Origin of the sequence: Paraburkholderia sediminicola (assembly GCF_046026895.1) — a bacterium.
In the GTDB taxonomy this organism is placed as follows: Bacteria; Pseudomonadota; Gammaproteobacteria; order Burkholderiales; family Burkholderiaceae; genus Paraburkholderia; species Paraburkholderia sediminicola_C.
The window spans coordinates 1-57,375 of the sequence record NZ_JAQQEU010000018.1 but is presented as its reverse complement, the minus strand read 5'-3'; the positions used below and the strand labels follow the sequence as shown (position 1 = coordinate 57,375).

The window sequence follows — 57,375 nt, the reverse complement described above, 5'->3', positions numbered from 1 at the left end:
CGCGGGAAGAAACTGCTTGCGATGCGCGCAGATCAGATTCAGCGGCGCCGCCTCGCCGGGCTGCTCGGGCAGCAGCACTTCGAGCCGGCCCGCCCGCACGTCCGCGCACACGTCGAGCCACGATTTGTAGGCGATACCCTGGCCCTCGACCGCCCAGCGCCGTACCACGTCCGCGTCGTCGCAAAAGAGCGACCCGGCGACGGCGACCTGGCGGAGTTCGCCCTCCACGGGGAACACCCATTTGTCGTAGACGCGACCGCCCAGGACATAGAGCAGGCACTGATGTTCCGCCAGTTCGTCCAGCGTGCGCGGCCGGCCGTGCCGTTGCAGATAAGCGGGCGACGCGACGAGCACACGCCGGTTGTCGCTGGCAAGCGGCAGCGCGACGTAGCTCGCGTTATCGGCGCGGCCGTAGCGGATGGCGATCTCGACCGGATCGCGAAACATGTCGGTCAGCTGATCGGACAGAAAGAGCCGCACCAACAGCTTCGGATGCGCCTCGCGAAACGCAGTGATCCAGGGCAGCAGAACATTGCGGCCGAGATCCGATGGCGCCGCGATCTGCAAAAGCCCCTGCAACGTATCCGCTGCGCCATGCAGACACTCCCGCCCCTCCTGCAATGTCGCGAGCACCTGCATAGCGTACGGCAGATATTCGTCGCCTTGAGCAGTAAGCCGCAGGCTGCGCGTCGAGCGCGCGAACAATCGAACGTCGAGCTCGCGCTCGAGCCGCAAAATTGCGGCGCTCACCTGGCCCGGCAGCAGGTCCGCTTCGCGGGCGGCGTTCGAGAAGCTGCCTAGCGCGGCGGTGCGCACGAACAGCGCCAGGTCGTCGAACCGGATCATTTTCATTCCTATAGTGAAAGTATTATTCGATTTTCCCCGTTTTTCGAACTGCTTGCGCAACGCATCATTAAAGCAGCGCCCGAGCCGCCGCTGCGGCCCGCTCTTGAATACCACGCGAGCAACACAGATGAAAGCCATTGTTTACGACCAGCACGGCCTGCCGATCGAAGATCCGCGCGCACTCTACGAAACGGAATTGCCCAAGCCCGAGCCGGGCCCGCGCGATCTGCTCGTGAAGATTCGCGCCATCGCCGTGAACCCCGTCGACACCAAAGTCCGTGCGGGGATGCTCGGCGACACGCCGCGCCTGCTCGGATGGGATGCCGCCGGAACGGTCGAGGCCGTCGGTGCGGCCGTCACGCTGTTCAAGGCCGGCGACGATGTGTTCTACGCGGGCTCCATCGCCCGCCCCGGCGCCTATGCCGAGTACGGCGTGGTCGACGAGCGCATCGCCGGTCATCAACCCGCCACGCTCGATGACGCGCACGCCGCCGCTTTGCCGCTTACGTCAGTCACCGCCTGGGAGCTGCTCTTCGATCGCCTCTGCGTCGCCGAGGGTGGGGGCGACGGTGACGCGCTCCTGATCATCGGCGCGGCCGGCGGCGTCGGCTCGATTCTCACTCAGCTCGCGCGGCAATTGACGAAGCTGCGCGTGATCGCCACGGCATCCCGGCCGCAGACAGAAGAATGGGTTCGTGATCTGGGCGCGCACGACGTCATCGATCACACGCGCCCGCTGAAGGACGAGCTGAGCCGGATCGGCGTTGCGCAGGTGCGCTATGTCGCGAGCCTTACGCATACCGAGGCGCACTATCCGCAGATCGTCGATGTGCTCGCACCACAAGGCAAGCTTGGCATCATCGACGATCCGAAAACGCTCGACGCGACGCCGCTCAAGTTGAAGGCGATCTCGCTGCACTGGGAACTCATGTTTACGCGGTCTTTGTTCGAGACGCCGGATATGGTCCGCCAGCACGAGATCCTCGAGCGCATCGCCGCGCTGATCGATGCGGGCACGCTGCGTACGACACTCGGCACGCATTTCGGGGCGATCAGCGCCGAGAACCTGCGGCGCGCGCACGCGCTCATCGAGAGCAATCGTGCGCGCGGCAAGATTGTTCTCGAAGGGTTTTGAGTCGCCAGTGACTTTCTGTTTCGATTACCTGTCATCTCCATAAGAAGATATCGCCATGAATTTGATTGACGCAGTGCAAACCCGTCACACTGTCAAAGCATTCGAGCCGGGTCATTCATTGCCGCAAGCATCGGTCGATGCCCTGCTCGCCGCGCTTCACTACAGTCCTTCGTCGGTCAACTCCCAGCCTTGGCACTTTGTTGTCGCGTCGACGCCGGAGGGCCGTTCGCGCATGGCCAAGGCAACGCAAGGCGCCTACGCGTACAACGAACCGAAAGTGACGAATGCCTCGCACGTGATCGCACTGTGCATGCGCACGGATATGGATGCGGGCCACCTCGACGCTCTCCTCGAACAGGAAGGCGACGATGGCCGGTTCCAGATCGACGGAGCAAAGAGCATGCAGGATAAGACGCGCCGCACGTATGTGGACATGCACCGCTACGAATTGCGCGACGTGCCCCAGTGGATGGAGAAGCAAGTGTATCTCGCCCTGGGAGGACTGCTCGTCAGCGCGGCCGTGCTCGGCATCGACGCGACGCCGATGGAAGGCTTCGATTCGCGCGCGCTGGACGTCGAGCTTGGGCTGCGCGAACGTGGGCTGACGAGCGTCGTGCTGGCGGCTTTCGGCCGTCGCAGCGACCAGGATTTCAACGCGAAGCTACCGAAGTCGCGCCTGCCGCGCGAGCAGATCTTCACTTTCGTGTGATCGTAGCAACACGCCGGCCTTCCGGCGTGTTGCTCTGCAGGAGACGTGCGCCGGTTCCTGCAAGACGGAATATGGCAAGCTCAAAGAAGCGCGCGGGTACGCCAGCCCAAAAAAAATGGCTGTCAAAAGGCAACCGACCGGATCAACATCGCCGCCGCTGACGCGACTATCGGATGTGCACGAAAGGTACGTACGTTCTCCGGCGCTTTCAGTTCGGCAACCACATTGCCGAACTGAGCCTGGTTCTCCTACCGGCTCGTGTCTTCCACATAACTTGATCAAACCGATTAACGTAGGCCAGAAAGAAGACAGGCATTAGCAGCCTGATGGTCACCGCGTGCAATGACGATCAGTATCAGTGATGGGAATAGATCGAGTGGTCGTCCGCGATCGTCATGGGCGCGCCCACCTGCGAAGAGCCACTCAACACGCCACCCATATCGGTGTTGCTCGGTGGCATCACGTCATGCGCGTTGAGACGGGCCTCCGCCGTCTGGATATCAGCGGGATAGTTCAGTTTGCTCGGCCGGTAGCCGGCCTGTTCCAACTTGATCAGGTCCGACTGCACGTCGGCACGCGTCACTGACACACTCGCGTCCTGAGCGAAGGAGGCGGTCGGGAGTGCGAGCAGCCCCGTAACCAGGGCAGCATATAAATACGACTTCATCGTGAATTACCTCATGAATGTGGGTTTGGTCGGCTTCCAGCAGTGATCGAAACCATTGATCTCCTGCCTCGCCGCAACGGGAGTGAGCAACGGTTATTTTGCATAGCGAAAGTGGACGTCTGCTGACACTCACATTACATCGATGTCATGTCTGGATTTGGACGCCGGGAGTCAGCCGCCAATCGTTCCTTGCATCCATGAGACGCGGACGTTCGCCGAACACGAGAGCCGGCAGATCCCGCTGCGCTCGCAGCCATGACCGGATAAGTGTTCCGATTCATGACTTTTTTGTCATTTCCGGTCCATCTTGACGCAAGGAAGTTTTTTTACAATTACCTGTCCGCCGTTTCGAAGAGCACTGCCGAGGCGTTCCAATAACCCAATTGACTCTGTCTCAACGCGATACGCTGCGCAGATGCAATTAGCGTAATGTACTATCCGCATTGAATGCACGACTTGCTGTGCGAAAGGGTTTTCATCATGCGTATCCTGATCGTCGAAGACGAACCGAAGATGGCCTCGTACCTTCGCAAAGGCCTAATGGAGGCAAGCTTCACCGTCGATGTCTCTAACGATGGCAACGACGGTTTGTTCCTCGCGCTCCATGAAGACTACGATCTCATCGTACTCGACGTCATGCTCCCGGGCATCGACGGGTTCGAGGTGCTCAAGCGCTTACGAGCGAAAAAACGTACACCCGTGCTCCTCCTGACGGCGCGCGATGCGATCGAAGACAAAGTCGCCGGACTTGAATGGGGGGCGGACGATTACTTGGCCAAGCCGTTCGTCTACTCCGAATTTCTTGCGCGGATTCGCGCGGTGCTGCGCAGACCCACGCAATCGGTCGACCCTGTGCTGCGTATCGGCGATATGGAAATCGACCTCCTCAGGCGCCGTGTGCGGCGCGGTGACGTCCGCATCGACCTGACCGCGCAGGAATTCACGCTCGTGAAACTCCTCGCCGAGAGGCAGGGCGAAGTGGTCACGCGCGCAGTCGTCACGTCACACGTCTGGGACATGAACTTCGACAGCGATACGAACGTCGTTGAAGTGGCTGTCAGGCGTCTGCGCGCAAAGATCGACAACCCATTCGAGAAGAAACTGCTCCATACGGTCCGTGGCATGGGCTATGTGATGGAAGAGCGGCCATGACTGCCGCGGACGGAGCGTACTCGCTGCTCAGGCGTCTGAGTGTCGCTTTTACCGTCGTCGCCGTACTGGTGCTCTCGCTGGCCGGCGCCCTTCTCTATCATTCGCTGTCGAGCCAACTCATGGACCGCGACGACAGTGAGATTTCGGTCCAGCTCGGCGGGTTTCTGGCGGCCGCTCGCGGATACGGCTCGGCAGAGGCGATCGGCAAAAATAGCGGCGTGTTTCGCGAGGCATTGCTCGCGCATCCCGCGATCTCATTCGCCATACTGGATGGTCAAGGAAGAGTATTGGCCGACTTGAGCCGTGGGGAGCAGCCCTTGCGGTCGATTGGGTCGGGCAATCCGGCAGAACAACAGACTTATTCATGCTCTCCCCCGTCCATCGGGCCTTCTCGCTGCGTATTCGGCGACGAAACGTTGCGTTCAGGTGAATCGATACGCGTGCTGCTCGCCCATGAAGCGAAGGAACGCTACTCCGTCCTTCGCGATTATCAAGGCGATGTATGGCTCGTGCTCCTCGGTGGTTCCGCGCTGATGGGTCTGCTTGGCTACGCCATCGCAAAGCGGGGATTGTCGCCGGTCAAAACCATCGGCCAACGAATTTCGCGCATTGAAGCCCACAATCTTGGTGAGCGCCTCGATATTGGCTGTGGCCCCGTCGAACTCCATGACATCGCGGGTCCGGTGAACCGGATGCTCGACAGGCTTCAACGTGCATTTGCGCAACTCTCGCAGTTCTCGTCCGATCTGGCGCACGATATGCGCACTCCGCTCGCCAACATGATCAGCGCATCGGAAATCACTCTTTCGCGTGAGCGATCCACCGAGGAGTACGAAGCGCTGATCGACTCGAACATCGAAGAATGCCAGCGCCTTCAACGGATGATCGAGACCATGCTGTTCCTCGCGCGAGCGGACCATTCAAAGGAACTGCTGCGGCTGGCCGTACTCGATTGCCATGAGGAGTTCGCAAGGCTCACTTCGTACTTTGAAGGCGTGGCCGAGAACAAGGGCGTTCATTTCGCCATCGACGGCGCGGTCCAGGTTCGCGCCGATCCGTCGATGCTTCGACGCGCCCTCAGCAACCTGGTATCGAACGCGCTTGCGCATGCTGACGCCGCATCGAAGATCGCGCTGCGTGCCTACCAGTCTGACGAGTACGTCGCCGTGGAAGTCACGAACACCGGCCAGACCATCCCGCCCGAGCATATCGACAAGATCTTCGACCGCTTTTATCGAGTCAATTCCGCGCGGCAAGGGTCGGCGAAGAACATGGGACTCGGCCTCGCCATCGTGCGATCGATCATGGAGTTGCATCGTGGCCGGGTCGACGTCGTGAGCCGCGCCGGCTTGACGACCTTCACGCTTTACTTTCCTTCCGTTACCGAGTGACACCCTGAGTCGCGTGCCGCGCAATCGCGCGGCATTCTTTCCTCGCAGAGTTCCGTTAGCTGATCCGCTCAAGATGGCGCGCCTTGGCTCACGCTGCGCCCCCCTTGCGTCCGCAAGCCAACGGTGCAATCTGCGCCTGCCTTCCCAAGATGTCAGAAATGACATTTCCCCGCCACCTCGCAATCAGACGCGCAACACGAAAATACGCTCTCCAGCTCTCAGGGAAGCCGTCGCGATCCCTCGGAGTCCCAACGTTTGTTCAAACATCGAGAGCTTTCGTGAACATCCGCTATCGCAAGCGTCTGCAGTTGTCTGTCGGTGCAGCGGGCATCCTCGTTCTTTGCGGTGCCTTGTTTTCCCTTCACTCGCGGACTTCCCCCGCGGCTACCGGGTCAGCGCCGCCAGCCACGGCAGTCGATCAGGCTCCGCCTCTGCCCAATACCGTGGACCTGTCGCCCGAGGCGCTCGCGAACGTCAAATTGCAGTTCGCGAAAGCGGAGCTTCGGCCCGGCGTGCATACCATTGCCGCTACCGGTGTTGTCGCATTCAACGCGAAGCGGCTCGCGCAGCTAGGCTCTCCTTCAAAGGCAAGGATCGTTGCTGTCGAGGTTGCCGCGGGCGATCATGTACGCGCGGCGCAACGGCTCGCTACGCTGGACGAGTTCGACTTGAGCGACGTGCGGAGTCAGGTCGCAAGTGCGTCCGCCGCAGTGGCGGACGCGAAGGCTGCAGCCGATGCGGCCAATGCAGCACTGCAGCGCGGCACCGAGCTCGTCACCGGCGGCGGTATCGCGCAGAGCGAGCTCGACCGCCGCCGTGCCGCTGCGGTCAATGCACAGGCCATGCTGAAGTCGCGGCAAGCGGACCTGCAGAAGTGGCAAGGCATGCAGCAACGCCTGATGCCGATCGGTGCCCCGGCGAGCCGAAGCAATGGAACGGCCACGCTAGCCCGACTGAGTCCGGGCGATTCGCTGGGTGCGCTCGTCGCGCCGTTCGACGGCGTGATCAGCAGCGTGGGCACGGCCGCCGGCAACATCGTCGACATGTCGTCGCCGATTGTGACGCTGGCCGATCTTTCGACGATGTGGGTGCAAGCCAACGTCCCTGAACGCGATGCCGCAGAAGTACGCCCCGGTCAGACGGTGCTTGTCCACCTCGATGCGTATAGCGATCGACAGTTCACCGGCCGCGTAATCGATGTTGCCGACCAGGTCGACACCAACACCGGCACAGTAGCGGTCCGCTGCGAGCTGCCTAACGGCGACGGCGCACTCCGCGCAAATATGTTCGGCACCGTCGAGATCCAAGCGTCGCTCGGTCGGAACGCGACGCTTGTGCCCGACGCGGCGCTCCAGGACGTGAATGGACAGCCAGCCGTATTCATCCCTTCCGGCAACGGCCGGTTCACGTGGCGCGCCGTTCGCACCGGCTACGTCGCCGACGGCATGACGCAGATTCTCAGTGGCCTGTCGGCCGGCACGTCCGTCGTCGCCGACGGCAGCTACTGGCTGAAGGCTGCGCTCATGAAGAGCACCATTCCCGACGAAGGCTGATCCGCGAGCGCACGCCCATGATTACCAAACTTGTCGAGGCGGCACTGAAAAATCGCGCCGCCGTGTTAATTCTCGTTGCCGTGCTGACGGTCGCCGGGCTCTACAGCATGCAACGGTTGCCCTTCGATGCGGAGCCGGACATCTCGCCGCAGCAGGTGCTGGTGACGACTCAGGCGCCCGGCCTCGCGCCAGTCGATGTCGAGCGCTCGATCACCGCGCCTGTCGAACTCGCACTGCAGGGTCTGCCAGGCATGCAGAGCCTGCGCTCGATCTCGCGTTACGGTCTCTCTGTGATTTACGTGCGATTCGCCGACGCTACGAACCTGTACCTCGACCGCAATCTGATCAGTGAGCGGTTGCAGACCATACAGCTTCCGCCCGGCACGACCGCCCCGCAGATGGGGCCGCTGTCGGATGGCCTTAGCGAGATCTATCAGTTTCAGGTGCGTGGCCACGGGCAGTCGCTGATGACGTTGCGCACCCTGCTCGACTGGCAGATCGCACCAAGGCTGCGCCAGGTGCAAGGCGTGGTCAACGTGAATGTGAACGGCGGCCTCCTGAAGACCTACGAAGTGCAGGTCGACGACAATGCGCTCATGCGTTACGGCCTGTCGGTCGGCGACATCTTCAATGCGGTGCAGATGAATAACGGCGCAACAGGCGGCGCGACAATCGAACACAACGGCGGAGAATCGATCATCCGCGGCGAGGGATTGCTGCGTAACACAACCGACATCGGCAACATCGTGCTGCGTACCGCTGCGGGCGGCACACCGCTTTACGTTCATGACGTGGCGCATGTCGACGAAGCGCCAATGCCTCGGCTCGGCGCGGTCACGCGTGACGGCAAAGGCGAAGCCGTCGTCGGCGTCGTGCTGATGGGCATCGGGCAAAACACGCGCGTCGTCGCACAGCGCGTACAGGACGCGATCAAGGAAATCAACCAGACGCTGCCGCCCGGCGTCGAGGTTACGCCCTACTATAACCGCGCGGATCTGATGGACCGGGTGCTGCATACGGTCGCTCACAACATGGTCGAAGGTGCCGTGCTGGTCATCGCGGTGCTGCTTTTGCTGCTCGGGAATGCGCGCGCAGGGCTGATCGTCGCAATGGCGATTCCGCTGTCGATGCTCGTCGCCGTCATCGCCATGTACGCTACGGGACTATCGGGCAATCTGATGAGTCTCGGCGCGATCGATTTCGGCCTGCTTGTCGACGGTGCGGTGGTGATGATCGAAAACGTCGTGCGGCGGCGCGCCGAAGCGCCCAGTCGGCCGTTACGCCCGCTCGTGCTGGAGGCAGCAAAAGAAGTCTCCCGGCCTGTGACGTTCGCGGTCCTCATCATCACGGCCGTCTACCTTCCGATACTGAGCCTTCAAGGTGTTGAAGGGAAAATGTTCCGGCCGATGGCGATGACCGTTATCTTCGCGCTACTCGCCTCGCTCGTCCTCACGCTGACGGTCATGCCGGTGCTCGCTAGCCTGTTGCTGCGCGGCAAGGTCGCAGAGCGCGAGAGCCGCCTCCTTCACTGGGTGCGCCTGCGCTATGAGCCGATTCTCGCGCGTGCCGCGCAACAGCCTGCGCTGACGATGGGACTCGCCGTCGTGTTGCTCGCGGTCGCGGCCTTCGCCGCCACGAGGCTGGGCGCCGAATTTTTGCCGCGCCTCGACGAGGGGGCGCTAACCGTCACGACGACGAAGCTGCCCGGCATATCCGTGCCGTCCGCGGTAGAGGCGCAAACCATGGTCGAACGCACGCTGATGCGCTTTCCCGAAGTGCAGTCCGCTGTCACGCTAGGCGGCAGCTCGGAGATTCCGACCGACCCGATGGGCGTGGAACAAAGCGACACCTTCATCATGCTGAAGCCACAATCCGAGTGGAAGACGGCGCAAACCCAGGACGGGCTCGTCACCAGGTACTCCGCGGCGTTGGATCGCGCCGTCCCAGGCCTGACGCTCGATTGGGCCCAACCGATCCAGATGCGCATGGACGACATCATCGCGGGCGTCCAGGCCGATGTTGCCGTGGAGATTCACGGGAACGATCTGCAAACACTGCACGATACTGCCGAACGGGTTGCGGCTGTGATCTCGCGGGTGCCGGGTGCGGCAGACGTCGCGGCGCAGCAGACGACTGGCCAGCCTTACCTGCGTGTCATCGTCAAGCGCGACGCGGTGGCCCGGTACGGACTGAATGCGAGCCAGGTGCTCGATGTCGTGCAGTCGTTGGGCGGTCGCAATGTCGGGACGGTTGTCGACGGTGAAGGTCAGTTCGATATCCGGGTCCGCCTGCAACCAAAGGATCGCGACGATGTGGCGCGCATCAGTGCGCTACGCATCAGCAATGGCGATGGCCGTGCCGTGCCGCTGTCGGAGGTGGCGGACATTCGCATGGAGCCGGGGCCGTCGAGCATCGAGCGCAAGGAAGGCAGGCGCGTCACCCTCGTTCAGGCCAACGTGCGCGGCCGCGACCTCGCCGGCTTCGTCCTCGCTGCACAACATGCGGTCGAGACGCAGGTCAAGTTCCCGCCTGGGTACACCGTGTCGTGGGGTGGCAGCTTCAAGAACCTGCAGGACGCGATGGCGCGCCTTTACGTCGTGGTGCCCATCTCGCTTGTCGTGATCTTCGCGCTGCTCTACCTGATGTTCGGCAATGCCGGCCTTGCAGCGCTCATCTTCTGCAACGTTCCGTTTGCAGCGATCGGCGGCATTTTCGCCCTCTGGATACGAGGGCTGCCGTTCAGTATTTCCGCTGCGGTCGGCTTTATCGCGCTCTTCGGTATTGCCGTGCTCAACGGAGTCGTGCTGGTCAGCAGCATCGTCGAGATGCGGGCTCGCGGCCTGAGTGCCGTCATGGCTGCGAAACAGGCTGCCGCGGCCCGGCTGAGGCCTGTGCTCATGACGGCGACCGTAGCCAGCCTCGGCTTTCTGCCCATGGCCTTCTCGATGAGCTCGGGTGCGGAAGTCCAGCGTCCGCTAGCGACTGTCGTTATCGGTGGCCTTGTGTCGGCAACCTTGCTAACGCTGCTGGTTTTGCCGACCGTTTATCCGTGGTTCGATCGCCGCAAAGACACGTCGCGTCTTGCCCAGCTGCACGAGCGCGAAACGCAATTCGCAGAATGATGGAAGGATACTCTACCGTGATTGACCTAAAACGTTCATCCGCCCTGTTGCTGCCGCTACTGCTGGCGGCCTGCGCGGTAGGTCCTGACTTCAGGCAGCCGGCCGCCCCGAGCGGCGCGGGGTACACGCATGCTCCGCTGCCGTCGAAGACCGCAGCGTCCCCCGGCGCAGTGGGAGGAGCGCAGCAGTTCGCTGTTGGCGACGATATTCCGGGCCAATGGTGGACGCTGTTCCAGTCGCCCGAGCTCAACGCGATGATCGACCGCGCGTTCAAGGCAAGCCCAACCATTGCTGCCGCACAGTCCGCGCTTGCCGTGGCCCGTGAGAACGTGCTGAGCCAGAGAGGGACGCTCTTTCCGAGCATCGGCGTCGACGCATCGGGCAGCAGAAACGCAACGTCCACGGCGAGCCTTGCTCCCGTCGCCGCGAACAACCAGCGCATTTACTCACTCTACACGGGCGAGCTGACCGTTTCGTATTCCCTTGATGCATTCGGCTTGAATCGCCGCATGATCGAATCGACAGCCGCGCAAGCCGACAATCAGCGTTTCGAACTGGAAGCGGCTTATCTGACCTTGAGTAGCAATCTCGCGCTTGCAGCGTTCAACGTTGCTTCGCTGCGCGGGCAGATCGCGGCGCAGCAGGAGGTGATCCAGGCCAATGTCGAACTCCTCGACATCCTTCGGCGTGAAAACATGCTCGGTGAAGTGGCCGAGGCGGACGTCGTGCAACAGCAAGCCGTGCTTGCGCAGTCGCAGATCGCGATACCACCGCTCGAGAAACAATTGGCGCTGCAGCGCGACGCGTTGATCGCCCTGATGGGCGGCTTTCCGAACGAGGACGTCGCGGCCGACTTCGACCTGTCTTCGTTACGCCTGCCTGATGATCTTCCCCTCAGCCTGCCATCGACCCTCGTGGAGCACCGGCCCGACATTCTCGCTGCGTCTGCGGCATTGCATGCTGCCAGCGCGCAGGTGGGTGTCGCAATCGCCAGTCGGTTGCCGCAAATATCGCTAACGGCGGCGTTGGGAACTTCGCCCAGTGCCATCGCGAACGCATTTACGCCATACAACCAGTTCTTCACCGTTGTCGGGAAGATCGCCCAGCCGCTCTTCCAGGGTGGAGCGTTGCTGCATCGCCAGCGCGCGGCGCAGGCGGCATTCGATCAGGCCAGCGCCCAATACCGCTCGACCGTGATCAACGCATTTCAGAACGTCGCCGATGTATTGCAGAGCGTGCAGGCGGACGCCAAGACGTTGCAGGCGGCCGTCAATGCGGAGCAGGCTGCCTCGCGCAGCGTGGCTATCCAACGTGAAAAGCTGCGCTCAGGCGAAGCGTCCTATCTGTCAGTGCTGAGCGCGCAGCAGACCTGGCAAATGGCACGCATTGCGTCGATACAGGCAAGGGCCGCCAGACTGGCGGATACGGCAGCATTGTTCGAGGCCGTGGGCGGCGGCTGGTGGAATCGGTCCGATTCACTCGTCTCGACGTTCGCGTCAAACCAACCGCGATAAAACAGATCATGAAACGACTTTGTACAATTCTTGCGGTTGCGATCGTGCTGGCCGGTTGCGCGACGCAGTCGCAATCGCGCTATTCCACCCGAAACCGACAGACATCGGATGGCACAGTAGTCGACTACGCCGGCGTGCCCTGCCGCAATCAGAATATGTATGTGAAATCGCCCGTCTGCCTGTTTCCGCGGACCCTGGTCGCGCCACACGGAGCCCATATGAGAAGCTTGAGCGAATTCGCTTTGAGCAATACCTTGTCCGTGTAGAACCGTAGTGTCGCGACCTCCGCCTCGTGGATGTCCGGATCTTCGCCCGCAACGCATTCTCTCGACAACAGAAGCAATTGAAGACGTTAAATCCGGCCATGGCGCTCATTGGACGATGCACCGACATCCGCGATGGCTCGATGCAGCTGATTGCGCTTAACGCTCGGTCCGCTCTTAAGCGTCCGAGCTGAACTTGCAGCAGCGCCGCGCAACATCGGCGACCATGTGACCCAACGCAGAATGTGACTGTTTCAGGAAAATTGCATCGTAGCGGACCGCCGGTACGGCCGGTTCAGTCATCACGATCTGCATCAGCCCGTTCTGGATTTGCTGCCTGAAGAGATCGACCGGCAGCAAGCTTACGCCCACGCCGGCCGCCACCAGGCCGCCCACTGCGACGGCATTGTTGCCGCCGCAAATACGCTCGGGATCGACACCCGCACTCTCGAAGGCCCTCGAACTCAGGATAGTCACGATGGAGAGCGGGATCTGCTCGATCACAGGGACCGTGCCCAGTTCGCGCAGCGACACCGCGCGCTGGCTGTCGAACTGGCCGGGGCGGCAAAACCAGGCGAACCCGGCACTGCCTAGCGCTATCCGATCGACGAATGCGGGTAGCTCCGGCTCGGGCAGGATCGCCAGGTCGAGGCGTCCGTCGATCACCTGCTCTTGCAGCGGCCCGGACATATCGACGTAGGGTCGCAGAATGAGACTCGGATAAAGTTCGTGCATCTCCTTCAAAAACGCCGCAAACCACGTCAGCGCAACGAGCTCCGTCAGTCCGACATGCAGCACACGGGCCATGTGCCGGTCAGCGTCCGGATAGGCCTGTAGCCGCCCGATGCTCTCCAGCAAGCTCTCGCACAGCGTCAACATCTCGTGTCCTTTCGCGGACAGCCTTGCTTTCTTACCTCCCTCTTCGAACAGAGGTGCCGCGGACTTCGACTCGACATCCTGCAGGCGCTTGGTCGCGGCCGACTGGGTGATATGAAGCTTGTCGGCTGCCCGCTGTACCGTGCCGAGCTTCGCTACCCAGTAAAACGTTTCGATCTGTTTTACGCTCAGCATCGCACTATTGCTCCTGAGTGCCCCGTGATTCGCGCACGTCGGCATCCTGATAGCGCGTCCCGTAGTCGCATGTCGCACGCGCGAGCGCGATGACCCTGCGGTGAAAAGGCGTCAATGAGTCGTGCCGCGCGACGGCGACATATCGCACCGGCGGCATCACCGGTGTCACGTGGATCTCCCGCAACCTGCCGAGCGTGACGAGTTCGCCGGCAATCGCATGCGGCAGACAGGCGACGCCCAGTCCGGCACTCGCCATGCCGCCAAGCGCGGAAAAGCTGTTGCAGGTCATGATGTTGCGCGGTTGCACGCTGTTGCGCTCAAGCCATGTGCTCATGACATGTCCGGCGGCCGAGTCCGCGGCCTGGGACAGCAGCGTCAACTGGCCAAGCTCTGACACGGCCAACCTGCGCCGCTTCAGCTTGAACGCGGGACTGCAATACCAGCCGTTACGCACGGTGGCGAGCGGAAATCTCAGCATGTCCGTCCAGCGCGGCGCGTCGGGCAAGATTGCCAGATCCAGCTGCGCCAGCCTGAGCTTTTCGTAAAGTTCCGCGGCGACCCCGCCCACTTCCAGCTCGACATCCACCAGCGGGTAGGTGGATCGCAGGGCTTCGATGAAAGCAGGCAGCCAGGTGAGCGCGGCAAGCTCGGTCATCCCCAACCTCAACGAGCGCCGCAGTACTTTCTCGCTCGCATACTGGCTCAGCAAGACGTCGCGTTGCTGAAGAATCGTGCGCGCTTGCGCGAGCACTTCGAGGCCATCGACGGTCAGCCGCGCCGATCGCGAAGCACGGTCGAACAGCGGCCTCGGGAATTGACTCTCCAGTTCGCGAACGTGGCGCGACACGCCAGACTGGACGCTACCGAGCTTGCGCCCGGCAGCTTCGAACGAACCCATGTCCGCAATCGCAACCAACGCTTCGAGCTGCAGAAAAGTGAACTGACGCGCCACGCTGTCACCTCTGAATTCATCACATTATGGAATGAAGAATTATGCACAAATATCTCTTTATTCTGTATTTGTTTCCACCAAGAATACGTGCTCCAAGTCCCCGCAATGCTGACCGGGCACCTTGAGGGCGCTCGCGGCTGCGTTTCGAAGCATCCTGTCTACGGAGATTGCATGAACTCGCCCAATAAACTTACCGCAGGATTGCTTGGACTTACATTAGCCCTGCTGGCGGGTACTGCACGTGCCGACCAGCTCGCGGACATCAAGGCGCGCGGAACGCTGGTGTGCGGGGTATTGGCTAATTTCGAGCCATTCGGATACCAGGACCCTGCCTCGCGCGACATAGTCGGATACGACGTGGACTACTGCAAGGGCGTCGCGAAAGCGCTGGGCGTCAAGCCCGTGTTGCAGGTGGTGTCGATGGAAGCGCGCATTCCCGAACTGCTGCAAGGCCGTATCGACGTGCTCGCCGCGGTGCTCGGCTACTCGGCGGCACGCGCCGGACAGCTCGACTTCACCCACCAGTATTACGTCGCGAGGCAGGTCATCGCGGTCAAAAGCGGCGGCCCGTTCAAAGTACGGGACGATCTCGACGGCAAACGCGTCAGTACGATCAAAGGATCGAGCAACATCGCGATCATGGGTCAGGTCATGCCGAGCGTGCAGCTCGTGAGTTATGACGACGCGCCGTCCGCGTTCCTCGCCATGGTGCAGGGCAAGGCCAATGGCTTTGTGGTCTCCGAGCCGATCATGCACCGCTTCGCCGCCAAACTCGGCACTAACGTTCATGTCGAGGCGCTGTCGCCGCCGGTCGGTCTCGAACATTGGGGGCTCGGTATCAAGAAGGGCGAGCCCGCATTGCTCGACGCGGTCAACAACGCGCTCGACGGAATGGAGAAATCCGGCGAATCGCAGCAGATTTTCGACAAGTGGCTGGGAGCCAGGACTATCTATCAGATGCACCGCGACTTCAAGTCCGGGCCGGTCCAGGGCTGATCTCGACACTGCCCCTGCAATAAGGACTACGCATGCTGGCGCATCTCAACTTCTCGAGCATCTTTGCGGCTCCGAACCTGCAGCATCTCGTGTGGGGATTGCAATACACTGCCCTGCTCACGCTGACGAGCTGGCTGCTCGCGGTCTCACTCGGCACGGTGCTGGCGACGCTGCGCACGATGGGTAATCCGTTGGTCGAGAGGCTCATTGCCGGCTACGTTGCGTACCATCAAAACGTGCCCATGCTCGCGCAGATGTTCCTGTGGTACTTCGGATTCCCGACGCTGCTGCCGGACAGCGCGCAGACGTGGATCAACGCGCACAGTGGTGAATTCATCTTCGCTTCGCTTGCGCTCGGCCTGTGCATGGCCGCGTACTACGCCGAGGATATTCGCAGCGGCTTGCGCGCGGTGCCGCATGGTCAACATGAGGCAGCTCGCTCGCTGGGTCTGAGCTACGCCAAGTCAATGCGATACGTGATCCTGCCGCAAAGCTTTCGCATTGCCATGCCGCCTTTCATCAACCACACGGTGGTGCTCTTCAAGAACACCAGCCTGGCAATGGCAATCGGGGTTGCCGAGTTGACGTACACGGTGCGCGACATCGAGAACCAGACCTTTAGAACCTTCGAAATATATCTCATTGGAACGGTCGTCTATCTGGCGATTTCTTTGAGCTTGATGGGTGCAGGCGCAGCCATTACACGGCGCACCCGTATCGCGGCGAAATGAACCATGCTCGACATACTGATCCGCGACTCGCATTTCCTCCTGCTGGGGCAATATCCCGATGGCCCGGTCGGCGGACTTGCACTCACGTTGATCCTCTCGCTGGCCGGTCTTGCCTTTGCCTTCCCGCTTGGCGTACTGCTCGCGTTGTGCCGGGTTTCGCCGTACAAGGCGCTCAGCGTGCCCTCGGCCGCGCTCATCTACATCGTGCGCGGCGTGCCGCTCGTGATGCTGGTGTTCTGGAGTTATTTCCTGGTGCCTGGATTGATCGGCCACTTGGTGAGCGCGTTCACGACGCTCGTGGTCACGCTGGTGATCTATCAGGCGGCCTATTTATGCGAGATTTTCCGCGCGGGCATCGAGGCGACACCCAAAGGACAGACCGAGTCCGCACGCTCGCTCGGACTGGGTTATGGCGCGACGATGCGCCACGTGATCCTGCCGCAGGCACTCTACAACATGCTGCCCAGCATTCTCAGCCAATGCGTATCGACGGTGAAGGACACGTCGATCGGCTATGTGATCAGCGTCCAGGAACTGACGTTTTCCGCCCAGCAAATCAACGCCAGTCTCCTTACACAACCGTTTCAGGTTTTCGCGATTCTCGCGCTGACCTACTTCGTGGTGTGCTACGCGCTCACCCGATGCGCGCACGTCATCGAACGGCGCATCGCGCGCCGGCGTGCCGCAGGAAAAATGCCAGATGTCAGGAGCGTCATCAATGATTCAGTTCTCCAAAGTTAACAAGTGGTATGGCGAGTATCGAGCACTCGTCGACGTAACTGCAGAAGTGAAACGAGGCGAGGTAGTGGTCGTGTGCGGCCCTTCGGGGTCGGGCAAATCCACGCTGATCCGTACCGTCAACCGCCTGGAGGAGATTCAGGGCGGCGAGATCACGGTCGACGGTACGAGCATCCATCAGGCTTCCTTGAACCTCAACCGGTTTCGCAGCCGTGTCGGCTTTGTGTTTCAGCAGTTCAACCTGTTTCCTCATCTGTCGGTACTCGACAACATATGCCTGGCGCCGCTGAAGGCGGCCGGCAAAAGCCGCGTGGATGCGAAGCAACAGGCGTTGACGTTGCTCGACCGTGTAGGACTGGCGAGCAAGGCGAACGCATACCCGCAGCAGTTGTCGGGCGGACAGCAACAGCGCGTCGCCATTGCGCGCGCGTTGGCCATGGAGCCGCCAGTCATGCTCTTCGACGAACCGACCAGCGCGCTCGATCCGGAGATGGTCGGCGAAGTGCTCAACGTCATGAAGTCGCTGGCGAGAGACGGCATGACCATGATGTGCGTGACCCACGAAATGGGGTTTGCGCGTGAGGTGAGCGACAGCGTCTGGTTTATGGATCGCGGCGAGATCCTTGAGGTAGCCGACCCGCAAACCTTCTTCAGCTCGCCCGTGCATCCGCGCGCGCAGGCATTCCTCTCCGACCTGCGTCATTAATCAACCTTTTCCGTTTCGAAAGCCGCGCCGGGCGGTGCAGCAGCCGCCCGGCACGGATGCGTCGTAACCGATCACCCTATGACAACATCCAACATGATCAGCCCAATTACCCCGGACCTGGCGCCGCCGGTCGCAACACCTTGCTTCGTGGTGGCGGAAGACCGCGTCCTGCACAATCTGGCGGTCACCGCAAACGCGTGCGGTGGCGTCGAGCGTCTGATGCCGCACGTGAAGACTCACCGCGCGGCGTGGCTCGTTCGCTTGTTGCTGGCGCATGGCGTCGGCGCGTTCAAGGCCAGTACGCTCGCCGAAGTCGAAATGGCACTGGCGGCGGGCGCCACACGCGTCACCTGGGCATTTCCAACCGTCAATCCGCAGAACATCGGCCGTTTCGTCGAACTGGCCAAAGCTTATCCAGACGCCGAACTCACGGGGCTTGTCGATTCCCTGCATGGACTGAACGTGTGGACCGGGCTGCTGGAAGGCGCCCCGCGCTCGGTCAACCTGCGTATCGATCTCGACCCCGGGATGGGGCGCACGGGAGTCCCGATGGACGAGAGCGCACTGGCGCTCGCAGGTGCGGTCGCCGGGCTCGGCCGGCTTGCAGGCTGGCATCTCTACGATGGCCACATTCGGGGCGCGTTTGCAGAGCGCCAGGTCAAAGTGAGCAAGCTTGCCGAAACACTCGATGCGCTGCAGTCGACCTTGCGCCGGGACGGCATCGATGTGGATGTAGTCGGAGGCTGCAGCTATACGTTCGACCTATGGCCGCGCTCTGCGATGTCTCATGTGTCGCCGGGGACCTGGGTCTATTCGAACGCCCAGCACCTGCGAGAGCTCGCGCACCACGACTGGATTGCTGCCGGATTTGTCTTGACGACGGTCGTGTCGACGCGCAATGGCACGTCCACACTGGATGCCGGCAGCAAGGCGATCTCCCCGGACAAGCCACAGGCACAACGCTTTCAGGGCGTCGGCGAAATCGTGATGATGAACGAAGAGCACACCGTCATCCGCAACGACACGCTCAACGCCGGCGACCGGCTGTTGCTGGTTCCGGAGCACACGTGCACTACGGCCTACCTGTATAGCAACGCGCTCGTTCGTGCCCTCGACGGTCGGTGGGAGTACCGGGATCAGCTCGGGAACGAGCGCTCTGTCGTACCCTTGACCCGATGACTGTCACGAGGCGAGCAAGCGCGGACCCCTGTCGAGATATTCTTGAGGCCTAAAATTGAAAATGATCGAATCAAACAAGCAACCGTCCCTGGGCGGTCACTACAGCCTCTGGCGTCGCGCCGGCGGGCTGATTTTCGTGGCGGGCCAAGTCCCGCGAGATTCCGGGCGGAACATTCTCGGCGAAACGATCGAAGAGCAAACCGCCGCCGTGCTCAATAACTTGCGCCTTGTGCTGCAAGACGCCGGCACCGATTTCAGTCGACTGGTCCGCGTCCAGGCATATCTGTCGGATATGGGCGATTTCCAGCGCTTCAACGCTGCCTATGCCGAAGTGATGGGCACCGCTGCCCCCGTACGGACCACCATCGGATGCGCGCTCAACGGCGTGCTTGTGGAAATCGATGCCATTGCGGAACCCGGAGATGGTTCTGCTGACCCGCAACAGTAACGAGGCAACCCGTTCTTCGAGCGATAAAAGACGGAACGCCCGCTAAAAGATAAGATCATCCTTGTGCTCGGTACCGGCGCGTCGCTTTCGATATCGATGAAGACGCCGGCGAACTGGGTATGTGCCGCGAAAGCCGGTGCTTTGCTCGCCTCCGGTCCGAGGCGAGCAAAGCACCTGGACCTTCCAGCTTCTCTCTTCACGAGGACAACATGACTGAATCAAGCACCAAAAGGATCGCGCTCGTTACGGGCGCAGGCAGCGGCATTGGCCGAGCCACTGCGACGGCGCTTCTCGCGGACGGCTTCTGCGTCGTGCTAGCTGGCCGCCGTGCCGAGCCGCTCGCCGATCTCGTGGCGACAGCAAAAGCCGCGGGCCAGGAAGCACTGGCAGTCGTGACCGACGTTCGTGATGCAGCAAGCGTCGAGGCCCTTTTCGGCACCATTGAGCGCACCTACGGAAGACTCGACGTTCTGTTCAACAACGCGGGAGTCAATGCGCCCGCTGTGCCGATGGACGAGCTACCCGTCGAGACGTGGACAAATCTCATCAATACCAATGTGACCGGTGTGTTCCTCTGCGCTCGCGCCGCGTTTGGATTGATGAGAAAGCAATCACCGCAAGGGGGCCGGATTATCAACAACGGGTCGATCTCGGCACATACGCCACGCCCCTTCACTTCCCCCTACACGGCTAGCAAGCACGCAGTGCTTGGACTCACGAAGAGTATCGCGCTCGATGGCCGCGAGTTCAACATCGTCTGCAGTCAGATCGACATTGGCAATGCGCTAACGGACCTGTCCGAACGCATGACGCGCGGCGTACGGCAGGCCAATGGAACCATCGCGCCGGAACCGATGTTCGATGTGAAACACGTTGCAGAAGCGGTCCGTTACATCGCCAACCTGCCCTTGAGCGCCAACGTTCTGAATATGACGATCATGGCGAGCAACATGCCATTCGTTGGGCGCGGCTAGAGCGTATTGGCAATTGGCAGATCCAGATGAACGAAGCGGCGAGCGCAACGAATGACAAAAGGCGTTCACCGAGTTTTGTCGTGCCGTGTGGCGGCGGTGCGATGGAACTGCGTGATGCGACAGACGAAGCGTTCGACCAGATTTTCAGTTCGTCGAGTGAAGGCGGCGCTTCGGGGCTATTTCTAGCGTGGCCGACAATCTGTTTTACACAACTATAAAGCCCAATTAATTCGATATACGGAACAATGTAAATTCGTTCTATAGCTTTAATAAAATTAAAAGATGCTCATCAATATATGCGCAAAAATACTCAATGAAATCGTGTCGTTCTGAGCTGCGCGATACATCGATAGCTGCCCAACATCTCACTGTCATCCGGCATACACCGCTGCATTTCCCAATTGCCCTCCAGAGCAACGCATATTCATTGTGATTTCGCTTCTCTAATTTCTTTCATTTACCAATGTAATTCTGCGCCTATTGAAATCATAGGAAAAAGAGATTGGATAACAGAGCGCCTGAGCCATAGTATTCCTTTGCTCCCCCACTGAACCAGGAATACGAAATGAAAGTACGCAAGACACAGATTGCTGCAAGCCTTTTCTCGATCGTCTCAGCAATTGCGCTCGTTCAACCGGCGCATGCGGCGGGTATGACTCAGGATAGCGGGTCGCCGGTCGGCGACAACCAGAACTCGCAGACCGCGGGCCCTGAAGGTCCGGTTCTTTTGCAGGACTCTCATCTCATCGAGAAACTGCAGCGCTTCGACCGGGAGCGCATACCCGAGCGCGTCGTGCATGCACGTGGCACAGGTATCTTCGGCGAGTTCGTGCCGACTACAGACATTAGTTCCCTGACCTCTGCCCAGGTGTTCACGCCTGGAACGAAGACCCCGGTCTTCGTTCGATTCTCGACAGTGATGGGCTATCGCGGTTCGCCCGAGCAGGCACGAGACCCGCGCGGTTTCGCTATCAAGTTCTACACGCAGCAAGGGAACTGGGACATGGTCGGCATCAACTGGCCGGTCTTCTTCATTCGCGACGCCATCAAGTTTCCTGACTTCGTGCACGCGAACAAACCATCGGCAGTGACCGGCGTGCAGGATCCGAATCTGGCGTTCGACTTTTTCGCCCATTCGCCCGAAGCAACCAACATGCTCACGCACCTCTACACGGACGAGGGCATGCCGGATTCGTATCGCCACATGGACGGCTACGGTGTGCACGCCTTCAAGTTCGTCAATGCGAAAGGCGAAGTTCACTACGTGAAGTTTCACTGGAAGAGCCGTCAAGGTATCCAGACCATCCACCCGCAGGATATCGCGCATTCGATCGGCGCCGACTGGAATCTGATGACCGACGACCTGTACAACTCGGTCAAGGCGCATTCGTATCCGCAGTGGGACCTTTACATCCAGGTGCTCTCGCCGAAGGATCTGGACAAGTTCGATTTCGATCCGCTGGATGACACGAAGACATGGCCATCCTCCATCCCCGAGCAGAAGGTGGGCACGATGACGCTCAACCGCATTCCGGATAACTATTTCGAGTCCACGGAAGAATCGGCGTTCGCACCGTCGCGCCTCGTGCCGGGCATTGAGCCTTCAGAAGACCGGATGTTGCAGGGCCGCCTGTTCGCCTATGCCGACACACAGATGTATCGCCTAGGCCCGAACTACAACCAGTTGCCGATCAACCGTCCGATCGTCCCGGTTTCCAACAACAACCAGGACGGCCTCATGAATGGGGGAGATCGGAAGGGCGAAGTGAACTACGAGCCATCCGGAACCGGCGAAATCGCGCAACAGGACATGTACAAGTCCGTGCAGACGCCGTTGAAGGGGACGACCCAGCAAAGAGCGATTCACAAAACGCTCGACTTCCGTCAGGCCGGCGAGTACTACCGGACGCTGTCCGATACCGACAAGACAGATCTGATCACAGCGCTGTCGGGCGACCTGGGTCGCGTGACCAACGACGCGAACAAGTACGCGATGCTCTCGTACTTCTATAAGGCTGATGCCGACTATGGCACTCGCCTGGCGCGTGCCACTCATGCGGATGTCGCGCGCGTGAAGGATGCAGCGGCACATTTGAGCGACAACTAAAGTCAAGCGGGGAACCTGCTCAAGCAGGTTTCCCCCATTGAATAGGTATGCTCTCTCACGGAGGACGCAATGCGATGTTCTTTTGCTGCCCGGCGCCTGGTTCGGACCGTGGCGGCCATCACCCTGACCGCACTGTTGACAGCGAGTTGCGCGGAGCATGTATATCAGTCGGGAACGTATTCGGCCGTGACGGACACGCCGCGTTTCACCGAAGACTGGCTTGCTGCGGCGCGTGCGGGACGCACGGATATTGTTCAGGCGTTGATCGATGCCCATTTCCCGCTCGAGACAACGACGCCCGAAGGCTATACCGCGTTGATCCTTAGTGCGTACGACAATCACCCGGAGACCTTGAAGGCCCTCCTTGCTTCAGGCGCCAACGCGTGCGCGGCCGACCGGAATGGCAATACGGCGCTAATGGGAGCGCTCTTCAAAGGCGAAACGAACATCGCAACGATGTTGCTCGACACGCATTGTGATATCGATCAAACCAACAACGCGGGAGAAACGGCATTGTCGTTTGCCGCGCTATTCGGCCGACTCGATATGATTCCGGTGCTCGTCGCACACGGCGCCAACGCGAATCATGTCGATGCGCGCGGCGGCACCGCATTGCAAATGGCGATCGCACAACACAATCCGGCTGTAGAGCAGGCTCTGCGCCGTGTCGGCGAGACACAATGAGACGTTGCCGATGAGCCGCTTTTCATGCGGCGTCGACCATCGGCAAATTAAGTGGTCGCGACACCCGGACAGTCTGTGCTTTTAGCCCCTATGCGGGTCACGCCCGCTTCAACAGCGCGCTATCGACCGGCAACGCCCGAATCCGCGTGCCTGTCGCATTGAAGATCGCGTTGCAGATCGCCGCCGCCGTCGGCGGCACACCCGGCTCGCCAACACCGCCGGGCGGCGCGGCGCTCGGCACGATATAGACATGCGTTTCCGGCACGGAGTCGATGCGGGCGACCCGATAGTCGGTGAAGTTCGACTGCTCGGCCGCCCCCTGACTGAACGTCAGTTCGCTGTATAGCGTATTGCCGAGAGCCATGACCACCGCGCCTTCGAACTGCGCGATCACGCGGTCGGGATTGACGATACGTCCGCAGTCGACCGCCAGATCGACACGCGTCACGCGCACCGAGCCATCGTCGGCCACCTGCACCTGCGCAACCGCGGCAACGTACGTCAAAAAGCTGCGATGGACAGCGATCCCGCGTCCGTGGCGAGCGGGCAACGCCGCGGTCCAATTCGAACGCACCGCCGCCGCGCGGACCACTGCGGCATAGCGCGCGGTATCGATTGGATACTCGTCGATCGACGCACCGTAGTTCGGATAATCGACCCCCAGCGCATGCAGATCGACATGGCGCGGACTGCCCAGCAGCGCAAGCAGATGCTGCACCGGATCCTGCCGCGCCGCAGCGGCGAGTTCGTCGACGAACGAGCCCACTGCGAAGCCGTGCGGAATGTTGTACACCGAGCGATACCAGCCGATACGTGTATGCGCAGGCGCCGCTCCGTTCTCGCATTGCACATTGGCGACTTCATATGGCATGTCGGTCACGCCCTGACCGAGTTCGCCCGCCGAGCCATAAATCACGTTCGGCGTGAACGTCGAGCCGATGGACGGAAACACGCTCCGGTGCAACCACGCAATGGTCTTGCCCTGCGCATCGAGGCCGCCTTCCATGTGCTGCGCGCACACGGCATGGAAATAGTCGTTACGTATGTCGTCCTCGCGTGTCCACGTCAGCTTGACGGGTGCGCCGACGTCGCGGGCCAGGTACGCGGCTTCGGCTACGTAATCCGGCTTCGACTTGCGGCCGAAGCCGCCGCCGAGCAACGTCACATTGATTGTCACGGCCTGTTCCTGCACGCCGAGTACTTGCGCGACGGTCGTGCGTGCCTGCTGAGGATTTTGCGTGGCAGTCCAGACCTCGACTGCGCCGTTTGCAAACGATGCAGTTGCAGCCAGCGGCTCCATCGCCGCGTGCGCCAGATGCGGCACGTAATAGTCCGCCGATACGTGTCGTGCGGCGTCCTTCAACGCTCCCGCGGTATCCCCGTTGTTGCGTACGACCTTCCCAGGTTGCCGCGCGGTGTCTTCAAGCGCCTTGCGATACGTCTGGCTATCGTACGTGCCGTTCGGCCCGAGGTCCCATTCGAGCTTGAGTTTCTGGCGCCCTTGCAGCGCGGCCCAGGTGCTGGTCGCGACCACCGCGACGCCGCCCAGTGGCCGGAAGCCGGCGGGCAGCGGCGCCGAAGAAATGCGCACCACGTGCAGCACGCCGGGCACCTTCATCGCGTCGGTCGAGTCGACGCTTTTGAGCGTTGCGCCGTACACGGGCGAACGTTCGACCGACGCATACGTCATCCCGGGTAGCACGACATCGATGCCGTACGTCGCGCGGCCGTGAACGATGTCGTCGAGATCGACGATCGGCAGGGACTTGCCGATATAGCGCCACGTGTCCTCGTTTTTCAATTGCAGCGTAGCGCGGCCGGGCACCGGCTGATGCGCCGCAGCCTGCGCCACCGCGCCGTATGAAATACGCCGCCCGCTCGCCGCATGCACCACGTGGCCGGGTTCGGTCCGGCAGCTCGCCGGGCTTACGCGCCACTGCGACGCGGCAGCCGCGATCAGCATGTGCCGCGCGGAGCCGCCTGCCTCGCGCAGTGGCTGGAAGAACTGGCGGATGCTACGAGAGCCATCGGTATTCTGGTCGCCGTACTTCGCATCGCCTTGTGCCTGCACAACCCTGACTGTGTTCCAGTCGGCATCGAGTTCGTCCGCGAGGATCATCGCGAGGCTGGTACGGATGCCGGTGCCCATCTCGGAGCGATGCACGACCAGCACGATCTCGCCGGACGGCGTAACCGACACATAGACGTTCGGCGCAAACACGGCTTTGACACCGTTTGCCGAGGCGAGCGGGGCCGCCGCAAGCGCCATGCGCGCGCCGCCGACCTGCAGACCCAGCACCACGCCGCCCGCCAATGTGCCCTTCAGTACCCGGCGTCGGCTCAAATTGACGATCTCGCTCATGACGCCTGCTCCGCCGCAGCCTTGATGGCAACCTTGATGCGTTGATAGGTGCCGCAGCGGCAGACATTGCCGGACATCGCCTGGACGATCTGCTCGTCGCTCGGCTTCGGCGTCTGTTTGAGCAGCGACGCAGCCTGCATCATCTGGCCGGGCTGACAGTACCCGCACTGCGGCACATTCGCGGCTTTCCACGCTCGCTGCACGGGATGGTCGCCGCCTTTGCCCAGGCCTTCGATCGTCGTCACGGACTTGCCCTGTACATCCGCCAGCGACGTGACGCACGAGCGCACGGCCACGCCATCCAGATGGACAGTGCACGCGCCACATGCGCCCACGCCACAGCCGAACTTGGTGCCATGCAGTCCCAACAGGTCCCGCACCGCCCACAGCAGCGGCATGTTCGCGTCGGCGTCGACGTTGTGATGCTCGCCATTCACAATCAGTTCCATCCGTTCACTCCTTGTTGTCGACGCACGCCATGCCTGCCGGCGCTGCCTGTGTTCGCTTTAGCTGCGCACGCCGTTCATGCTCTTGCCTGATAGGCCTTGCACCATCCGGCGCCGCTCACCTGCTTCGCGCCGAACAGCGCACAGAGCGCGTTGGCGTCGGCTGGCTTACCCTGGTAGAACTGACAGTTCGCGCAGCGCTGGTTGCTGTTGAAATGGGGATATTTCGTGTGATCGACCTGGCTTGCATCGGCCTTATACCCGAGCGCCTGCGCAGCGGGATCGCTCTCCTGCAGCTGTGGAGGTGCCGCCCAAACGGAGCGTCCTGTGATTGCAAGCGCTGCGGCGCCGATTGAATGGATCATGAAGGTGCGTCGAAGGGTTCGCATGTTTGGTGTCTCCTTTTTACGCTACGAGCACGCGTTGCGGCGGCGCCATGAACTCCGGCCCCACGGGATCCTTGACGAAGTTCGCGACAATCGCGTCGATCTGTTTGAACGCCTTCTCGTCGAGGCGCCAGCCGAACACCTCGTCGATCCCGTCCAGTTGCGCCGGGCGACGTGCGCCCCATAGCGCGATCGTCGGGCCGCGATCGAGCACCCAGCGCACCGCCAGCGCGAGCACCGACTTGTCGAAGTTATCGCGCGCGAACACGTTCAGCGCTTTTACGGCCGCGACATATTGCTCGCGACGCGGCGCGCAAAACTTCGGATCGCGCTGGCGCAGGTCGTCGCCCTCGAAGCGCGTGTCGACGCCGATGCGCCCCGCCAGCAGTCCGCGGCACAGCGCCCCATAGGCCAGCGCGACGAGCCCATGCTGTTTCGCGTACGGCAGCACGTCACGGTCTATCTCCCGCTCGAACAGGTTATACGGCGGCTGAGTGGCCGAGAGCGGCGCCACGCGCCGGAAGGCATCCATTTGCGCAGGCGAGAAGTTGCTGACGCCCAGCGCCCGCACCTTGCCTTCCTTGCGCAGATCGTCGAGCACCTCGGCGGTCTCTTCGATCGGCACGAGCGGGTCGGGCCAGTGGACCTGATACAGATCGATGTAATCTGTCCGCAAGCGCCTCAGTGTGTCCTCGACTTCCTGACGAATGCGCTCCGGCGCCGAATTGCGAAATACCGTGCCGTCGTGCCATTCCAGTGCGACCTTGGTTGCGATGACCGCCTTGTGCCGGTACCCGTCGGTCAGCGCCTTGCCAATGATTTCCTCCGAAGCGCCGAAACCGTACGCCGGTGCTGTATCGATCAGATTGACACCGCTGTCGAGCGCCCGGCGGATCACCGCGATCGATTCTTTCTCGTCGGTGCCGCCCCACATCCATCCGCCAATGGCCCAGGTGCCCAGGCCGACGCGTGAGACGGGGGTCGTTAAACCTTCAATTGCGATTGTTTCAATAGTCATGTGAAGCTCTCAAATCAAAGCACTACTTCGAACAGCAGCGCATCCGGGTCGAATGCGAACTGACAAACGGCGACGCGCCCATCGGGCGACGCGCCCATCGGACGGCCAGGCGAGCCGATTATTTCAGCGGCATCCGCACATCACAAGAAGGCACCTGGCGGTTTCATACTTTCCCCATGGAAACTAATTGCTACGACAGCGCTTACGCGCACGCCGACGCACGACAACTCGCAGAGGACAACCGACGATCTGGCGCGGGTCGACTATCAGCTCGCATCACTGGAGCGTCGCTCGATCGCGCGGCGTGGTCATCGTCACTTGAAGCCGGTACTGACCACCATCGGCGTGCGCTCTGCAAAGCCGTGAGAAATTGCCCATAATTGCGCGCAGTCTTCGAGCAACCGTTGGGACATTTGATGAAAGCAGTTTCTGGCGCACCGCAATCCCCGATCGCGTTTCTGGCTGTAGCGTTGGCGTTTGCGATCAACATGATGGGTACAACGCTACCGACAGCAATCTATCGCTACTACCAGCAGCAGTATGGTTTTACCCCGACCGTCATCACCGTGATCTACGCGTCATATGCAATCGGCGTGCTGGGTGCGCTGCTGCTGATCGGCAACTGGTCCGATCAGTTAGGCCGTCGTCGCATGCTGCTGGCGGGGTTGTGTGCGTCGGCCGCGTCGGCGGTGACGTTCCTGCTCAGCGACGGGTTGGTGCTTCTGATGCTGGGCCGCCTGCTGTCGGGAGTCTCTGCCGGCATCTTCACAGGAACCGCCACCGTAGCCGTGATCGAACTCGCGCCGCCTGCGTGGCGCGGCAAAGCGATGCTCGCGGCTACCGCCTCCAATATGCTCGGGCTGGGTTGCGGTCCTTTGCTAAGCGGCATCCTGGTGGAACTATTTCCCTGGCCGACGCAGTTGCCCTATACGGTGCATCTGGCGCTGGTCGGCCTCGCCGCGCTCGCCGTCCTCGGTGTGCCGGAGACTGCCACGATTCCCGCGCGCGTGAAGCTCGGCATCCAGAGAATTTCGCTTCCTGTCGAGGTGCGCCGTGCGTTCATTCCTGCCGCGCTAGCGGGGTTTGCGGGTTTCGTCGTGGTGGGCTTCTTTGCGGCGGTCGCCCCTCAACTGATTCGGGTCGTCCTCGGCTTTCACAGCGGCATAGTCACCGGCTCGATTGTGTTTCTGCTGTTCGCGTGCTCCGCTCTCGGGCAGATCGTGCAGGCGTTCATTGCTGCCCGGTGGCGGCAAGCGGCAGGGTGCATCGGACTCGTCGTGGGACTGCTCTGTGTCGGCCTGTGCGTGCCCGAGCGCTCGACCGGCTTGCTTTTGCTCGGCACCGCCCTGGCAGGAATCGGGCAAGGCATCAGCTTCCGCGCCGGCTTGGGTGAGATCGCGTCGGCGGCGCCCGCGCACCGGCGGGCGGAAGTTACGTCGAGCTATTTCGTCGTGCTTTATGTGGCGATCTCACTACCGGTGATCGGTCTGGGCTTCGCCGTGCAGCTCGTCGGAATTCAGCGAGCGACGCTGCTCTTTGTCGGCTTGACGATAGTGCTTGTGCTCGTCGCGCTGCTCCTGCTGATGCGCGGGCAAGCGAACCGGGAGCCAGACGCCGCAGTGATCGGTGACTGAAGACGAAACCCTTGGCAACTCGCATACAGCCCGCTTGAAGAAGCGTCAACCTTCCAGCGCTGGAAGCAGCGCTGGCGCGCTCGTGAGGAAGGCGCGCACGTGCATCGCAATCACCGCGTCGCTGGGCGTGGTGTTGTCGTTCGAATAAATGCGGCGGCGAATCGCAAGGTGGGATACCGAGCCATGCAGCAGCCAGCCCACCTCGGTCAGATGCGCCGGATCGGCCGGTACGCCGCATCCCAAGGCGTGCGCTGTCTCAGTGACAATGATCTCGAGCGCATGCGTCACCACCGCATTCGTGTACGTCGGCGCCATTTGCAGATCTTCAAGTGACGAGTAGAGGAACAGGCGCAACCACTGCCGCGTCAGCAGGGTGTCGTAGTACTCGCGATAAAAAGTATTGAGCCTGCTTTCAATCGGCACACTGCGGTCTTTCAATTGAACAAACCACATCGCCCTGAAAGTTCCTACAATTTCGCGCTTGTAAACTTCGTCGATCAACGCGGCCTTGCTAGGGAACAGGCTATACAGCAAACGTTGCGACACGCCACAGGCTTCGGCAATCGCGCGAGTCTGCGCGTTCAGGCCGTGCTCGGCGAAATACTCGGCGGCCTTCTCCAGAACGCGCGCCTGACGCTCGGCGCGTGGCAGACGCTGCGGTGCTTTTTTCATCGGCCGCCTGATCGGCGCGCGACTCGCTACGGGCTTGCTGCCCGGTTCTGCAACATCTTTGCGTTTGGCCTTCATGACGCTCCTGTGTCCATCGCTTTCGAGAAATAAGTCTTCACGTGACGACTTATGATTTGATAGAGTGTATCGGCAGGGTGCGACGAAGAGGCTCGCCAGGCACCCGGGCGAGGCCATGCATTATCTCAGGCTACCGCGAAGCGAGTCCCAACTTTGGCTGCCATCGAATGCGAACGCTTCAATCTGAAGCGTTCGAGGGCCTGGCGCGCAACCCGAATCCCGTTCTCCGTTTATGTGCAGTCGAGATCACCGTCGCATCCAGATTCTCCATGAAATAGGCACTGGCGACGATCAAGTGAATTCGCATGTCCTGATGAGCATGATCGTAGAAGTTGAACAGAGAGAGAGTCAGTGCAGGAAAAGAGCCGTACCCCGTCCACAGTACGACCGGCCGCCCCGGCCGATGTCATGTCAACAGCCGACGTAGCAGCCCCCCGTAGCACCTCGCAACAGATGCTGATCCTCGTGGGGATTTGCATCGCAGTGCTCGTGCTGCCGCTGAATTTCGGCGGTGCGGCCGTGTCCGCGCCGGCCATCGGCACCGCGCTGGGAGGCAGCCCCGTGGCGGTCAACTGGATTCTCAACGCCTTTATGCTGAGCTTCGGCAGCAGTCTGATGGCCTCGGGAGCGCTTGCCGATCTGTTCGGACGAAAGCGTGTATTCGCCATAGGCGTGGTGCTCTTCGCATTGACGTCACTCGGGATCGCCGCGTCGCCGAGTCTGTGGTGGGTCGATTTTCAGCGCGCGCTACAGGGCATGGCCGCCGCATTGGTGCTGGCCGGCGCGTCGGCAGCGCTCGCACAGGAGTTCGACGGACATGGGCGCGCCCGCGCGTTCAGCATGCTCGGCACCACCTTCGGCCTGGGCCTCGCGCTGGGCCCGCTACTCGCGGGGTTTCTTACGGAGACGTTCGGTTGGCGTTCGTTCTTCCTCGCGGACGCCGCAATCGGCCTGACCGGATTCGCACTCGGAGTGCCGAAGCTAAGAGAATCGTACGACCCGAATGCCACGGGTCTCGATTGGCCTGGCGCTGCCAGCTTTACCGCCGCGCTGACACTCTTCACATTCGGGCTGTTGCAAGGGCCCGAAAGCGGCTGGAGCAGCTCTCTCATCATTGGGCTGTTCTCAAGCGCCGTGGCGATGTTCATCGCGTTCGTCTGGATCGAAAAGCGTGTTTCCCGGCCGATGCTCGACCTGTCGCTGTTTCGCTATCCGCGCTTCGTGGGCGTGCAAATACTCCCGCTAGCGACGGCATTTTGTTACGTGACCCTGCTTCTCGTCTTGCCGACGCGATTCATCGGCATTGAAGGGCATTCTGCGATCGACGCCGGTTTGATGATGGTCTCGCTATCGGCGCCGATGCTCTTTGTGCCCATCACGGCGGCCTTTCTCACGCGATGGACGTCGGCCGGTGTCATTTCAGCAGTGGGCCTCCTCATAGCGGCGCTCGGTATGCTTTGGTTCAGTGACATCGCGCCCGACGCGCCATCCGGGGCCCTGACGCTTCCGCTGTTCATCATCGGAGCCGGAGCCGGCCTGCCGTGGGGCCTGATGGACGGCTTGTCGGTGAGCGTCGTCCCAAAGGAACGCGCGGGCATGGCAACCGGCATCTTCAGCACGACACGTGTCGCAGGAGAGGGCATGACGCTCGCAATCGCCGGCGCGATATTGGCGATCCTCACACGTCTAAGGCTATCCGATGCACTCGCAGCGTTCCCGTCCGTTTCGCGCGATGCCGCCGCGCAAGCCGCCCAACGTGTGGCAACCGGCGATCTGCCTCATGCCGTCGCTCTTCTGCCCGCGCTTGGGCAGCCTGCTCTCGCACAGGCGTACGATGGCGCGTTCCACATCCTGCTCCATATTCTCGTGGCAATCACACTGGCCTCCGCGCTCGTCGTGCTGGGATTTCTCGGCCGCACGCCATCCACCGCCAACCCTGCCGATCCCGGCCCCACGCTGTTGGGAAGCGAAGGGGCGGCCGACTGAGAACACGTCCGGGGCGAATGGGTGGTCGTCAAGGCGCCCGCCCCGATCTGTGACGTTTGCTCACAAAGTCAATATTTTTCGTGCATTGTCGTACCTTCGGTGAGGGCGCTTAATCATCCTCGATAGCATTCCGCAACGCGTCAATCTGGAGGAAGCCATGGATTTCGGGCCGCACAAACCTGCGATTTCTGATCGGTTGATGAAACGGATCGCCTGGCGGCTCGCGCCGCTGATGATCGTGATGTACATCGCGAACCAGCTTGACCGCGCGAACATCGGCTATGCGGCGCTGACCATGAACGCCGAGCTCCACATGACGACGGCGCAATACGGCTTCGCCGCAAGCCTGTTTTTTCTCGGCTACATCCTCTTCGAAGTGCCGAGCAACCTGTGCATGCATCGGTTTGGCGCGCGGCTATGGATGACGCGCATTCTCCTGAGTTGGGGTCTGCTCTCCTCGCTGACGAGCTTCGTTCCCGACTCCCGCTGGCTCTATATCGCCCGCTTCTTTCTTGGCGCGTTCGAAGCCGGCCTGTTTCCGGGCATGGTGTACTACCTCACGCTGTGGATGCCGGCGCGCAATCGCGTATGGATGATGTCTCTGTTCGTGACAGCCATCCCGCTGACCGGCGTGCTCGGGGCGCCGGTGTCCACCTGGCTGATGGCACATGCGAACGTGTTCGGTATCACCGGCTGGCGCGCCATGTTGCTGCTGGAGGGGATTCCCGCAATGGTGCTGGCCGGGGGTGCCTACTTCTGGCTGACCGACGACCCATCCCGCTCACGCTGGCTTTCCGCTGCGGAAAAGAGTGAAATCGCCGCGGCGCTGGCGGGCGAACGGGCCGAGGCAGCGGCCGCCACTTCGCCGTCCAGCGCCTCGCGGGCACTCGCAAATCCGAAAGTCTGGGCGCTCGGTCTCGTCTACTTCGGCACCAACGCCGGCATCATCGGCTTGCTCTACTTCCTGCCGCAAGTCATCAAAACGTTTGAAACCACTTTTGGGGTGAAGTACAGCCTGGTGGATATCGGGCTGATCACGGCGATTCCATTCGGCGTTGCAGTTGTCGCGACGCTGATCTGGGGCCGCCTGGTCAGCCGTCACCAGGTCGGCGCCCGGCATGTGGCAGGCCCGCTGCTGGTGTGCGCGACCGCGCTCTCGGTGGCCCTGCTGCTGAAGTCTCCCTACCAGTCGATCATCGCCCTCTCGATCGGCTCCGCGGCCTGCTTCTGCAGCATCACGACCTTCTGGCAGCTGCCTAGCCGCATTCTCACCGATCGCGCTGCAGCGGCCGGCATCGCGCTGATCACGAGCATCGGGGTATCGTCAGGATTTTTGTTGCCGTATTTTATCGGTTGGGTAAAGGATACGACCGGCACGTTCGTCCTCGCGTTTATCGGCATTGCCGCAACGATGGTGCTCGCGTCGATCACGGTCGCACTGCTCGAGACCCGCTGGCGCCACGTTGGCCAGCCACAGCTTGCCAGCGAATAAGCATGGCCAGCGCCTCGCCGTCCTTGGGACTATCATCGAACGATCCATTGCCCATTTCTTCTCGCCAGCAAGGATTTTCGATGCGTCGCGGTGTCCCTAGTCTGAGTGCGCTGCAAGCTTTTGAAGCAGCGGCACGCCATGAAAGCTTTTCGAAGGCAGCTGTCGAGCTGTCGCAAACGCATGGTGCCGTTTGCAAAAAGGTCAACGAGCTCGAGGCTCATCTGGGCATCCCGCTGTTCGAGCGGGTGCGTCAGCGTCTGGTACTGTCCGCGGCGGGCGCAGAGTACGCGCGGCGAATTCGCGTCCATCTCGACCAGATTCGCCGCGATACGCTCGAGCTGATACGCAAGCAAGGTGAAGTGAAGATCCAGTTGGCGGTTGGCGTCACGTTCGCGTCTCAATGGCTGATTCCGCGTCTGCAGGACTTCTACGAGCTGAACCCGGACCTGCAGCTTCACATCATGGGGCGCGACCAGCCGACGTTCTTCGACAATTCAAGCTTCGATGCCGCGATCTATTTCGGACAGAGCCTGTGGCCCGCCATGCCGGGACAACCGCTCGTGAGCGACGACAGGATTCTGGCCGTCTGTGCGCCCGCGTTGGTCGGCAGGCACGATAGCTTGAGCAGCGCAGGGATCAGCGCGCTGCCCTGGATTCACACCCGCGATCTTCCGCGCGCGTGGCTTGCATGGTCCGAAAGCGCATCCACCCAGATCATCGAACATAGCGCGGGGAACCAGCACTACGACATGTTCATCATGGCAATCAACGCCGCGATTTCAGGACTAGGCGTAGCCTTGCTTCCGCAAATCCTGATTGAACGCGAGCTGCGCAGCGGTGCACTCGTCCAGGTGCATCCTCATTCGATCCCGAATCCGGAGACCATCTACTACTCGTTTCCCGAGCAGAAGCGTGACTGGGAGCCGCTTAAACGCTTCGATCAATGGCTGAGCGCGGCCGTGCGCGAGTATCGCGAAGGTTGCCACCGCGAGCGCACGGCAGCCTGCGAAACGACGCTTGTGCCAAACTGAGGACGTCCCCGTGAGGACGTCCATGTTCACGCGAGTTCGCGCAGATCAGGACTGTCGCGCAGGAGTTGCTGGTAGAGCCCCTGGAAGTTGAGCCATGCGACATAGTCGGATCCCAGTTGCGCGCGCGTTGCCCGCGCGTCCTCATCCGATAGCGGCTCGATTGGACCTGCTGCCTCGGCCAGCAACTGCACCTGGCAGCAACGCTCCATTGCAATGAAACGGTACGCCGCGGCGTCGACCGATGAACCGACGGTCAGCAGGCCATGATTGAGCAGAACGGCGGCGCGCTTCGTGCCCATCGTCTCCGCGATTCGGCGCCCCTCTTCGGCGGCGAGCACGACTACGTCGCCGCGAAATAGCACGTGATCGTCATAGAAGAGACAGGCTTCCTGATTGAGCGGAGCAAGCAGCCGAGCGCGCGCTGAAAACGCGCGGCCGGAAGTCGTATGGGTATGGGCTGCTGCAACGACATCGGGATTCGCGCCATGGATGCCGCAGTGAATCGCCGCCGCGGCGGCGTTGACGGGTCCGGTCCCGTGATAGACGTTGGCCTCTTCGTCAATGCAAACGAGGTCATCAGGATGGATCGACGAAAAATGCTGCGCATACGGATTGACCCAAAAACGGTCGTGAAACTCCGGATCGCGGACCGTGATATGTCCGGCAATGCCTTCGGCCAGCCCGAATCGCGCGAAGATGCGAAATGCCGCAGCGAGTTTGAGCTTGCGATGTTGCCGTTCGTCGTCGAGGCTGGCGAATACAGGCGGCTCCGGCAAGCGACCGCCGATTGGTTTGGGAATCTGCAACTCGCGGACTTCCGCGTGGCCCATGACGTACTCCTTCGTGCTGGTCGGAGTCTTGATTTTGGTCTGCACAGAAGACACAGTCCATCGACGATTTGTCACAAGATCGCTTCTTGCGCTCACAACCCGCCGCGGCAACGAGCACAGCTTTGTCGAAGGTATCCTGAGCAAATACGTCGAGTGCGCGCCCAATCACCGCGATTGATTGGCTTTATCGACAGGCGTACGTAATCAATTCAATCGCAAGTGTTTCGATTGTCATGAGATACTTGTTCTTTGACAAACCGAACCCGTGTCGGATGCTGTCCGAGGAACTGTGGCATGCTGACCAGGTGACCACGCTAACGGTCATGGCAGCCCCATCAGGCAAACACGAAACTCCTCGCGGCCCCATACTCTCCCCCATGGAAACAAATTGCGACGATGCGCTTCGCGCCGACGACGATGCGCAAAAGAAAACCGATGATCTGGCGCGCGACATCATTGAGCAGATTGCCGACAAGTGGAGCATTCTGGTGATCGATGCACTGGGTACTCGTGGCGAGATGCGTTTCTCGCGCCTACGCGAACACATCGGTGGCGTCAGTCAGAAGATGCTCACGAAGACGCTGCGCCAACTCGAGCGCGACGGCCTGGTCTCGCGCCACGTGCATCCCGTGATACCGCCGCGCGTCGACTATCGGCTGACACCGCTCGGAAACAGCCTACTGGACAAGATCTGCGGAATTTGGGATTGGGCCGAAAGTCACATGACCGAAATGGAAGCGGCGCGGTTGCAGTTCGATCGTAAAGAAGAACGGGGCGTCACGTCACGGTCACCCGACAGGGCGACTGTTTAGACGATAGCCTGCGATTGAACGCAGCCTATCGGTGGACCAGCAACCTGGAACAAGCAGTCGAGCGTCGCGGCGCGCTGGCACGGATCGCCGTCGCAGCGTCGCAAGAGCAGCGTGCGACGGAAAACACTGGCAACCGGCTCTGGATCGGCGCAGCAGAGTGTGTCAGAGTAGCGTTTTAATGCTACCGACCCCGGATGACCATGCTGCCGATTGCCGACCGATGGTTCGAGTCAAAACGTATCAGCGACGATATCACCCTGCTGTGGGAGCCTCATGTCGTGCCGCTGATGCGCTGCAATATCTGGCACGTACGCGGTCGCGACCGCGACCTGATGATCGATACCGGGATGGGCATCGCCAGTCTGCGTGAGGCAGCCCAGCATCTCTTGCAAAACAACGTGACAGCCGTTGCGACGCATACGCACTCGGATCATGTCGGCGGACATCATGAGTTTGCGCATACGCTGGTCCACGAGTTGGAGGCCGATAACCTGCGTTCGCCGCGCGAGCGCGGAACGCTGCTGGCATCGGTATTGGGCGAGAACGCGATACGCCGGTACCGTGAAGCGGGCTATCCGTTCGACGGCGATTTGATCACGGCGCTGCCCAGCGCGGAGTATGTGATGTCCGACTACGAGATACGCGCGGCAACAGTCACGGAAATCGTCAAAGAAGGGAATATCGTCGACCTCGGCAACCGGCATTTCGAGGTACTGCATCTGCCTGGCCACTCGCCGGGCAGCATCGGTCTATGGGAGGCGGCAACCGGCACCCTCTTTTCCGGCGATGCGATCTACGATGGCCCGCTTCTGGATGAAATCGGCGGCGCCGACATTCCGACCTATGTGCGCACGATGAAGCGCTTGCGCGAATTGCCCGTGCAGGTCGTGCACGCGGGACACGACGTTAGCTTCGGCCGAGAACGGCTCGTCGCGTTGGCCGATGCTTATCTGGCCAAACGCGCATGAGCCCCGTGTGGCAAGACGAACGACTGCAACGTCTCGCGCAACACATGACAACGATGATTCAAGCTGTGCGCTTGCGTCGTGCCGGCGGGAGCGTCCATTCACCGCCCTCCTCGACGTGTTCCGTCAGCTTGTCCACGCAGTTAAACAGCACTCGTTTTTCCTCCGCTGACAGAACGGACATGAGCTGCTCGTCGAAGCTCTTGCCGATCCGATCGCACTTGCGGACAATCGTCTTGCCCTTCCTGGTCAAGTGCAGGTTGATGACGCGTGCGTCCGTCGTGCCGGTAGAGCGCGTCAGCAAACCACGGTTAGCTAGTGTGGTGACCAGCTTCGAAACCAGCGTCTTTTCAAGGTAGGTCAGCTCGATCAGCGGACCGAGGGAGATACCCGGCTGCATATCAACGAAACGCAGCACGCGAAGGTCGCGCAGGGTGACGTCGCATGCGGCTTCGTAGAGGCCGGACGCCACGCCCTTGGCCAGTTCGCTTAGTACGTCTAGGCGGAAATTCAAATGCTCCAGTCTTGGATAGGGCGCCTTCGACATGCTGTTCTCCCATTCAGCTATTCTAATTCAGTTGCACACTACAACATTTGAATTTTACGCGTTTCGCGCATGAAACCTAGCATCGTAAGGTAACTTCCAGTACGTGCAGCCAAGCGGGTGCTTGCCACACCGCACGGGCGTGCCGCAATGCGCACGAATGGGGCAAGCGCGCACGATGACAGTGCAGCAAGCGGTTCAAGGCTGATTAGCCCGCCACCCCCTCAACCAACGGTGCGATCGCACACGGTATCAGCATGCGCTGCAGCCACTCGCTGAAGACGATCTGCTGGCCGTTGACGCCGCCCTGCCCCGGGAACAGTTGGGCCACCTTGATCTGGTCGCGGGCGCTGACTGATAGGCCGCCACCCCCATGCGTCCCGCCATTACGAGCGCCTTGATGCTCGGGCAAACCACGCGCGCCGCATCGGCTTGAGTGCGGCGATCGCGAGCACAGCGGTACAACTGTCCAATGCGATAGCCGTGCCGAACACCGCGTCCCAGCCGCCCGTATGCTCGTGGAGCAACGCGGCCACCGGTCCGCCGAGGATCGAACCGACGCCCTGCGCATATGACAGGCAGGCGTAGTTGACGATCGCATGCTTGCCGCCAAAGGTGTCCGTGAGCGTCGAAGGGAAAAGCGAAAAGATCTCGCCCCAGCCGAGAAAGACGACACCTGACAGCAGCACGAACAACAATGGATCGTGCCGCAACGTGAGCCACAAGGTCATCGCTACCGCTTCCATCCCGAATGCGATCAGCATCGTGTGTTCGCGCCCGATCAGATCGGAGATCCACCCGAACATAGGCCGCGTCACGCCGTTCGCCACGCGGTCAATTGTCAACGCAAGCGGCAACGCTGCGAGGCCGAACACGGTGACCCCCGCCACGCCGAAATCTCGCGTGAAGACTGCCATTTGCGAAGTCACCATCAGACCGGAGGTCGCCATCATGGACATCATCACAAACATCAACCAGAACAACGGCGTGCGCAGCATATTGCCCGGCCGCGTGTCGGGTACCGCTGCAGCGCCTTTCGGCAGCCGCTGATCCGCCATGTAGCCGGGCGGGGGCAGCCGCAAGCCGAGCGCAGCGAGTATGCCGATCACGCCGAGGATCACGCCATAGACGACCAGCGTATGCTGATAGCCGTACCTGGCGATGCTATTGGTAATCGGAAACGTCGTGAGCATTGCGCCCATGCCGAAGCCCGCCATCACTACGCCTATCGCAAAGCCCCGACGGTCTGGGAACCAGCGTGCCATCAGCCCGATCGTGCCGACCACGACAATACCTACGCCGATTCCTCCCAGAACGCCGTAGCAGAGATAAACGGACAGCAGCGATTCCGCGCGGCTCGTCAGCACCCAGCTAAGCCCCGTGATCGCGCCACCCGCGGCCAGCAACCAGCGCGGCCCAAAGCGCTCGATCAGATAACCCTCAAGCGGCGACAGAAAAGTCTGGCAGACAATGAGGATGGAGAAGGTAACCTGCAGACTCGGCAGTGACACGCCGAGTTGGGCAGTCAGCGGGCGCGTAAGCAGAGTCCAGATATATTGGGGATTGGAGGCGACCATCGCGCATACAAGGCCGCACAACAATTGCCACCAGCGGCTGTGTAGTGAAAGGGCAAGCGGCGCGCTGGTGCGGGCCTCGAAATTCTGGGTGCTCATGCTTCGACTCCGTACGAATAAGTGACACGAAAACAACTCAGGCAGCGCGCTTGACTGAAGGCCCGACGCCACGCTCCTGGAAAAAGCGCTCAGACTTCGAAGTGCAAGTTCAGATGAACCAGCCGTGAAAACGGCGGCTTCGACAATCTCTTAGTCCGCTCGCATCATGTGGATATAGTTGCAATTCACAATAATTTCTGTTTCCATGCGACTTTAATCTGCACGAAGTGTGCCACGATGCCGGAAGCCCAGTTTTCATCGATAAATCAGGCGTTTTCGTACCGCGATGTACACATGGGCATGCGCAAAAACCATGCGCGACGCGCGCGAGAAGGGTGCACTGCGCGACTCAATATCACCCTTGCACCGATTGCGGGCTCTGCATACGCATTCGACCAGCCCTTATGGCCGCGACGATCCCAGGGAGCGATTTGGATGTGACGACGCGGCGGTTCGTGTGGACTGTCTTGGTCCCACAACCAGTCTGGCGTCCGCGTGGGTTGCTGCGCCAGGCAGCACACCATGCCCGTGGAAAGGTTCGCTTCGAAGCATTCGGAAAAAGTCGCGCGACCTGGAATCGAGGCTCGTCAGGCCGGATGACTGCCACGCCGGGGGACGCCGGTGACGTACCACCCGACATGTTGGAGTCGCACCCACATCCGCATCAGCGAGTTCCACAATGTTGATCAACTGCCTTCGCGTAGAGGCTGACGGTGTCAACGGAGACTGCAAGAGAAACACGAGACGCGGCCGCGGCATGCCCAGCACGTCAGTCCTCAAGATGCCGGGCTATCGCAGCGGAAATAAACTCGGCGTCGTCGAGATTGGCTGTCGGCAGCCCGGCGCGATGGCCCCATATCGACGAAATGGGAAGGAGTTTGGCGTTTCGCATTTGCTCGACCTCGAGGCGGTTGTCTTCCACCTGGAAATACAGATCGGTTTCGCTTGGCATGATCAACGCCTTTGCCGTAATCGCCTTCAGCGCTGCGTGAAAATCGCCGTTATATTTGGAATTGGCCGCGATGTTCGCATGCTGCCATGTCCATAGGTGAGCCAGCAGGTTGTTGCCATCGCGCTTAAGGAAATTCGCCTCCCACGACATCACGAGATAATCTTCGAGCGAGGAAAAACCGGCCTGCCGCCACACCTCGTCACGATAGAAGGTCTGGGACATCGCCATTGCGGCGTAATTGCGGCCCATGGCACGCAGACCACGTTCGGGACGCTCGACGAACGTTCCGTTTTGAAAGCCGGGATCCGTTGTCAGGGTAGCGCGGACGCCCTCGATGAATACCTGATTGTGCGGCGAAGTTTTTGCCGCGCCGCAAAGCACGACCAGCCGCCTCACCATGTCCGGATACATTGATGCCCATTGATAAGCCTGCAACCCGCCCATCGACCATCCGCACGCTAATTGCAAAACGTGGATGCCGAGTTCTTGCGTCAGAAGTTGGTGTTGGATCGCGACGTTATCGGCGATCGTAAAATTCGGCCAACGGTTTCCGATAAAAGGCTCGGTTGCATTGCTGGGCGAGGAAGACAGTCCATTGCCGAACAGATTCGGAATAACGACGAAGTACTTGTCGGTGTCTAGCGCCTTACCCGGCCCCACCATCCACTCGATGTCATAGTGGTGCGCGGAAAACGACGTCATATACAGAATGACATTCGATTTTTCCGCGTTCAACTCTCCATAGGTTTGATAGGCGAGCTTCGCATCTCTGAACGTGATGCCAGATTGCAGCACCACGTTTCCGGCGTTGAATACGAAATAGTCTTCCATGGCTAGGGATCCTGTTGGTGAAATTTGACGAGTGGTTAATAGAAAAGTCGATAGAAGGTATCGATGCGCTGCGGCGGCATGAAGCTCGGCCATACGTGCATTGCGCATGCGGGAACGATCTCGCTGTCGCGATCGGATTCATGCGGTGTTAATTGCAACTTGCAATAATTGGCATTTACATATGTAAGGCATAAAGCGTACCATCATACGGTGAATCCAATACGTGTGGGCAAGTCGGGCACTTGCCCGACCGGCATGAGCACAATGCAATGCGCGGAACCTGTGCAGGTGCGCGCGAGGACGGTGCATCGCGCCGCGCAAGCTCGCTGTCGCACCGAGTCCGGGCGCGGCACGGATCCCCGTTGGCACCGCCGGCGGCAACGACCAATCGGGCAACAATTACTTGAGACGGCCAGAGCGCAGATAGTTGGTCGCGTCCCACTCCGAACGCATCAGGACGCCCTGCCCGTCAAGCGCCCAGACGATGGTCTCTCGCCGTCATTGCTGCTTGGCACGCCGTGCACCTTGACCGTTTCGTGGCGCTCCCTTTGCTGAAATGCCGGGTGCCGTAGGCCATGTCGCTTTCTCTGAGTACGATGCATTGATGCCGCTGCAGATCGCGCGGCGTGCGCCCACAAGCCGCAACATAGACGTTCCAATGCGATCGCGTTGGCACGGCACTTCAATTCTGAAGGCGGCTCTCGCACCGATTACCAATCTTGAATGTCTTGCAGTGGCCTTTCGCCGCCCAACGTCGGCGTTTCGCACAGCGGCGGTGCGCTGCAGATTTTGTTGCGCCCGATGCACCTTCGTTGCGCCTATCTGCACGCTTACAGAACATGACAGTGTGCTCGTTTCCATCCGGAAGTATTCGATTCTCCCCTGTACATAAGGGTTTCGGCACGTTGGCATGCTTTGTGCAAAACAATCCAATGTGGATATTTCAAATATTGCAGTTTGCACATAAATTTCGCCGTCAGGCAACGAAACCCGCAGTTAAGTGCCCCCATGACATGCGCTTCACAAGCGTCAACCAGGTGCGAGTCAGCGCGATGCCGCGTTGCTATCGCTCGCCGAGGGGGAAGGTTGAACCGGCTGAACATCGCAGTTGCTTCTCGCTGATGCCAGCTTCGCTGTGTGTAGCAAGTATCACGTGATCATGCGAACCCGTAGCGGCTCGACGGGATAGCGACGATCGATCGATTGATTGTTTGAGGAAATATGTCAGCAGAAACTTTAAATCCTGTGCGCGGTATCCGCGGGATGGCAGTCACACCCCATGCGCTGGCGTCGCAAAGCGCGCTCGCGATCCTGCGCGACGGAGGCAACGCCGTCGAGGCGATGATCGCCGCCGCGGCGACCATCGCAGCGGTGTATCCGCATATGAACAGCATCGGCGGCGACGGCTTCTGGTTGATTTCCCGGCCGGGTGCAGAGCCCGTCGGCATCGAGGCGTGTGGTGCGGCAGCCTCGGCGGCGACGATCGATGCCTACCGCGCACGCGGCCTGCAATCCATCCCGTTCCGCGGCCCGCTGGCGGCGAATACGGTGGCCGGAACCGTGTCGGGCTGGACGCTGGCGCATAGCTGGTCGACCGACACACTCGGCGGCAAGCTCCCGGTCGCGCGCCTGCTCGAAGATGCGATCGCCTACGCAGGAAGGGGGATTCCCGTCACGCGGAGTCAGTCCGAATGCATCGCGCTCAAGCGGGACGAACTCGAATCAGTCCCGGGCTTCGCCGAGACGTTTCTGACGAGCGAAAACCCGCTGGGCGTTCCGGCCGTCGGCGAGCGCTTTGTGCAGCCCCGCCTCGCCGCGACGCTCGAGCATCTCGCCCACGCGGGTCTCGACGACTTCTATCGGGGCGACCTCGCACGCAGCATCGCGGCCGACCTGAGCGCCCTTGAAAGTCCACTATCGCTAGCGGACCTTGAACAGCATCGTGCACGGCTGCGTAAGCCGCTGGCACTGACGCATTCGCTCGGCACGGTCTACAACATGCCGCCGCCCACACAAGGGCTTGTATCGCTGCAGATTCTCGGTGTGCTCGACCGTGTCTTGCGCAACGACATGGATCCGCTTGGGCCCGAGTACGTCCACGCGTGCGTGGAGGCGACCAAGCTCGCGTTCGCCGTCCGCGACAAGCACATCACCGACCCGGATTACATGGAGATCGATCCACAAGCGCTGCTTGCGCCGGGTGTGCTCGACTCGATGGCCGAGCGGATCTCGATGTCCACGGCAGCGCCGTGGGGTCGTGGTCTCGGACCGGCCGACACCGTGTGGCTCGGCGTGATCGACTCCGATGGCGTGGCCGTCAGCTTCATTCAGAGCATCTATCACGAGTTCGGCAGCGGCCTCGTGCTTCCCGATTCGGGCATCAACTGGCAAAACCGCGGCTGCAGTTTCTCGCTCGATCCCGCCGCGCGCAATCCGCTCACACCTGGGCGACGGCCATTTCACACGCTGAATCCGGCGCTGGCGCGCTTCGCCGACGGACGCACGATGGTGTACGGAAACATGGGCGGCGACGGCCAGCCGCAATCGCAAAGCGCCGTGTTTTCGCGGATCGCGCACTTCGGTTGGAATCCGCAAGCCGCTATCGATGCGCCGCGCTGGCTGCTGGGTCGCACCTGGGGGCAAACCAATGAGTCGCTCAAGCTGGAGGCGCGGTTTCCTGTGGACACATTCAATACGCTGCGTCGTCTCGGCCATGACGTCGAGCAGATGCGGCCGTACGACGAAGCAATGGGCCACGCCGGCGCGATCGTCCGGCACGGCAACGGGTGCCTGGAAGCAGGCTACGACCCGCGTAGCGACGGGGCCGCGGCGGGCTGGTAGGCGCGACGGCTAAACAGCGGGCGGCCGCTGCGCCCGCACCCTTTTGAATCGGCGACCCGCGAGCGTTCGCGCCGACGGCAAGGACGGCGCACGTCCGTCCGCCTGCCGATACCTCAGTCCAAACGGAGAAACACCTTGAACACCCGCACGCAATCACTGGCAGGCGCCGCCTCGCCCAGCACGCAAACAGCCGCGCATACCCGCTGGATCCAGCTCGGACTCGGTCTAGTTTGCATGATGACGATTTCGAGTCCCCAATATGTGTGGACTCTGATGACCAAGCCGCTCATGGCCAAGCTCGGCATCGCGCTGCCGGAACTGCAAGTGACATTCTCACTGCTGGTGCTGCTGCAGGCATTCTTTTCACCGTTCCAGGGCGCGCTGATCGATCGTTTCGGGCCACGCATGCTGATCTCGATCGGTACGGTGCTGGCAGGCGTAAGCTGGGTGTTGGCTTCGTATGCGCACAGTACGTCGATGCTGTACCTCACGTACGGCGTGATCGGCGGTCTCGGTACCGGCATCGTCTACGTCGGTGTGGTCGGGTTCGTGGTTCGCTGGTTTCCCGATCGGCGCGGCTTCGCCGCTGGTGTAGCGGCAGCAGGCTACGGGATGGGCGCCATTGTCACCACCTTTCCGATCTCTGCATCGCTGGCAACGCGCGGCGTCGAATCCACGCTGTGGCTGTACGGCATCATCTTCGCAGTGATCGGGCTGCTCGCGTCGCAAGGCCTGCGGGTACCGCCCGCGGCCCACGGTACCAGCTCGGCAGCATCCCGGACAGCCGTCGCGACGCGCGACTACCGGCCGTCCGAGATGCTCAGGACGCCGCTGTTCTGGTTGATGTTCGTGATGATGACGATGATGTCCACCTCAGGCCTCATGGTCACATCGCAGATGGCAAGCTTTGCCGCTGACTTCGGTGTCAGCAAGGTGCTGGTTTTCGGGCTCGCCGCGTTGCCGCTGGCACTGACGATCGACCGCTTCACGAACGGTCTGACCCGGCCGCTATTCGGCTGGATATCGGATCGCCTCGGGCGCGAAAACACGATGTGTTTCGCGTTCGCGCTGGAAGGTGTGGCGATGGCGCTCTGGCTGATGACGCGCGATAACGCGGTTCTCTTCGTGCTGCTGTCCGGCGTGGTGTTCTTCGGCTGGGGTGAGATTTTTTCACTGTTCCCTTCGACCCTGACCGACACGTTTGGTACCCGCTATGCCACCGCGAACTATGGCTGGCTTTACATCTCGTTCGGGATTGGCTCGATCTTCGGCGGCCCGCTCGCCGCGCTGCTGCATCAGCACACCGGCAGCTGGGTGCCGGTGTTCGGATGCGCGATCGTGCTCGATCTGAGCACCGCCGTGCTCGCGATGGTCGTCTTGAAGCCGGCGCGCGCGCGTTTTGTCGGAGCGAACGGATAACACGTCCATTCGCGGGCGATATCTCTTCCGCAAGCAGCGCATGTCACGACTCCTGAAACAGCGCGACTGCTCGTTGTTGCATGGGTCACGACGTCAATGCCAATGGCCGCTAATGAAGCGGCCATTGCGTCTATAGCGATGCCGCACGAGCCGTAGCACACATGATCACCGATTTCTATCGACTGCGCGGGTCACTTTCGATTATCTCCGCTCAGGTCCGCGACCCTATACTCAATTTCAACCAGCACGAAACGGGCGCCTGCAGCGTGGCAGGTGGCCGCTTCATCCATCGCCGATGCGCGACGCGCCGGGCGTGTATTCCACATTCAAACAGCGAAACAGGAGAAGAGGCATGAGCGGAGCACCTTCGGCGGTCATGGCGTACGCCCAGCCGAAAACATCGGTTCGTTGGAAGATTTTCTTCATCATGTTGCTGCTGGTGACCGTCAACTACATCGATCGTGCGTCGCTGTCCGTCGCGATGCCGATGATCGCGAGCGAGTTCACGCTGACGCCGGTCATGCAGGGCCTCATTATGAGTTCGTTCTTCTGGTCATATACGCTGATGCAGATTCCAGGCGGCATGGCCGTCGACCGCTTCAAGCCGAGGCTGGTGCTCGCGCTGTGCACATTGCTGTGGGGTGCCTTCCAGGGTCTTGGCGCGTTGACGACCAACGCGATGTCCTTGCTCGCTACGAGGCTCGGACTCGGTGTGGCAGAAGCGCCGGTGGCCTCGGCGGGAGGTGCGCTCAATGCGAGGTGGCTCACGCAGCATGAGCGGGTTCGTGGCGCATCGCTGATGGACGGTGGCTCGCCGCTCGGCGCAGCGCTTGGATCGGTACTGATCGCCTGGCTGATCGTGGTCGCGCACTCATGGCGCACAGCCTTCGCGATCGCCGGCGTCGGCACGGTCCTGTGCGGCATAGGCGCCTGGTACTACATCAAGAATCAACCGCGCGATCACGCCGGGGTCAATGAAGCCGAAGCGGAACACATTGAACAGGCACAGCGCGTGGAAGCTGAAAAGGAAGCCGAAAATCTGTCGGGCAACTCGCTCGATTTCCTCAAGTATCGCTCAGTGCTGCTGATGCTCATCGGCTTCATGTGTTGCACGACGCTTTACTACGGTCTGTTGACCTGGATGCCCACCTATCTGCAGAAAGTGCAGGGCTTCAACATTCAGCAAATGGGCGGTGCAAGCTTCGTGATTTTCTTCTGCGGCTTCATCGGCGAACTCTCCGGTGCCTACGTCGCCGACAAGTGGCTCGCCAGCGGCGCCGCGCCGAACCGCGTCATGCGCACTTTCTTCGGTATCGCCGGCGTGGTTGCCACGATTGCGGTGTTTTCAGTGGCGCATGCGACGAGCCCCACCATGGTCGTGATCCTGCTGTCCGTCACGCTCTTTTTTCTGCGGTGGGGCGGTCTGTACTGGTCGATCCCCGCGATGCTCGCCTCACGCAACAAGGTGGGCACGCTTGGCGGACTGCTTAACTTCGGCGGGAATATCGGCGGAATGGTGATCCCGATTGCGATCGGCGCGATCGTTCAATATACGGGTTCCTATTTCCTCGCGTTGATGTGTTTCGCCGCAATGGGCGTCGGCCTGCTGCTCTGTTCAATCGGAATTGATTATGAAACGAAGATTCCGGTCTGAGCGATCGCCGCGCCTCGTATGAGCAACGTTGCCACTGAGATTGGAAAAATGGGAATAGCAAAAGTCGAAGACATCATTGGTCAAACCGTCCGGCGCGACATTGGCCGCATGAAGCGGTTCGTTGAAGGTCAGCTGGAAGCGGCCGCGCGTTCGATCATGAGCACGCCGAACGCCCACGTCGGTATCGTAACTGGCTTCTTCATCCGCAATGCCGTCCCGCCCTCGCCGGAGACGGACGGACTGGGCGGCATGGCCCATCTGGCCGCCGCACTGTCGAACTTCGGCATACCGGTGACGGTGATCTCGGACGCGCCATGCTGCAAAGCGGTCTGGGCAGTCACCACGGAATTGCCAAAAGATGTGGCGTTCGAGATCACCTCGGTGAGCGCGGCATCGGTCAAGTCGCTGAGAGCCCGGCTAAGCGAGGCTGAACGTCCGATCACGCATATGATCGCGATCGAGCGGGTGTCGCCCGCGAGCGACGGCAAGCCGCACCGCGAGTACGGCGCGGACATGTCCGACGATACCGCTCCGCTGCATCTTCTGTTCGAGGATCCCGAGTGGTCGCGTCCGTGGGTCACGATCGGCATCGGCGACGGCGGCAATGAAATCGGCATGGGCGTGCTGCCCGAGCAAATCGTTCACGACGACATTCCCAACGGCCCGTTGATCAGCGCGGCCATTCCCGCGGACTACCTGATCGTTTCCAGCGTCTCGAACTGGGGCGGCTGGGGATTGGTATCGGCGATGGCGATGGTCGCGCCGCGACACGCGGCGGCGCGGCTGCTCACCGACTTCACGCCCGAGCGCGACCGGGCGTATCTCGCTGCGGCCGTCGACATCGGGCAGGCGGTTGATGATAGCCGCATCGACCGCCCCGCTACGCCGAAGATGAGCGTCGACAGGCTCTCGTGGGAAGAGCATGCACAAGTGCTGAGTGAGCTCCGGTCGCACGTCGACGGATACCTCGCAGCGCCGCCGCACGCGTGAGCGTGACACGCTTTTTATTTCTTGAAGTAGCAACCATGTCTCTACCCCAATGCGATGGTGCTTGACACCGTGCAACGCTCGCCAATGTCGAGCGGGTGCTGGCCGCCGCCGGCGCGGGACTGGAGGATGTCGTCAAGGTCGCAGTCTATCTCACCGACTTGACGCTCTTTTAGCCGCTTCAGCGCGGTCTATGCGAGCTGCTTTGCCGAGCACAAGCCGGCACGAACGACCGTGGAAGCCGGACTGCAGGGTGTGCTCGTGGAGATCGACATGGTGGCCTACATCGGCAAGCGCGGAACCAGCCGGCGCAGCGTGCCGCACGCACGCACGCTAAAAGCCGTAGAGCCTCGCAGGATTATCAACGAGGATTCGATGCCGCGTCGATTCGTCGGGTATCCACAGCGTCAGATCATCCAGTAAGCGGACAGCGTCCGGCTTGCTGTCGGCCGCTTGCGTCGGATGTGGCCAGTCCGATCCCCACAGCATCCTTTCAGCCGCAAGTTGGGTCAACCCGAGCGCGACCATCCCGGCATCGGCGTAGAACGGTGCTCCACTTCGTGACACAAGATAGGGACCACTCAATTTGACCCAGGTACGGCCGCCGGCTAGCAGCGCCGCGACCATCCGGAATGCGGCATGTTCCGCGCCGGCCGGTTGTGGGATCTGCCCCATATGATCGATCACGAGCGGCGACGACAGACTCGCAAGCAACTGCCGATGCGCGAGTAGCTGCGCAGCGGTGGCATTGACCTGAATGTGCCAGCCGAGCGGTTCGATCCGCTTCGCGAGCGGCTCCATCATCGATACCGTGACGCCGACCAGGTACTCGAGATTAAAGCGCAGCCCGCGTACACCGTTCTCGTGAAGAGCGGCCAGCTCATCATCCGTCACCGTGTCGGGCACGGTCGCAATACCGCGCGCGGTCTTTCCGAACTGCGACAAGGCATCGAGCAGGCAACGGTTGTCGGTTCCATAGGTCGACGGTTGAACGACGACATGTCGCTCGATGCCCAGCCTGCGCTGCAACGCGCGATAGTCGGCGACCGTCGCGTCGGGTGGCTGCAATTGCGCTGATGGATCGACTGGATACCGCGCGTCGTAGATGTGGTGATGACTGTCGGTCGCCTTCGGTGGAACGGGAAAGCGCAGTGGGTCGGTGCGGCCGGCGCGTGCCGGCTCCTCTGGCAAGGCGGATTCCCCGGGTGTCGCGAGGTCGGTCGTCCAGATGCCGCGGCGAGGGTCCTCGCCGGTCTGGGGTAGATCACGGTGGCCTTGCTTCTTTTGCTTCAAGCGCATCTCCTTTAACCGGTGGGTCGATCGGCGCTACAGACTGTCCTGCCACAAAAATGACCAGCCACGCACCACGTTCCGGCGCAACGAAAAGAATGGCTCAGTATACGAATGCATTTTGTCCGCGAGATAATCAAAGTTAGCGACGCCATCTGATAGAACCCTTCGATCATGCGCATTTCTCTTCAGCAAATTGAGACCTTTTATTGGGTGGCGCGATTAGGCGGATTTCATGCAGCGGCGCGTCATCAGCACCTCACGCAGCCGACCATTTCGGCACGTATCCAGGAGTTCGAAGAGCATCTCGGCGTACAGCTCTTCACGCGCAGCCGGACGCACACCGAACTCACGCGCGCAGGCCGCGACGCGCTCGCCAATGCTGAACAGGTGCTAAAGCTGGCAGAAAAGCTCGAACAGATTGCGAAGCGGAGCGATCCCATGTACGGGCTGCTACGTCTCGGCGCGATCGAATCCATCGCCCACGCGGGGCTCGCAGATCTCCTGACGCAACTCAAGACGCGATATCCGCACATGAAGATCGAACTCACGATCGATGTGGGCGTCGCACTCGGACGCAAGCTTGGTGCGCACGAACTGGACATCGCGATCCTGAACGACTCCACCAATGCGCCCCATGTGGTCGAGACCGCCATCGGTTACACCGATCTTCACTGGGTTGCGTCGCCGCAACTCGTGCCCAACTGCAATGTCGCGCCTCACGAGCTTGCGTCGGTGCCGATCATCACCGTCTCGCAACCGTCATCGAACCATTCGCTCGTGATGAACTGGTTCCGCAGCGCAGGTTGCAATCCGGACAACGTCAGCTCATGCAATTCCCTATCCATGATGTCGCGGCTGGTCGCGGCGGGACATGCGGCGGCCGTGTTGTCGCCCGCCATCATGCGCACGGAGATCGATGCCGGGCTGATTCACGTGCTGAACACTGGACGCCCGATCACCCAGCAAGGGTTCTTTGTCGCCTATCAGGAAGAGTGTCTGAGTGGCGCGGATACCATCGTGGAGCTGGCAAAAGAAGTGCTCACACGCAGTCGTGTGCTGATTCCGGGGTAGCCGGCGCGAGGGCGCGGACTAGTGCATGCCCTGAAGCGACACTGGAATCGCAACCGGGGAACCCCGAGTCGCTCCGAACGCGCGCCTCGTCAACGACGCCGCGCGTCGGCGACCTAGGGGTGGCGCGGACGCGCCGTCGTGCCGCGCACGATCAGATCGGTTGGCACGATGTACTGCGAACTCACGGGCCGTCCTTCGATCCGTGCGAGCAGATACTCGGCGCTGCGCGCGCCGATTTCGTCGGCGGCGAGCCGCATGGTCGTCAGCGGCGGCGACGTGAAGCTGGAAAATTCGATGTCGTTGATGCCCGCGATCGACAGGTCGCCCGGCACGTCGATACCCGACTCGCGCGCCTCGGCGAGCGCGCCGATTGCAAGCAGATCGGTACCGCAAATGACGGCGGTCGGGCGCTCGGGGCCGTTCATCAGCGCCTTCATCGCCATCTGGCCTTCAATGATCTTGTGCGGCATCTCGATCAGATGCTCGTGGCGCAACTGCAGCCCGCGCGCCTGTAGTGCCGCGCGCACGCCGATGATGCGATCAGCCGCGCGATCGCTATGCTGCGTCATCTGCGTAATCATGCCGAAGCGCGTATGCCCGAGATCGAGCAGATAGTCGGCGAGGCGCCGCCCGACTGCCACATTGTCGAAGCCGACATACGGATAGTGGTGATCGACGGTCCAGCCATTGACGAGCGGAATCTGTTCCTTTTCGATCAATTCGTAGAGCGCGGGCGAGTGGCTGCGGCCCACGAGCATCAGCCCGGCAATGCCGTCTGCGATAAGGGCGCGGACCTGCTTCAGTTCGTCTTCCTGGTCGTAGTACGAACATCCGAGCAGCAATGTATAGCCGGCTTCGCCGATGCGTTTTTGCAGCGCGAACACGCCGATCGCAAAGTTCTGGTTTTCCAGCGACGGGATCACCGCGCCGATCGTTTTCGAGCGCTGCGATGCTAGCGCGCGCGCCGCGGCGTGCGGTGTGTAGCCGAGTTCCTGCGCGATGTCGCGCACACGGTTCTGCAGTTCTGCCGCTACCTTTGCATTACCGTTCAACACGCGCGAAACGGTCGCCGTCGATACCCCTGCCGCGCGCGCGACATCTATCACCGAGATCGCATTCGATTTGCGACGCGGCGCTCTCTTCTTTGTCTCGTTGGTCAACTTGCATCCTGCCCGATGTCGAGGCGCACCATCGCGCCTGCCCTGTCCGGCATACTATAACGCGGCCTCTTGAGAAATGGCCACTGCCGGGCGCGGGACTTCGGTTGGTTGGTGCGTTCGGGGTTCGCGCCGAGCTTCATTCTCCGGCACAAGGTCGAACTGCCGCACGGTCTTGTTCCAGCGGTTATGCGCATCGCCCGACACACCGTCCACGCGCACGACGTTGTTGTCGGGTTAATCGCAACGCTTCGTCGGTCGCACCATGTCGCGATGGTTGAGCCATACGAAGAGGTGGCGAGGCGGCATGTGAAATCATCTGGTCGTGTCGATGAACTTCGTTCGCGTGATTCAGGCTCGCGAACACCACGCGTTTTGGCGCCGGCGTGCCGCGAAGCTTCGAGGTGGTTTGTAGCAAGATTCGATGTTCATGTTGCGGCGGATGGAGTCAGAGGTACGCGCCAGCCAGCGTTCATTCAAGCATGCAATTTAAGTAATCGCTTTCTATTACATTTGAATTTCGGACAGTGCTCGATTAAAACCCGAAGATTTCTAGCGCATTTTACGGCTAAACTCCGGAAAACTCTAGAGAAAGCGCTTACTCATGCGAGCCGTACCGTGACTTCGCGGACGGCAATACCCGCGACCGTCACGCAACACCTGATAGTTTGCGAATACGCCCGGCAGGTCACGTGTGCCGAGTACGATGCAGCATCATCGTGTGTCTCCCACCGCCGAGCCGCCTGTATTCCCACAAAAACAGGCGATGAAACACAGACGGTTGGGTCTGCTGCAAGTGCTAATGATCACGTTCATCATCGGCTCCATTGATCGGACCAACGTCCGCTGCGCGATGCCGAGCGTGTGCATCATTGATCGTTCAGTCACGTGACTGCTTGAGAGGTTGCCTGCTCATCAAATGCGGGGCTGCACGAGCCCTGGCCTTTAGCAAGCCTGCAGCACGTCGATGACGCGGCTCACGAGCAACGGACGAGTATTGCGTCCATATTCGGCCATATGCGTCGAGGCCCCATTCGCCCTCAACGCTTCCGCGCTTTCCCAACGTTCGATTACAGCAAAAGTGTCATCGCCGAGCGGCTTCTGAATCGTCCCGAAGTCCGGGACGTCGACGACGGCCTCGTAGCTGACGCATCCTTCTTGGTGCGCTCCCGACGCGGCTTGTGGGATTGAATGGATCCGGTCCGTGGGTGCGACAACGTGTATCACGGTAATTGTCCCCCTTGCGAGCGCTGGGCCTGTTCGTTGGTTCGCCGTTAATCCAATTGGAGTCCCCTTGTTTCGCGGGCGCAGAGTGGAACCAGACTGACTTGCGATTGCTGCGCGGATCGGCGGTATGCCGTGGATCAATCGCTGCGGATTCAAATACTTGGCGCCTTCTGGATTGCCCGCTACCCGCGCCGTTGCGATGCTCCACGCAAGCACTCCGCAAGCAAATCCCGCCCAATAGGCAGGGCCAGCAACAGAAGCCGTAACGACAGACATCAGGGTTAACACTTAAAATCGCAATTCAGCCTTGTGTGCGAGGTACTTAATTGAGAGCGATCTCTTACCTAGACTTGCAATCACCCGCTCCGGACAACAGTTCGCAGCGAAACCAAGACTGGAGGTTCCTCATGAAATCGCTCGTTCAAGCCATTGCAGTTGCCGCAGTACTCGCCGTCCCCGCTGTTTCGTTTGCTCAGTCGAACGCGCCTGTTACCAGCGCCGCCTTGGAGAACGGCACGGCGTCCAGCTACGGTGGTGTTGCCGATGGCACATCGGCGTCAGGCTCACGTCGTCCGCTCCGTTCCCTGGATCATTCAATCCACTCGATGGAACATGCGATCCATTCATCGATTCGGCCGGACCCCAATGACGGCATGAAACCGATTTACTTTGGTTCTTGAAAACAGCCTCGTTGAATTCTGGTTCTGCTTTGGGCAGGCTCCTCTTCCTTTCAACGAGATGCCCACCTTCGCGCGGGAGTCAGCTGTGCGTAATCGCAATCGGCACTTCGATGCGGAGGGTTGGGCACCCATGTTAGGCTTTCCGCGGTCCTCGCCGTACAGGTTGTCGAGGGACTGCATTTCGTTTTGTGTCTGGAGGGTTTGTGACTTTTGAACATCGTGGTTTTCGCGTGACCGCCGATGCTGCGGCGGATGAGCTTGGCGTCCAATGGGTATGCCATGCCGTGATTGCACGTACCGACGGGGATAAGCGCAAAGGCACGCCCCCCGCAATCGAAATGGTCATTCCAAGGGCCAAAATCGATCCACTGATGGCTCTGAGTGCGCTCGAGCATCGGGCTCGAACCGAGATAGATGATTGGTATGAAAGAGGGCAAGCGTAGGTGCACTTCTATGCTCAGATGACGCCTCACCGCTTCCGAGCGAAGACTGCGAACGCCGCCACCTTCATCCGCGGGTCAGTGTGTCGTCGACAACAGCGTGCGGTATTGAGGCTGCTTTAAAGAGTCTTGCCGGGTTCCATTAATACGAGTCACCAAAGACATCGCGTAGCCTGCCTGAAGCGCTTGCGAAACATTGGTCGCGATACGATGATCCGAACCGCGCTATCGAACACGGTTGCTGTGGCCAGCATGATCGCCGCGGCGGCATCGTTCGCCAGCGTGCTCGCGCCGGTCGCCGGCCATTTCGATACGCACCTGCTGGGGCTGGCGCTCATCAGCAGTGCCCTGCTTGCGTTGCCACCGCATGCGAGGCGACGGCCGAGTCGCTGAGCGCCAGCGCGTTGAATGCCGCCGTTCGACGATCAGGCCGCGTGACGGTTGCTGAGCGGATATGAATGTTGGCCAGCGGGCAATCAATGGCTCGATCCGCCGTGCCCTATTCCATCTGGGCGACAACGCAATCGCCATCAGATGTCTAGTGACCCGCCAGCGACGGCAGTTCGTTCAAAAACGCATCTCGCGCCCGCACTCCAGCGGTGCCAGGTTCTTTCCGGTCATCCTGAATGAGCCGGGCGAATACGAGAGTATTGTCCCCCTTCGTTGCCCAACCGACGAACCAACCGTGGGCATGGTCTTCGTCAAACGTTCCATCGGGTTTGCGCGGATAAGCCATGCCAGTTTTGCCGTGAACCGTCCAGCCATCCGGGAGCGTTTTCGATTCAACGATTCGCTTCGTCATGTCGAACGCAGTTGGGGACACCGGCAACTGACCGTTGATGAACTTCTCCAGGAAGGTGATTTGCCCCAGAGAGATCTTCAATGACGACTCGATCCAGGAGCGATCGAGTCCATTGTGCTTGCCGGGGTCGCCTGATACATCGGCGTTTCCGTAGTTAAACTCTTTAGCATATTGCGCGAAGCGCTCCGGTCCCAAGGCGTGCGTCACCTGCTGCGAAAACCAGACCACCGAATATTTGAGCCACCGCGTCGGATCTGTCGGCTGCCTCCAGGCATCGCCACCCCAATCATAGTAACCCTCGCGGTACGGTAGGGTCGGCGTGTGCTCGTCTTTCAGAAAGCCGGCGTCATAGCCCATCAGACTGATTGCGATCTTGAACGTCGAAGCCGGAGTTATCCGTTCGGTACAATTCCCCCGTTGCATCAAGATCGTTCCCGTCTTCGCATCGGCGATCGCCGTACAGACAGTCGTGGCATGCGCCGCCGAAACGGCCAGCACCGAAGTTAAAGACAGTAGTGCGCGTCGTAAATACATCGAGTCTCCTTGAATTGGGCCAAAGGGTAGCACTTGCTTGCTTTCGCGTTTCGAATAAGGCATTTCGACGGCAATTCTTCTTTGAGATTCCAATCGAGAAGCTTGCCACGTAGAGACAAGGTCCGATTCCGAAATGTTCCGTAGGGTCACGCGCAATAAAGGTGTCTCCGGCGACGTCCCGCATGGGCGTCAACAACGCGCGAAGCGGGCCATTTCGCGGCCTTGCCGTAGTCCTCGCAAAGAAGCCTTTCTCGGATATTGGTAGGAGCGTGATAACTATGGGTAATCGCCAGCAGTCCCCAAAACGTTACAAGACATCCCGGCAAACTCTCGTCATACAACAGTCTCGGCGGTTTAGCCTTTCGTGCAATCGCCCTGATTACGTAGGTCCTTATGCGAACTTTCATACCAGTCAAATTTATCAAGAGCTATTGAACGCCCACACTTGATTTCAACAAGTTTCTTTGGTTTGCACGAACTTAGTTTAGCGAAAATCTGTCAGGACTAGCCGGCCCCGTTCTGCTCTCGGTGGCAGTTGCAGACGCCGTCATGTTCTTCTGTCGAGTAGATTCATCGCGGAAAAGAGCATCGTACTCAAATAGGGAATCTGGTGAACGAGGCAGCAAAGCGTCTCATTTCTTTATGCTTTATCGGATAGCAATGTCAAGTGATGCCATAGGAGATGGAAATGTCGAATGATGAACGGGGCGCAACAGTTCGAGCGCTACTTGCTTTCGCCGATCTGCGAAAGAGTGAAGAACGCGAGTTCATCTTAACCATGAACCTCCTGCTTCGCGCTTCGCCCAAAAAACGGCGGGAAATGATCGATCAGTTTAGGGAGATATCTTCAAGTGGGGCGAATATCCCTGGAAATTACCGCGTTGATTCAAGATAATTATCGCCTCGACGATTCTATATCAGATGGATGGCTTTTTGCCGCCGGGCGATCGAAGAACTGGATGAGGTTCGCGATCGATGCCGGGCTTGTCAGGTGACCCCTGTTGCCAGATGGGAATGAATGACGTACAACAGCGCCGCCCGCAGTCGCGTGAACGGCAGCGGCTTGCTCGCCACCCGAGCGATCCCCATCGTCTCGCAGCCCCTTTGCACTCCTCGCGCGCCAGCGCATAGCCATCCATCTCCTGCATCGATAGGTCTGTCACCAGGATGTCGAAGGCCCATCAAACCGTAGCTCGCCCCCCTCACGAAACCGCCCTACGGCACGGGATGTGCCGGACCCTCAGCACACCCGATCTCCCACGACGCTCCCTCGACCAGTCGATTCTCGTCATCTGCATGCCACGTATCGCCCTCGCCGCAAAGGATGCTGCCTCGATACCGATTGAGGCTCGAGAAATCGGCCGATAAAATCGGACAAATCCTATATAAGACGCGATTATTTTGAGACTACCCCAAGATTTATCTGCTTGCCTCGGGTGTAATTCCTGGATTTTTAATATGGTTTTCGGATAAGTTTGATTCAAGTTCATTCATAACCAGTCATATCCTCTGGTCATCCTTATTCTGCGGAGCTCTGCATGAGCAATATGAAGATCCGCCTCGTACTGGCTGATCATCATCCGGCCGTACTGTCAGGCATCAATCACGGCCTGGCCGTGCTTCCCACCTTGGAAGTGGTCGGTACCGCCGCAGACTTGGGCGACCTGATCAAGCTGTTGGACATGAAGCCCTGTGACGTCGTCATCACCGGCTACGCAATGCGTGGCGGAGAGTACGGAGATGGCATGACGCTGCCAGCTTATTTGCGGACTGGTCAGATACCACCTGGCATTAAATCCGGCCAATACGAAACAGGTGTTTCATCGTCGGCACTACATTAAAAACTCCTCGGAAATCACTCGATAAGCCAGTCAACCGATTGAAGGCACCATGAGAATCAACCTGATACTTGCTGACGACCATCCGGCGTTGGTCGCCGGTGTCAAGCATGAATTGTCGCGAATCCACACGCTCAATGTAGTGGAAACGGCCCGCGACTCGACAGAAATTGTGGACTTGCTGTCGCGGGTCCCGTGCGACATTCTCGTCACAGACTACTCGATGCCTGGTGGAGAATACGGTGACGGTATGGCAATGCTGTCGTTCTTGCGGCGCCGCTATCCTGACCTGAAACTCGTCGTATTCACTACGATCGACAACATGGCCATTGCGGCCGAATTGCGGAAAATCGGTATTCATTCCGTGCTGAACAAGGCAAGGGATATCGGCCGTTTGATTACCGCGATCCATGCCGTGCATGCCGGTGCAAGCTATTTTTCACCCACTACGCGTGAGCATGGCGAAATGGCTGCAGCCGCGCAGTTCTCTAGCACAAGAGTGTCCGTGCTATCGAGCCGGGAAGCGGAGGTCGTGCGTCTCTATGTGTCCGGCGTCACCATCACCGAAATAGCTGCGCAGTTGAACCGGACGAAGCAGACTGTGAGCAGCCAAAAAAGGACCGCGATGCGTAAGCTTGGCATCGAGCGCGACGCGGAGCTATTCAGATTTGCATACGAAATCGGATTTGCCGCTTCCATTGGTCAGCCAGACGCCACGGCTACTGATGCGGACTCTAGCGACTCCGCAGAAGTTTGACGCATGCACGGCCGACGTTTGGCAACGG

General features: G+C 60.6%; 52 protein-coding genes and 1 pseudogene (1 of these 53 only partly in view). 35 read left to right on the top strand and 18 right to left on the bottom strand.

The features are described from left to right. Positions 1-846 carry the 5' portion of a LysR family transcriptional regulator gene (locus PQR02_RS15285; RefSeq protein ID WP_408232046.1) on the bottom strand. Its footprint begins 108 nt before the window's first position, so 846 of the gene's 954 nt are visible here — the first part of the coding sequence; it begins with the start codon at positions 844-846; the stop codon falls past the left edge of the window. Positions 847-973: 127 nt separating this feature from the next. Here PQR02_RS15285 and PQR02_RS15280 point away from each other — a divergent pair, with 127 nt between their 5' ends. Both PQR02_RS15280 and nfsB read left to right on the top strand, forming a co-directional pair. Then, positions 974-1,981 carry a zinc-binding alcohol dehydrogenase family protein gene (locus tag PQR02_RS15280; RefSeq protein ID WP_408232043.1) on the top strand — a complete coding sequence of 336 codons (1,008 nt, stop codon included), beginning with the start codon at positions 974-976 and terminating at the stop codon, positions 1,979-1,981. Positions 1,982-2,036: 55 nt separating this feature from the next. Then, positions 2,037-2,690, top strand: coding sequence for an oxygen-insensitive NAD(P)H nitroreductase (gene nfsB, locus PQR02_RS15275; protein ID WP_408232040.1), 654 nt, complete (start codon positions 2,037-2,039; stop codon positions 2,688-2,690). A gap of 355 nt (positions 2,691-3,045) precedes the next feature. On the opposite strand, the gene PQR02_RS15270 is transcribed toward nfsB, so the two are convergent. Next, positions 3,046-3,357 (bottom strand): DUF4148 domain-containing protein, encoded by a 312-nt coding sequence (locus PQR02_RS15270; RefSeq protein ID WP_408232037.1) that lies wholly within the window; start codon positions 3,355-3,357, stop codon positions 3,046-3,048. Positions 3,358-3,837: 480 nt separating this feature from the next. On the opposite strand from PQR02_RS15270, the gene PQR02_RS15265 reads away from it, so the two are divergent. From PQR02_RS15265 to PQR02_RS15245, 5 genes are all read left to right on the top strand, one after another. After that, on the top strand, positions 3,838-4,509 hold the full coding sequence (locus tag PQR02_RS15265; protein WP_408232034.1) for a heavy metal response regulator transcription factor: 672 nt from the start codon (positions 3,838-3,840) through the stop codon (positions 4,507-4,509). Beyond that, the gene (locus PQR02_RS15260) at positions 4,506-5,900 is read left to right on the top strand and encodes a heavy metal sensor histidine kinase (protein ID WP_408232031.1); all 1,395 of its coding nucleotides are present in this window, start codon (positions 4,506-4,508) and stop codon (positions 5,898-5,900) included. Before PQR02_RS15265 ends, PQR02_RS15260 begins: the two co-directional genes overlap by 4 nt. A 278-nt stretch (positions 5,901-6,178) precedes the next feature. Continuing rightward, positions 6,179-7,453 (top strand): efflux RND transporter periplasmic adaptor subunit, encoded by a 1,275-nt coding sequence (locus PQR02_RS15255; RefSeq protein ID WP_408232028.1) that lies wholly within the window; start codon positions 6,179-6,181, stop codon positions 7,451-7,453. A gap of 17 nt (positions 7,454-7,470) precedes the next feature. After that, positions 7,471-10,575 (top strand): efflux RND transporter permease subunit, encoded by a 3,105-nt coding sequence (locus PQR02_RS15250; protein WP_408232024.1) that lies wholly within the window; start codon positions 7,471-7,473, stop codon positions 10,573-10,575. A gap of 17 nt (positions 10,576-10,592) precedes the next feature. Next, positions 10,593-12,089, top strand: coding sequence for an efflux transporter outer membrane subunit (locus tag PQR02_RS15245; RefSeq protein ID WP_408232021.1), 1,497 nt, complete (start codon positions 10,593-10,595; stop codon positions 12,087-12,089). Positions 12,090-12,529: 440 nt separating this feature from the next. Here PQR02_RS15245 and PQR02_RS15240 read toward each other — a convergent pair whose 3' ends face one another. Both PQR02_RS15240 and PQR02_RS15235 read right to left on the bottom strand, forming a co-directional pair. Next, the gene (locus tag PQR02_RS15240; protein WP_408232018.1) at positions 12,530-13,423 is read right to left on the bottom strand and encodes a LysR family transcriptional regulator; all 894 of its coding nucleotides are present in this window, start codon (positions 13,421-13,423) and stop codon (positions 12,530-12,532) included. Positions 13,424-13,427: 4 nt separating this feature from the next. Further along, a complete protein-coding gene (locus tag PQR02_RS15235; RefSeq protein ID WP_408232014.1) occupies positions 13,428-14,375 on the bottom strand; it encodes a LysR family transcriptional regulator in 948 nt (315 codons plus the stop codon). Positions 14,376-14,546: 171 nt separating this feature from the next. Between PQR02_RS15235 and PQR02_RS15230 the strand changes: the two genes are divergently transcribed. The 9 genes from PQR02_RS15230 to PQR02_RS15190 all read left to right on the top strand — a co-directional run bounded on the left by PQR02_RS15230 (position 14,547) and on the right by PQR02_RS15190 (position 22,938). Next, a complete protein-coding gene (locus PQR02_RS15230; RefSeq protein ID WP_408232011.1) occupies positions 14,547-15,371 on the top strand; it encodes an ABC transporter substrate-binding protein in 825 nt (274 codons plus the stop codon). A gap of 32 nt (positions 15,372-15,403) precedes the next feature. Further along, on the top strand, positions 15,404-16,102 hold the full coding sequence (locus tag PQR02_RS15225; RefSeq protein WP_408232008.1) for an amino acid ABC transporter permease: 699 nt from the start codon (positions 15,404-15,406) through the stop codon (positions 16,100-16,102). 3 nt (positions 16,103-16,105) lie between these two features. Beyond that, on the top strand, positions 16,106-16,843 hold the full coding sequence (locus tag PQR02_RS15220; RefSeq protein ID WP_408232005.1) for an amino acid ABC transporter permease: 738 nt from the start codon (positions 16,106-16,108) through the stop codon (positions 16,841-16,843). Continuing rightward, positions 16,821-17,546, top strand: coding sequence for an amino acid ABC transporter ATP-binding protein (locus PQR02_RS15215; RefSeq protein WP_408232002.1), 726 nt, complete (start codon positions 16,821-16,823; stop codon positions 17,544-17,546). The genes PQR02_RS15220 and PQR02_RS15215 overlap by 23 nt, the downstream gene beginning before the upstream one ends. A 78-nt stretch (positions 17,547-17,624) precedes the next feature. After that, positions 17,625-18,725, top strand: a complete 1,101-nt coding sequence (locus tag PQR02_RS15210; protein ID WP_408231999.1) for an alanine racemase — start codon at positions 17,625-17,627, stop codon at positions 18,723-18,725. Between the two features lie 61 nt (positions 18,726-18,786). Next, positions 18,787-19,173 carry a RidA family protein gene (locus PQR02_RS15205; RefSeq protein ID WP_408232201.1) on the top strand — a complete coding sequence of 129 codons (387 nt, stop codon included), beginning with the start codon at positions 18,787-18,789 and terminating at the stop codon, positions 19,171-19,173. Between the two features lie 209 nt (positions 19,174-19,382). Further along, positions 19,383-20,147, top strand: coding sequence for an SDR family oxidoreductase (locus PQR02_RS15200; protein ID WP_408232198.1), 765 nt, complete (start codon positions 19,383-19,385; stop codon positions 20,145-20,147). 652 nt (positions 20,148-20,799) lie between these two features. Further along, the gene (locus tag PQR02_RS15195; RefSeq protein WP_408232195.1) at positions 20,800-22,254 is read left to right on the top strand and encodes a catalase; all 1,455 of its coding nucleotides are present in this window, start codon (positions 20,800-20,802) and stop codon (positions 22,252-22,254) included. A gap of 69 nt (positions 22,255-22,323) precedes the next feature. After that, entirely contained in the window at positions 22,324-22,938 is a 615-nt protein-coding gene (locus PQR02_RS15190; protein ID WP_408231996.1) for an ankyrin repeat domain-containing protein, read from the top strand. 97 nt (positions 22,939-23,035) lie between these two features. On the opposite strand, the gene PQR02_RS15185 is transcribed toward PQR02_RS15190, so the two are convergent. The 4 genes from PQR02_RS15185 to PQR02_RS15170 all read right to left on the bottom strand — a co-directional run bounded on the left by PQR02_RS15185 (position 23,036) and on the right by PQR02_RS15170 (position 27,150). Further along, a complete protein-coding gene (locus PQR02_RS15185; protein WP_408231992.1) occupies positions 23,036-25,300 on the bottom strand; it encodes a xanthine dehydrogenase family protein molybdopterin-binding subunit in 2,265 nt (754 codons plus the stop codon). Further along, entirely contained in the window at positions 25,297-25,749 is a 453-nt protein-coding gene (locus tag PQR02_RS15180) for a (2Fe-2S)-binding protein (RefSeq protein WP_408231989.1), read from the bottom strand. Before PQR02_RS15180 ends, PQR02_RS15185 begins: the two co-directional genes overlap by 4 nt. A gap of 74 nt (positions 25,750-25,823) precedes the next feature. After that, complete coding sequence (locus PQR02_RS15175) at positions 25,824-26,135, bottom strand: high-potential iron-sulfur protein (protein ID WP_408231986.1); 312 nt, start codon at positions 26,133-26,135, stop codon at positions 25,824-25,826. A gap of 16 nt (positions 26,136-26,151) precedes the next feature. Then, positions 26,152-27,150 carry an aldo/keto reductase gene (locus tag PQR02_RS15170; RefSeq protein ID WP_408231983.1) on the bottom strand — a complete coding sequence of 333 codons (999 nt, stop codon included), beginning with the start codon at positions 27,148-27,150 and terminating at the stop codon, positions 26,152-26,154. 416 nt (positions 27,151-27,566) lie between these two features. Here PQR02_RS15170 and PQR02_RS15165 point away from each other — a divergent pair, with 416 nt between their 5' ends. Then, a complete protein-coding gene (locus PQR02_RS15165; protein ID WP_408231980.1) occupies positions 27,567-28,784 on the top strand; it encodes an MFS transporter in 1,218 nt (405 codons plus the stop codon). Between the two features lie 45 nt (positions 28,785-28,829). Here the strand turns inward: PQR02_RS15165 and PQR02_RS15160 are convergent, their stop codons facing one another. Continuing rightward, on the bottom strand, positions 28,830-29,648 hold the full coding sequence (locus tag PQR02_RS15160) for a TetR/AcrR family transcriptional regulator (protein ID WP_408231977.1): 819 nt from the start codon (positions 29,646-29,648) through the stop codon (positions 28,830-28,832). Between the two features lie 291 nt (positions 29,649-29,939). Between PQR02_RS15160 and PQR02_RS15155 the strand changes: the two genes are divergently transcribed. From PQR02_RS15155 to PQR02_RS15145, 3 genes are all read left to right on the top strand, one after another. Then, entirely contained in the window at positions 29,940-31,517 is a 1,578-nt protein-coding gene (locus PQR02_RS15155) for an MFS transporter (RefSeq protein WP_408231974.1), read from the top strand. 199 nt (positions 31,518-31,716) lie between these two features. Next, positions 31,717-33,009 carry an MFS transporter gene (locus tag PQR02_RS15150; RefSeq protein WP_408231971.1) on the top strand — a complete coding sequence of 431 codons (1,293 nt, stop codon included), beginning with the start codon at positions 31,717-31,719 and terminating at the stop codon, positions 33,007-33,009. An 80-nt stretch (positions 33,010-33,089) separates the two neighbouring features. After that, a complete protein-coding gene (locus tag PQR02_RS15145; protein WP_408231968.1) occupies positions 33,090-34,040 on the top strand; it encodes a LysR substrate-binding domain-containing protein in 951 nt (316 codons plus the stop codon). Between the two features lie 26 nt (positions 34,041-34,066). Here the strand turns inward: PQR02_RS15145 and PQR02_RS15140 are convergent, their stop codons facing one another. Next, on the bottom strand, positions 34,067-34,870 hold the full coding sequence (locus PQR02_RS15140; protein ID WP_408231965.1) for a class II aldolase/adducin family protein: 804 nt from the start codon (positions 34,868-34,870) through the stop codon (positions 34,067-34,069). Positions 34,871-35,112: 242 nt separating this feature from the next. On the opposite strand from PQR02_RS15140, the gene PQR02_RS15135 reads away from it, so the two are divergent. Further along, positions 35,113-35,682 carry a winged helix-turn-helix transcriptional regulator gene (locus tag PQR02_RS15135; RefSeq protein WP_408231962.1) on the top strand — a complete coding sequence of 190 codons (570 nt, stop codon included), beginning with the start codon at positions 35,113-35,115 and terminating at the stop codon, positions 35,680-35,682. A 200-nt stretch (positions 35,683-35,882) separates the two neighbouring features. Beyond that, positions 35,883-36,650: an MBL fold metallo-hydrolase gene (locus PQR02_RS15130; protein ID WP_408231959.1), complete on the top strand. Its 768-nt coding sequence runs from the start codon at positions 35,883-35,885 to the stop codon at positions 36,648-36,650. A gap of 58 nt (positions 36,651-36,708) precedes the next feature. On the opposite strand, the gene PQR02_RS15125 is transcribed toward PQR02_RS15130, so the two are convergent. From PQR02_RS15125 to PQR02_RS15110, 4 genes are all read right to left on the bottom strand, one after another. Next, the gene (locus PQR02_RS15125; protein ID WP_408231956.1) at positions 36,709-37,194 is read right to left on the bottom strand and encodes a MarR family winged helix-turn-helix transcriptional regulator; all 486 of its coding nucleotides are present in this window, start codon (positions 37,192-37,194) and stop codon (positions 36,709-36,711) included. Positions 37,195-37,399: 205 nt separating this feature from the next. Then, entirely contained in the window at positions 37,400-37,522 is a 123-nt protein-coding gene (locus PQR02_RS15120) for a hypothetical protein (RefSeq protein ID WP_408231953.1), read from the bottom strand. 55 nt (positions 37,523-37,577) lie between these two features. Beyond that, a complete protein-coding gene (gene oxlT, locus PQR02_RS15115) occupies positions 37,578-38,864 on the bottom strand; it encodes an oxalate/formate MFS antiporter (protein WP_408231950.1) in 1,287 nt (428 codons plus the stop codon). A 769-nt stretch (positions 38,865-39,633) separates the two neighbouring features. Further along, a complete protein-coding gene (locus PQR02_RS15110) occupies positions 39,634-40,647 on the bottom strand; it encodes an alpha/beta fold hydrolase (protein WP_408231947.1) in 1,014 nt (337 codons plus the stop codon). A 1,221-nt stretch (positions 40,648-41,868) separates the two neighbouring features. Between PQR02_RS15110 and PQR02_RS15105 the strand changes: the two genes are divergently transcribed. From PQR02_RS15105 to PQR02_RS15080, 6 genes and pseudogenes are all read left to right on the top strand, one after another. Beyond that, positions 41,869-43,488 carry a gamma-glutamyltransferase family protein gene (locus tag PQR02_RS15105; RefSeq protein ID WP_408231944.1) on the top strand — a complete coding sequence of 540 codons (1,620 nt, stop codon included), beginning with the start codon at positions 41,869-41,871 and terminating at the stop codon, positions 43,486-43,488. A gap of 135 nt (positions 43,489-43,623) precedes the next feature. Next, positions 43,624-44,907, top strand: a complete 1,284-nt coding sequence (gene oxlT / locus PQR02_RS15100) for an oxalate/formate MFS antiporter (RefSeq protein WP_408231942.1) — start codon at positions 43,624-43,626, stop codon at positions 44,905-44,907. Positions 44,908-45,068: 161 nt separating this feature from the next. Then, positions 45,069-45,263: a hypothetical protein gene (locus tag PQR02_RS15095; RefSeq protein ID WP_408231939.1), complete on the top strand. Its 195-nt coding sequence runs from the start codon at positions 45,069-45,071 to the stop codon at positions 45,261-45,263. Continuing rightward, positions 45,260-46,561, top strand: a complete 1,302-nt coding sequence (locus PQR02_RS15090; RefSeq protein ID WP_408231936.1) for an MFS transporter — start codon at positions 45,260-45,262, stop codon at positions 46,559-46,561. The genes PQR02_RS15095 and PQR02_RS15090 overlap by 4 nt, the downstream gene beginning before the upstream one ends. Before the next feature lie 48 nt (positions 46,562-46,609). Next, entirely contained in the window at positions 46,610-47,551 is a 942-nt protein-coding gene (locus tag PQR02_RS15085) for a glutamate cyclase domain-containing protein (RefSeq protein WP_408231933.1), read from the top strand. Positions 47,552-47,631: 80 nt separating this feature from the next. Continuing rightward, positions 47,632-47,724 (top strand): annotated as a pseudogene (locus tag PQR02_RS15080) (Rid family hydrolase); the annotation flags it as partial. 157 nt (positions 47,725-47,881) lie between these two features. Here the strand turns inward: PQR02_RS15080 and PQR02_RS15075 are convergent. Beyond that, on the bottom strand, positions 47,882-48,847 hold the full coding sequence (locus PQR02_RS15075; RefSeq protein ID WP_408231930.1) for an amidohydrolase family protein: 966 nt from the start codon (positions 48,845-48,847) through the stop codon (positions 47,882-47,884). A 165-nt stretch (positions 48,848-49,012) separates the two neighbouring features. Here PQR02_RS15075 and PQR02_RS15070 point away from each other — a divergent pair, with 165 nt between their 5' ends. After that, on the top strand, positions 49,013-49,912 hold the full coding sequence (locus tag PQR02_RS15070; protein WP_408231927.1) for a LysR family transcriptional regulator: 900 nt from the start codon (positions 49,013-49,015) through the stop codon (positions 49,910-49,912). A 113-nt stretch (positions 49,913-50,025) separates the two neighbouring features. Here the strand turns inward: PQR02_RS15070 and PQR02_RS15065 are convergent, their stop codons facing one another. Both PQR02_RS15065 and PQR02_RS15060 read right to left on the bottom strand, forming a co-directional pair. Then, the gene (locus tag PQR02_RS15065) at positions 50,026-51,072 is read right to left on the bottom strand and encodes a LacI family DNA-binding transcriptional regulator (RefSeq protein WP_408231924.1); all 1,047 of its coding nucleotides are present in this window, start codon (positions 51,070-51,072) and stop codon (positions 50,026-50,028) included. A 942-nt stretch (positions 51,073-52,014) separates the two neighbouring features. Next, positions 52,015-52,572, bottom strand: coding sequence for a putative quinol monooxygenase (locus PQR02_RS15060; RefSeq protein WP_408232192.1), 558 nt, complete (start codon positions 52,570-52,572; stop codon positions 52,015-52,017). Positions 52,573-52,703: 131 nt separating this feature from the next. Between PQR02_RS15060 and PQR02_RS15055 the strand changes: the two genes are divergently transcribed. From PQR02_RS15055 to PQR02_RS15045, 3 genes are all read left to right on the top strand, one after another. After that, complete coding sequence (locus PQR02_RS15055) at positions 52,704-52,976, top strand: hypothetical protein (RefSeq protein ID WP_408231921.1); 273 nt, start codon at positions 52,704-52,706, stop codon at positions 52,974-52,976. A 203-nt stretch (positions 52,977-53,179) separates the two neighbouring features. Further along, complete coding sequence (locus tag PQR02_RS15050) at positions 53,180-53,419, top strand: hypothetical protein (protein WP_408231918.1); 240 nt, start codon at positions 53,180-53,182, stop codon at positions 53,417-53,419. Positions 53,420-53,659: 240 nt separating this feature from the next. Then, positions 53,660-53,809, top strand: coding sequence for a hypothetical protein (locus tag PQR02_RS15045; protein WP_408231915.1), 150 nt, complete (start codon positions 53,660-53,662; stop codon positions 53,807-53,809). A gap of 145 nt (positions 53,810-53,954) precedes the next feature. Here the strand turns inward: PQR02_RS15045 and blaOXA are convergent, their stop codons facing one another. Next, entirely contained in the window at positions 53,955-54,752 is a 798-nt protein-coding gene (blaOXA, locus tag PQR02_RS15040; protein ID WP_408231912.1) for a class D beta-lactamase, read from the bottom strand. A 688-nt stretch (positions 54,753-55,440) separates the two neighbouring features. Here blaOXA and PQR02_RS15035 point away from each other — a divergent pair. From PQR02_RS15035 to PQR02_RS15025, 3 genes are all read left to right on the top strand, one after another. Continuing rightward, positions 55,441-55,647, top strand: coding sequence for a hypothetical protein (locus PQR02_RS15035; RefSeq protein WP_408231909.1), 207 nt, complete (start codon positions 55,441-55,443; stop codon positions 55,645-55,647). A gap of 643 nt (positions 55,648-56,290) precedes the next feature. Continuing rightward, positions 56,291-56,593, top strand: coding sequence for a response regulator transcription factor (locus PQR02_RS15030; protein WP_408231906.1), 303 nt, complete (start codon positions 56,291-56,293; stop codon positions 56,591-56,593). 49 nt (positions 56,594-56,642) lie between these two features. Further along, entirely contained in the window at positions 56,643-57,347 is a 705-nt protein-coding gene (locus tag PQR02_RS15025) for a response regulator (protein ID WP_408231903.1), read from the top strand. The last annotated feature ends 28 nt before the right edge of the window (positions 57,348-57,375 follow it).

Bases quoted from the DNA above. Each gene is read 5' to 3' on its own strand.
- PQR02_RS15280 (WP_408232043.1), top strand. From the start codon at position 974: ATGAAAGCCATTGTTTACGACCAGCACGGCCTGCCGATCGAAGATCCG.
- nfsB (WP_408232040.1), top strand. From the start codon at position 2,037: ATGAATTTGATTGACGCAGTGCAAACCCGTCACACTGTCAAAGCATTC.
- PQR02_RS15270 (WP_408232037.1), bottom strand. From the start codon at position 3,357: ATGAAGTCGTATTTATATGCTGCCCTGGTTACGGGGCTGCTCGCACTC.
- PQR02_RS15265 (WP_408232034.1), top strand. From the start codon at position 3,838: ATGCGTATCCTGATCGTCGAAGACGAACCGAAGATGGCCTCGTACCTT.
- PQR02_RS15260 (WP_408232031.1), top strand. From the start codon at position 4,506: ATGACTGCCGCGGACGGAGCGTACTCGCTGCTCAGGCGTCTGAGTGTC.
- PQR02_RS15250 (WP_408232024.1), top strand. From the start codon at position 7,471: ATGATTACCAAACTTGTCGAGGCGGCACTGAAAAATCGCGCCGCCGTG.
- PQR02_RS15240 (WP_408232018.1), bottom strand. From the start codon at position 13,423: ATGCTGAGCGTAAAACAGATCGAAACGTTTTACTGGGTAGCGAAGCTC.
- PQR02_RS15230 (WP_408232011.1), top strand. From the start codon at position 14,547: ATGAACTCGCCCAATAAACTTACCGCAGGATTGCTTGGACTTACATTA.
- PQR02_RS15225 (WP_408232008.1), top strand. From the start codon at position 15,404: ATGCTGGCGCATCTCAACTTCTCGAGCATCTTTGCGGCTCCGAACCTG.
- PQR02_RS15220 (WP_408232005.1), top strand. From the start codon at position 16,106: ATGCTCGACATACTGATCCGCGACTCGCATTTCCTCCTGCTGGGGCAA.
- PQR02_RS15215 (WP_408232002.1), top strand. From the start codon at position 16,821: ATGATTCAGTTCTCCAAAGTTAACAAGTGGTATGGCGAGTATCGAGCA.
- PQR02_RS15210 (WP_408231999.1), top strand. From the start codon at position 17,625: ATGACAACATCCAACATGATCAGCCCAATTACCCCGGACCTGGCGCCG.
- PQR02_RS15205 (WP_408232201.1), top strand. From the start codon at position 18,787: ATGATCGAATCAAACAAGCAACCGTCCCTGGGCGGTCACTACAGCCTC.
- PQR02_RS15200 (WP_408232198.1), top strand. From the start codon at position 19,383: ATGACTGAATCAAGCACCAAAAGGATCGCGCTCGTTACGGGCGCAGGC.
- PQR02_RS15195 (WP_408232195.1), top strand. From the start codon at position 20,800: ATGACTCAGGATAGCGGGTCGCCGGTCGGCGACAACCAGAACTCGCAG.
- PQR02_RS15190 (WP_408231996.1), top strand. From the start codon at position 22,324: ATGCGATGTTCTTTTGCTGCCCGGCGCCTGGTTCGGACCGTGGCGGCC.
- PQR02_RS15185 (WP_408231992.1), bottom strand. From the start codon at position 25,300: ATGAGCGAGATCGTCAATTTGAGCCGACGCCGGGTACTGAAGGGCACA.
- PQR02_RS15180 (WP_408231989.1), bottom strand. From the start codon at position 25,749: ATGGAACTGATTGTGAATGGCGAGCATCACAACGTCGACGCCGACGCG.
- PQR02_RS15175 (WP_408231986.1), bottom strand. From the start codon at position 26,135: ATGCGAACCCTTCGACGCACCTTCATGATCCATTCAATCGGCGCCGCA.
- PQR02_RS15170 (WP_408231983.1), bottom strand. From the start codon at position 27,150: ATGACTATTGAAACAATCGCAATTGAAGGTTTAACGACCCCCGTCTCA.
- PQR02_RS15165 (WP_408231980.1), top strand. From the start codon at position 27,567: ATGAAAGCAGTTTCTGGCGCACCGCAATCCCCGATCGCGTTTCTGGCT.
- PQR02_RS15160 (WP_408231977.1), bottom strand. From the start codon at position 29,648: ATGGCCTCGCCCGGGTGCCTGGCGAGCCTCTTCGTCGCACCCTGCCGA.
- PQR02_RS15155 (WP_408231974.1), top strand. From the start codon at position 29,940: ATGTCAACAGCCGACGTAGCAGCCCCCCGTAGCACCTCGCAACAGATG.
- PQR02_RS15150 (WP_408231971.1), top strand. From the start codon at position 31,717: ATGAAACGGATCGCCTGGCGGCTCGCGCCGCTGATGATCGTGATGTAC.
- PQR02_RS15145 (WP_408231968.1), top strand. From the start codon at position 33,090: ATGCGTCGCGGTGTCCCTAGTCTGAGTGCGCTGCAAGCTTTTGAAGCA.
- PQR02_RS15140 (WP_408231965.1), bottom strand. From the start codon at position 34,870: ATGGGCCACGCGGAAGTCCGCGAGTTGCAGATTCCCAAACCAATCGGC.
- PQR02_RS15130 (WP_408231959.1), top strand. From the start codon at position 35,883: ATGCTGCCGATTGCCGACCGATGGTTCGAGTCAAAACGTATCAGCGAC.
- PQR02_RS15125 (WP_408231956.1), bottom strand. From the start codon at position 37,194: ATGTCGAAGGCGCCCTATCCAAGACTGGAGCATTTGAATTTCCGCCTA.
- oxlT (WP_408231950.1), bottom strand. From the start codon at position 38,864: ATGAGCACCCAGAATTTCGAGGCCCGCACCAGCGCGCCGCTTGCCCTT.
- PQR02_RS15110 (WP_408231947.1), bottom strand. From the start codon at position 40,647: ATGGAAGACTATTTCGTATTCAACGCCGGAAACGTGGTGCTGCAATCT.
- PQR02_RS15105 (WP_408231944.1), top strand. From the start codon at position 41,869: ATGTCAGCAGAAACTTTAAATCCTGTGCGCGGTATCCGCGGGATGGCA.
- PQR02_RS15095 (WP_408231939.1), top strand. From the start codon at position 45,069: ATGATCACCGATTTCTATCGACTGCGCGGGTCACTTTCGATTATCTCC.
- PQR02_RS15090 (WP_408231936.1), top strand. From the start codon at position 45,260: ATGAGCGGAGCACCTTCGGCGGTCATGGCGTACGCCCAGCCGAAAACA.
- PQR02_RS15085 (WP_408231933.1), top strand. From the start codon at position 46,610: ATGGGAATAGCAAAAGTCGAAGACATCATTGGTCAAACCGTCCGGCGC.
- PQR02_RS15075 (WP_408231930.1), bottom strand. From the start codon at position 48,847: ATGCGCTTGAAGCAAAAGAAGCAAGGCCACCGTGATCTACCCCAGACC.
- PQR02_RS15070 (WP_408231927.1), top strand. From the start codon at position 49,013: ATGCGCATTTCTCTTCAGCAAATTGAGACCTTTTATTGGGTGGCGCGA.
- PQR02_RS15060 (WP_408232192.1), bottom strand. From the start codon at position 52,572: ATGTCTGTCGTTACGGCTTCTGTTGCTGGCCCTGCCTATTGGGCGGGA.
- PQR02_RS15055 (WP_408231921.1), top strand. From the start codon at position 52,704: ATGAAATCGCTCGTTCAAGCCATTGCAGTTGCCGCAGTACTCGCCGTC.
- blaOXA (WP_408231912.1), bottom strand. From the start codon at position 54,752: ATGTATTTACGACGCGCACTACTGTCTTTAACTTCGGTGCTGGCCGTT.
- PQR02_RS15035 (WP_408231909.1), top strand. From the start codon at position 55,441: ATGTCGAATGATGAACGGGGCGCAACAGTTCGAGCGCTACTTGCTTTC.
- PQR02_RS15030 (WP_408231906.1), top strand. From the start codon at position 56,291: ATGAGCAATATGAAGATCCGCCTCGTACTGGCTGATCATCATCCGGCC.
- PQR02_RS15025 (WP_408231903.1), top strand. From the start codon at position 56,643: ATGAGAATCAACCTGATACTTGCTGACGACCATCCGGCGTTGGTCGCC.